Origin of the sequence: Streptomyces gelaticus (genome assembly GCF_014649535.1) — a bacterium.
GTDB lineage: Bacteria > Actinomycetota > Actinomycetes > Streptomycetales > Streptomycetaceae > Streptomyces > Streptomyces gelaticus.
The window spans coordinates 81,581-124,031 of sequence record NZ_BMTF01000023.1 but is presented as its reverse complement, the minus strand read 5'-3'; the positions used below and the strand labels follow the sequence as shown (position 1 = coordinate 124,031).

At 71.2% G+C, this 42,451-nt stretch carries 35 protein-coding genes and 1 riboswitch (1 of these 36 only partly in view); of the genes, 25 read left to right on the top strand and 10 right to left on the bottom strand.

The window, feature by feature from the left end; all coding sequences use genetic code 11:
• The 3 genes from IE107_RS27385 to IE107_RS27375 form a co-directional block, all read left to right on the top strand.
• Positions 1-1,167 (top strand): SUKH-4 family immunity protein (locus IE107_RS27385; RefSeq protein ID WP_229867274.1); only part of this gene is annotated, 1,167 nt, incomplete at its 5' end.
• A gap of 196 nt (positions 1,168-1,363) precedes the next feature.
• A complete protein-coding gene (locus tag IE107_RS27380) occupies positions 1,364-2,257 on the top strand; it encodes a coiled-coil domain-containing protein (protein ID WP_189547014.1) in 894 nt (297 codons plus the stop codon).
• Positions 2,258-2,337: 80 nt separating this feature from the next.
• Entirely contained in the window at positions 2,338-4,302 is a 1,965-nt protein-coding gene (locus IE107_RS27375) for a protein kinase domain-containing protein (RefSeq protein ID WP_189547013.1), read from the top strand.
• A gap of 62 nt (positions 4,303-4,364) precedes the next feature.
• Here IE107_RS27375 and IE107_RS27370 read toward each other — a convergent pair whose 3' ends face one another.
• Entirely contained in the window at positions 4,365-4,523 is a 159-nt protein-coding gene (locus IE107_RS27370; RefSeq protein WP_189547012.1) for a hypothetical protein, read from the bottom strand.
• Between the two features lie 356 nt (positions 4,524-4,879).
• Here IE107_RS27370 and IE107_RS27365 point away from each other — a divergent pair, with 356 nt between their 5' ends.
• Positions 4,880-5,824 (top strand): MarR family transcriptional regulator, encoded by a 945-nt coding sequence (locus tag IE107_RS27365; protein ID WP_189547011.1) that lies wholly within the window; start codon positions 4,880-4,882, stop codon positions 5,822-5,824.
• Between the two features lie 182 nt (positions 5,825-6,006).
• Here the strand turns inward: IE107_RS27365 and IE107_RS27360 are convergent, their stop codons facing one another.
• A complete protein-coding gene (locus IE107_RS27360; RefSeq protein WP_373302510.1) occupies positions 6,007-6,201 on the bottom strand; it encodes a hypothetical protein in 195 nt (64 codons plus the stop codon).
• A gap of 172 nt (positions 6,202-6,373) precedes the next feature.
• Between IE107_RS27360 and IE107_RS27355 the strand changes: the two genes are divergently transcribed.
• Together IE107_RS27355 and IE107_RS27350 are read left to right on the top strand one after the other, a co-directional pair.
• Positions 6,374-7,210 carry a helix-turn-helix domain-containing protein gene (locus IE107_RS27355; protein WP_229867272.1) on the top strand — a complete coding sequence of 279 codons (837 nt, stop codon included), beginning with the start codon at positions 6,374-6,376 and terminating at the stop codon, positions 7,208-7,210.
• Entirely contained in the window at positions 7,207-7,416 is a 210-nt protein-coding gene (locus tag IE107_RS27350; protein ID WP_189547008.1) for a DUF397 domain-containing protein, read from the top strand. The genes IE107_RS27355 and IE107_RS27350 overlap by 4 nt, the downstream gene beginning before the upstream one ends.
• Positions 7,417-7,546: 130 nt before the next feature.
• Here the strand turns inward: IE107_RS27350 and IE107_RS27345 are convergent, their stop codons facing one another.
• Positions 7,547-9,163 (bottom strand): sodium/solute symporter, encoded by a 1,617-nt coding sequence (locus IE107_RS27345; protein WP_373302509.1) that lies wholly within the window; start codon positions 9,161-9,163, stop codon positions 7,547-7,549.
• Positions 9,160-9,564 (bottom strand): DUF485 domain-containing protein, encoded by a 405-nt coding sequence (locus IE107_RS27340; protein WP_189547007.1) that lies wholly within the window; start codon positions 9,562-9,564, stop codon positions 9,160-9,162. The genes IE107_RS27345 and IE107_RS27340 overlap by 4 nt, the downstream gene beginning before the upstream one ends.
• A gap of 534 nt (positions 9,565-10,098) precedes the next feature.
• Here IE107_RS27340 and IE107_RS27335 point away from each other — a divergent pair.
• Together IE107_RS27335 and IE107_RS27330 are read left to right on the top strand one after the other, a co-directional pair.
• Positions 10,099-10,887 (top strand): ABC transporter ATP-binding protein, encoded by a 789-nt coding sequence (locus IE107_RS27335; RefSeq protein ID WP_189547006.1) that lies wholly within the window; start codon positions 10,099-10,101, stop codon positions 10,885-10,887.
• Entirely contained in the window at positions 10,884-13,469 is a 2,586-nt protein-coding gene (locus IE107_RS27330) for an ABC transporter permease (RefSeq protein ID WP_189547005.1), read from the top strand. The genes IE107_RS27335 and IE107_RS27330 overlap by 4 nt, the downstream gene beginning before the upstream one ends.
• A 339-nt stretch (positions 13,470-13,808) precedes the next feature.
• On the opposite strand, the gene IE107_RS27325 is transcribed toward IE107_RS27330, so the two are convergent.
• From IE107_RS27325 to IE107_RS35315, 3 genes are read right to left on the bottom strand one after another with little or no spacing between them, the layout of a single operon-like run.
• Positions 13,809-13,985, bottom strand: a complete 177-nt coding sequence (locus IE107_RS27325) for a hypothetical protein (protein ID WP_189547004.1) — start codon at positions 13,983-13,985, stop codon at positions 13,809-13,811.
• A complete protein-coding gene (locus tag IE107_RS27320) occupies positions 13,982-14,503 on the bottom strand; it encodes a hypothetical protein (protein ID WP_229867271.1) in 522 nt (173 codons plus the stop codon). The genes IE107_RS27325 and IE107_RS27320 overlap by 4 nt, the downstream gene beginning before the upstream one ends.
• Before the next feature lie 45 nt (positions 14,504-14,548).
• Positions 14,549-16,213 (bottom strand): AbeC-like domain-containing protein, encoded by a 1,665-nt coding sequence (locus IE107_RS35315; RefSeq protein WP_229867270.1) that lies wholly within the window; start codon positions 16,211-16,213, stop codon positions 14,549-14,551.
• 527 nt (positions 16,214-16,740) lie between these two features.
• Between IE107_RS35315 and mfd the strand changes: the two genes are divergently transcribed.
• Together mfd and IE107_RS27300 are read left to right on the top strand one after the other, a co-directional pair.
• Positions 16,741-20,274, top strand: a complete 3,534-nt coding sequence (gene mfd, locus IE107_RS27310) for a transcription-repair coupling factor (RefSeq protein ID WP_189547003.1) — start codon at positions 16,741-16,743, stop codon at positions 20,272-20,274.
• A 431-nt stretch (positions 20,275-20,705) separates the two neighbouring features.
• Entirely contained in the window at positions 20,706-21,461 is a 756-nt protein-coding gene (locus IE107_RS27300) for an HNH endonuclease family protein (protein WP_189547002.1), read from the top strand.
• Positions 21,462-21,615: 154 nt separating this feature from the next.
• Here the strand turns inward: IE107_RS27300 and IE107_RS27295 are convergent, their stop codons facing one another.
• Together IE107_RS27295 and IE107_RS27290 are read right to left on the bottom strand one after the other, a co-directional pair.
• Positions 21,616-22,335 (bottom strand): LolA-like protein, encoded by a 720-nt coding sequence (locus IE107_RS27295; protein WP_189547001.1) that lies wholly within the window; start codon positions 22,333-22,335, stop codon positions 21,616-21,618.
• Positions 22,336-22,388: 53 nt separating this feature from the next.
• A complete protein-coding gene (locus IE107_RS27290) occupies positions 22,389-23,243 on the bottom strand; it encodes a DUF4190 domain-containing protein (protein WP_189547000.1) in 855 nt (284 codons plus the stop codon).
• Positions 23,244-23,462: 219 nt separating this feature from the next.
• Here IE107_RS27290 and IE107_RS27285 point away from each other — a divergent pair, with 219 nt between their 5' ends.
• The 3 genes from IE107_RS27285 to IE107_RS27275 all read left to right on the top strand — a co-directional run bounded on the left by IE107_RS27285 (position 23,463) and on the right by IE107_RS27275 (position 27,892).
• Entirely contained in the window at positions 23,463-25,550 is a 2,088-nt protein-coding gene (locus IE107_RS27285; protein WP_189546999.1) for an N-6 DNA methylase, read from the top strand.
• Positions 25,551-25,670: 120 nt separating this feature from the next.
• Positions 25,671-26,357 (top strand): hypothetical protein, encoded by a 687-nt coding sequence (locus tag IE107_RS27280; protein WP_189546998.1) that lies wholly within the window; start codon positions 25,671-25,673, stop codon positions 26,355-26,357.
• On the top strand, positions 26,354-27,892 hold the full coding sequence (locus IE107_RS27275; RefSeq protein WP_189546997.1) for a serine/threonine-protein kinase: 1,539 nt from the start codon (positions 26,354-26,356) through the stop codon (positions 27,890-27,892). Before IE107_RS27280 ends, IE107_RS27275 begins: the two co-directional genes overlap by 4 nt.
• A gap of 34 nt (positions 27,893-27,926) precedes the next feature.
• Here the strand turns inward: IE107_RS27275 and IE107_RS27270 are convergent, their stop codons facing one another.
• Positions 27,927-30,467, bottom strand: a complete 2,541-nt coding sequence (locus IE107_RS27270; protein ID WP_189546996.1) for a YfhO family protein — start codon at positions 30,465-30,467, stop codon at positions 27,927-27,929.
• Positions 30,468-30,590: 123 nt separating this feature from the next.
• Here IE107_RS27270 and IE107_RS27265 point away from each other — a divergent pair, with 123 nt between their 5' ends.
• The 12 genes from IE107_RS27265 to IE107_RS27210 all read left to right on the top strand — a co-directional run.
• On the top strand, positions 30,591-31,553 hold the full coding sequence (locus tag IE107_RS27265; RefSeq protein ID WP_189546995.1) for a glycosyltransferase family 2 protein: 963 nt from the start codon (positions 30,591-30,593) through the stop codon (positions 31,551-31,553).
• Positions 31,550-31,951: a GtrA family protein gene (locus IE107_RS27260; protein WP_189546994.1), complete on the top strand. Its 402-nt coding sequence runs from the start codon at positions 31,550-31,552 to the stop codon at positions 31,949-31,951. Before IE107_RS27265 ends, IE107_RS27260 begins: the two co-directional genes overlap by 4 nt.
• A 138-nt stretch (positions 31,952-32,089) precedes the next feature.
• Positions 32,090-32,746, top strand: coding sequence for a SurA N-terminal domain-containing protein (locus IE107_RS27255; RefSeq protein ID WP_189546993.1), 657 nt, complete (start codon positions 32,090-32,092; stop codon positions 32,744-32,746).
• A gap of 46 nt (positions 32,747-32,792) precedes the next feature.
• Entirely contained in the window at positions 32,793-33,755 is a 963-nt protein-coding gene (locus IE107_RS27250; RefSeq protein WP_189546992.1) for a nucleoside triphosphate pyrophosphohydrolase, read from the top strand.
• A 68-nt stretch (positions 33,756-33,823) separates the two neighbouring features.
• A complete protein-coding gene (locus IE107_RS27245) occupies positions 33,824-35,137 on the top strand; it encodes a cytochrome P450 family protein (protein ID WP_189546991.1) in 1,314 nt (437 codons plus the stop codon).
• A gap of 105 nt (positions 35,138-35,242) precedes the next feature.
• A complete protein-coding gene (locus tag IE107_RS27240; protein WP_189546990.1) occupies positions 35,243-36,226 on the top strand; it encodes a LysM peptidoglycan-binding domain-containing protein in 984 nt (327 codons plus the stop codon).
• A 300-nt stretch (positions 36,227-36,526) separates the two neighbouring features.
• Positions 36,527-36,698: riboswitch (cyclic di-AMP (ydaO/yuaA leader) on the top strand.
• 3 nt (positions 36,699-36,701) lie between these two features.
• A complete protein-coding gene (locus tag IE107_RS27235; RefSeq protein ID WP_189546989.1) occupies positions 36,702-37,451 on the top strand; it encodes a LysM peptidoglycan-binding domain-containing protein in 750 nt (249 codons plus the stop codon).
• 285 nt (positions 37,452-37,736) lie between these two features.
• The gene (gene eno, locus IE107_RS27230) at positions 37,737-39,023 is read left to right on the top strand and encodes a phosphopyruvate hydratase (protein WP_189546988.1); all 1,287 of its coding nucleotides are present in this window, start codon (positions 37,737-37,739) and stop codon (positions 39,021-39,023) included.
• A 198-nt stretch (positions 39,024-39,221) separates the two neighbouring features.
• A complete protein-coding gene (locus IE107_RS27225; RefSeq protein ID WP_189546987.1) occupies positions 39,222-39,692 on the top strand; it encodes an FtsB family cell division protein in 471 nt (156 codons plus the stop codon).
• 59 nt (positions 39,693-39,751) lie between these two features.
• Positions 39,752-40,285 (top strand): DUF501 domain-containing protein, encoded by a 534-nt coding sequence (locus IE107_RS27220; RefSeq protein ID WP_189546986.1) that lies wholly within the window; start codon positions 39,752-39,754, stop codon positions 40,283-40,285.
• Between the two features lie 134 nt (positions 40,286-40,419).
• Positions 40,420-41,361, top strand: coding sequence for a Ppx/GppA phosphatase family protein (locus tag IE107_RS27215; protein WP_189546985.1), 942 nt, complete (start codon positions 40,420-40,422; stop codon positions 41,359-41,361).
• Between the two features lie 414 nt (positions 41,362-41,775).
• Positions 41,776-42,451 carry the beginning of an NAD(P)/FAD-dependent oxidoreductase gene (locus IE107_RS27210; protein WP_189546984.1) on the top strand. Its footprint extends 704 nt past the window's final position, so the window shows 676 of its 1,380 coding nt (coding positions 1-676); the start codon lies at positions 41,776-41,778; the stop codon falls past the right edge of the window.

Below are 42,451 nucleotides of genomic sequence, written 5' to 3'. Positions count from 1 at the left end.
CCGCCTGGTGGTGGGGTGCATCACGCCGCGACGATGCTGGCCGACCCGGGCATGGGTGGCCCCGGTGTGCCGCAGCCTCCCGGCCCGCCCGGCCCTCCCGGAATGCCGCAGGGCGGCGCCCCCGGCCCCGTACCGCCGAACCCGCACGCCCCACCGCCCCCGGCGTACGGCTATCCGCAGGCACCGGCCGGTCAGCCGACCGTCGGACCCGGCTACCAGGCCGTACTGCGCTACCGCGCGCCCGACGGCAGCGAGCAGCAGCTGATCCGGCGCTCGGCGCCCGGCACCCCGCACCCCGAGTGGCAGATGCTGCATGAGCTGCGGGCGATGAACGTACCGCCGCAGCAGGTCATCGAGCTGCACACCGAGCTGGAGTCCTGCGAGCTGCCCGGTGGTTACTGCGCGCGGATGATCCGGGAGACCTGGCCGCAGGTCCGGATCACCAGCGTCGCCCCGTACGGCACCGACCACGCCAGCCGTCAGCAGGGCATGCAGCATCTGCTCACCCACCAGGGCGAGCTGCACCAGGTGGCGGACGGCCCGGCCCGTCCGGCGCCGGTGCGCGCCCCCCTGCCGCAGATGCCGCCCGCGCCGCAGGCGCCGCCGGAGGCCATCGCGGACGAACTGCTGCACACCTTCGGCCCGCAGGGCATCTGCCGCTTCGATCAGCGTGCCGTCTCCCGCCAGGGCGTGCCCGAGACCGTGGCGCGCACGCTGGTGTGGGCGGGGCTGCCCGCCGACTTCGGGCCGTTCTTCTGGGCGCAGCCCGGTCAGCCGGTGGTGCCGACGCTGGCCGAGCTCGCCGCGCAGCGCCAGGTGCAGGCCGCCCCCGACGCGGGGTCGTACCTCGTCATGGGGTCCGACTTCGGACGGGCGATCTGTGTCCAGTACGGGACCGCGCACATCGTGGCCGTGCCGGTCGAGGCGGGGCCGGGCGGTCAGTCGGTGACGCCGCAGTTCGTGAACACCGGGCTGCCGGAGTTCCAGCGTTCGATGGCGCTGCTCGGCCGGATGTGGCGGCTGCGCTTCGGGCTCAACCCGGAGCAGGCGGGCCGCTGGACGGTCGACTTCCAGGCCCAGCTGGTGACGCTGGACGCGGCGGCCCTGGCGTCGCCGGAGAGCTGGTGGTCCGTACTGCTCGAACAGATGTGGGACGGGTTGATCTGACCCGGCGGCTGCCGCGAACGGCGCCCGGCTCCCTGGAGGGGACCGGGCGCCGTTCTGTGTGCCATGTGTCGTCTGAGATGTCTGTGATGCCTGTCGCTTCCGTCCGGAAAGCAGCTGATCGATTCCGACTTCTGTGTCAATTGCCGCATCCTTGACCTGTTGCTGATGGTCGGAGAGTCGGAAAGAGGCTTCAAGGATGAGTTCTGCACCGGTGTCCGCACATGGCTTCGGCGGCGTACGAGGACGTGGTTACCGCCCGGAGCAGGTGGACCGCGCGGTGGCCGGCCTCTCGGCGGAGCGGGACGCGGCGCTGGACGAGGTGTCCCGGCTGACCGCGCTGGTGGAGGAACTGTCGGCGGAGTCGGTCCGGCTGAGCGAGGTCGTCGCCACGCTCGCCCCGCAGAACTACGAGTCCCTGGGTGAGCGTGCCCAGCAGATCCTGGCGCTCGCCGAGAGCGAGGCGGAGACCGTGCGGGGCGCCGCCCAGGAGGAGGCGCAGGAGCTGCGGGACGCGGCGGACGAGGCGGGTCGCGGCATCCGGGCTTCGGCGCGGGCGGACTCCGAGGCCATGCGGGCGGAGGCCGTGAGCCGCGCCGACGAGACGCTCTTTGCGGCCAGGGGCACCGCCGACGCGGCCGTCGCCGAGGCCCGCGAGGAGGCCGCGGAGGTACGGGAGCGGGCGGAGTCCATGATGGTGGAGACGACCCGCCGCACCGAGAGCGTCCTCACCCACCAGGAGCAGGAACACGCCGAGCGGTGGCAGACGGCCGAGCGCGAACTGGCCGATGCCGAGGCCGCGCAGTCGGCGCACCACGACGAGCTGACCGAGCAGGCCGAGGCCCGCCTGGCCGAGGCGCGGCGGGCGCTGGCGGAGATCGAGGAGGCCGCACGGCACGGCCAGGAGGACGCCGAGGCGCGGGCCGCGGAGCTGATCGCGGAGGCCAGGGTCCGTGAGGAGCGGGTGGTCCGGGAGACGGAGCGGACCGTGCGGGAGCACGAGGAGGTCCGCGAGGAGATGCAGGCGCACATGGCGCACGTACGGAATTCGCTCGCGGCGCTCACCGGGCGGGTGACCCCGGCGGAGGACTGATCCGGCCGTCTCCCGTCCCGGCCGCGTACATGGCCGACGAACTGTCGTGCGCCCGTTCGGCCCTGGGCTAACCTGACGCCATGCGCGGGGGAGCTGAAGAAGAGTCACCTTTACTGGGCAGTGGGGCCAGGCCGACGGAGCCGGACGACCCCCGGCGGATCGGCGCCTTCAGACTGCTCGGCATTCTCGGCACCGGCGGGATGGGGCGGGTCTATCTCGGCGCAGCGGCGGGGCGGTACGCGGCGGTCAAGCAGGTGCTGCCGGTGCTGGCCGCGGACAAGGACTTCCTGTCCCACTTCGGGCACGAGCTCGACAACCTCGCCAAGCTGCCGGCCGGGGTCAGCGCCCGGCTGCTGGCCAGTGACCGTACGGCGCAGCCGCCGTGGTTCGCCACGGAGTACATCCCCGGCATCACCCTGAGCGACGCGCTGCGGCTGAACGAGGGTCCGCTGCCCGTGGACAGTCTGTGGCGGCTGCTGCGCGACGGGGCGAGCGGTCTGCGTGCGGTGCACGCGGCCGGGATGGTGCACCGGGACCTGAAGCCCTCCAACGTCATGCTGACGCTCGACGGTGTGACCCTGATCGACTTCGGGGTGGCCCGTGCGGCCGACCAGAGCCGGGTGACCCGGACCGGGATGGTCATCGGGACACCTGCCTACATGGCCCCCGAGCAGGCCATGGCCGAGCGCGATCTGACCGGTGCGGCGGATGTGTTCGCGCTGGCCGGTCTGCTGCTGTTCGCGGCGAACTGCCGTCCGCCTTTCGGTGACGGGTCGGGGCCGGGCCTGTTCTACCGCATCGTGCACACCGAACCCGACCTCGGCCGGCTGCCGGACCTCGATCCGGCGCTGGCCGCGGTGGTCGAGTCCTGTCTCGCCAAGGACGCCGCGGACCGCCCGACGGCCGCCGAGCTCTTCGAGATCGCCGACGAACGGGTGCCGGCCGCGGTCTCCGCGCCGTGGCCGCCGGTCGTCACGGACCGGATCACCGAGCGGGCGGCGTTCGCGGCGAACCCGCCGCCTCCCGAGGAGCCCGAACCGGAGCAGGAGCCCGTCCCCGCCGTGGTGCCCGCCCTGCCGGACGTCGTGACGACCGGCGCCGCCCCCGAGAAGCCGCGCAGGCTCCGTCCTCGGGTGCTGTTCATCGCGATTCCCGTCGTGGTGGCTGTGGGTACGACGCTGACCCTGGCGCTCGGGCCGTTCCAGATCGGCCGGTCCGGTGCGGACTCCGATGCCGCGGCGCCCTCGTTCACGGTCGGGCCGTCCGGATCGGCGGCGGGCGGTGGTTCCTCGGATCCCGCGAAGTCGCCTTCCCACTCGCCGAGTTCCAAGCCCGGATCGGGCTCCGCCTCGCCGGACAAGTCCAAGGGTGGGAAGGACGGGAAGGGCGGGTCCGATGGGGGCGGGGGTTCCGGTTCCGGCGGTTCGGATGATGCTGGTGGCGGGGGTGGTGCCGGGGGTGACGGTGGGTCCGGCCCCTCGAGCGGCGGCTCCGGTTCCGGCTCCGGTTCCGGCTCCGGTTCCGGCTCTGGCTCTGGCTCCGGCTCCGGCTCCGGCTCAGGTTCCGGTTCCGGCGGTTCCCAGTCCTCGGGCGGTTCCGGTTCGAGCTCGGGCTCGGGCGGAGGGCAGGTCCCGGCGCCCTCGGGGCAGTACTACCTCAAGAACGCGTCCAACAAGCGGTGCCTGGGCGAGTCCGCCTCCACGTACGGCGGCTCCATGATCATGAACTCGGTGTGCGGCGAGCCGGCGCACAACGGGGCCACGCTCTACTACAAGTGGACGTACAAACCCACCTCCGGCGGCAGGTTCAAGCTCGTCGGCCAGGGCACCGGCAACTGCCTCAGGTTGAACGGTCCCGCAGGGCTGTCGGCCGAGACCTGCAACTCCTCCGAGTCCCAGGTCTGGCGGATCGGGACCAAGACGTCGAGCGGTCACACCCTGGTGAACGTCGCCGAGGGCGTCTGTCTCCAGATGTTCAGCAGCATCGGCTTCCAGGCGGTGGCGTGCAACCCCTCGGAGCCGGCCCAGCTGTGGCGCAACTCCTGACCGGCGCACAGGGGTTGGGCCCCTGCGCGCCCCGGTGACCGCGCCGAACCGATCCGATCCGGCTACGCGGGCTTCTCCGCAGCCGCACGGAACCGCCCGAGGAGCTCCTGGGCGGGCGCGCTGTCCACGTCGAAACTGTGGAGCCCCTGCTGCCCGTCCGGGACCTCGGGTCCCCAGACGACCTCGATGACCGCGTTCGCGTGCGCCAGGGACGTGCACATCTCGCATCGAGATCCGAGATCCGAGATCCGGGTTCTGAGCTTCGGATGGGGCTTGTGCACTCTTTCGGGTTACGGAGCGGTGGGCCGGGGCCGGGTCTTGAGCTTCGGGCTTCGGGGGCCGGGATCCGGACGTCGGGATTCGAACGATGTCTTACAACCGGTAGGAAAAAAAAGGGGGTTGGGAAAACCTCCCCACCCTCCCGGACCCGTCACGGCCAGCAAGTATGACTAGTCGTGACCGACTTGCGGCGCGTAGTCGCGGCTGCTTACGGTGCCAAATGAAACGACCCCGGCACAGTGTTAGGCGCACTGACCGGGGTCTGGCCCCAAGATCGAAGATCCCGAAAGGCGATCCCGTGGTTGTTTCAGACCTTAGCCCTGCCCCGTGCGCGTCCGCATCCTCGCGCGCCCACCCGAAGGCCAGGCCCGGCTACGGAAAGCGTTCCGTCCCGGTTCAACGTCCGCCCCACGAGGGAGATTTCGCGCTGCTGCCCGAGCGCGAGCGGCATATCGCCGGTTACGTCGACGCGCTGCCCGACGGCGCGGCGATGGACATCAAGTCGCTGGCCCGGAGCCAGCCGCTGTACGGGCAGATGGCCGTCGGCAGCGCCTTACGGGCCCTGGGTGTGGCCGGTCATCTGCGGCATGTCCGGTGCCTGAGCGGCGAGAGCGGCGACCAGGTCCGCTGGGTCACCCGCACCTTCTGGTCCCGTGTAGCCCGCGACAACGAGTGGTGGAACGCCTTCCTGGCCGCCGAGGAGCGCCGCCCCGCACCGCAGGAGGCCGCAGAAGCCGCAGCGACCACCGCGCACGAAGCACCCGTATCCCTGCCCGTACCGGCGCAGCCGCTCGTAACGACAGTGCCGCAGCAACGCACCGCAGAGCCGGTGCCGGTGCCGGATCCGGTGTCGGTGTCGCAGGCGACTGCGGGCCGTCCCTCCCCCGCCTTCCTGGCCCTGGCCCATCTCGGCCGCGCCGATTCCCGCCTGGCCCTCTCGGCGGCGGACTGCGCGGCACTGGAACAGATGGCCGCCGAGTGGTTCGCGCGCGGCGTGGACGCCGACTACCTGACGCGCGCCCTCACCGCCGGGCTCCCCGCGTCCGTCGACTTGCCCTTCGGCTTCGTCCGCCGTCGTCTCCGCGACAAGCTCCCGCCCCGCCTGCCCGCCGCAGCCCCGGCCGCGCCGGGAACTCCCGTACGCCGTCTGATGGTCGAGTGCACCGAATGCGGCGCCCCGGGCAGGCCCGAAGCGTTCCGCGACGGCCTCTGCCGCCCCTGCCGCGACCCCGACCCGGCCTGACCCGCTGCGGCGGCGGCACCCCCTGCCGAGCGGCAGAACGCGTCGAACACCCACCAAAGTGCCACGTTCGCAACGAGGGCGGAGGTGCCCGGCGAGCGCACCGCCGAGGTGGGTGCATTCGTCCGGACATCACCCGCGCGCACGTCGACCATGAACCGTGCCCGACAGGTTGGGCGCCGCGTTCACAGCCCGCCCCGACTGCTCCTGAGGTTCCGCAACGCGTTCTCGACGCTCAGCCGCTCGGCGGGCGTGAGCGCGCGAACCCACTCCGGCTCGGCCTCCCACTCGACACCGCCGCCGACCGGCCGCAACGCCCCGTGCGGGCCGACGACCCCTCGGAACTCCCCGACCCGGTTGCTGTGACCGGAGTCCCTCATGAGTGTTCCGGGGGGCGGGACTTGAGAGGGCTCATGGCGATTCACGGCAACGTTCTCTTCGGACACGTCAACTCCGCTCCGTAGCGATCCCACTACCATGGGGATTCAGGGTGACCTGGAGTCGGAACCCGATCAACGTGGCGGACCTGAACGAAAGGTTGGTGACAACCCTTTGAACCGCAAGGAGTTGAACCCGGACAGTTCCCCAGAAGCGGCCTTCGGTGCACGCCTCCGCGGCTGGCGCGAGGAACGCGGCTGGAAGCAGGAGGACCTGTCCGATCGCATGGGGTACTCCAGCACCCATATCTCGGCGGTCGAAACCGGCCGGAAAGTTCCAACCTTGCGTTTCTCGCGCAGTGCGGACCGCGCTTTCGGCACTGGAGATACGGCCGACACGTTCGAGCGCCAATGGCGCGAGATCCGGCACGGCTCGCTGCTGGAGGGCTTCCCGGAGTACGTCGGGCAGGAGAGCCGCGCCGCGGAGATCCGGCTGTACGAAGTGGGTGTCATGCCCGGCCTGCTCCAGACACCCGAGTACGCGACCGTGCTCGCGGAGAGCGCCGTCCGGCGCGGGGCGATCACCAACGACCAGGCGAAGGAGCGGATCTCGCTCGTCGCAGAGCGGCAGGCCGCACTCGCCCGCACGCATCCGCCGTTGTTCCTGGTCGTGCTGGACGAAAGCTGCCTCCGCCGACCCGTGGGCGGACCCGCCGTCATGGACGCGCAGCTGGCGCGGCTGATCGAGTTCGCCGAGTTGCCGAACACCGTGCTCCAGATCGCTCCGTTCGACATGGCGGAGCTCCGTCCTTTCGACCTGCCGCTGTACATACTGACGCTGCCGGACCGCCAGCTCATGTCCTATGCCGAGTCCTCCCACCTGGGTACTCTCAACCGGGAAAGTGCTTCGGTTGTCCCCCTGTTGACGGCCTACCATCAGCTGCAGGCCGGGGCTCTGTCCCAAGCGGCCTCTGTGGCCATGATCAGCCAGTTACGAAAGGGTTCCCCGTGACGACCGAATCCCCCCGCTGGTTCAAGTCCTCCTACAGCAACAACGGCGGCGCGTGCGTAGAGGTCGCCGCCAACCTCGTCGGCTCGCTCGGCGTCGTCCCCGTCCGTGACTCGAAGAGCCCGAGCGGCCCTGTGCTGAACACCTCCCCCACCGCATTCGCCGCGTTCGTGGCAGGCGTCAAGGACGGAGAGTTCGGCGCGGCTTGACCGCACCCCGCTGCGGCGACGACAGCCCCGCACAACGACGACAGCCCCGCGCACCCTCGATCCGGAGTGTGCGGGGGCTGTCGTCGTGCTGCCTGCCGACAGGGTGCCGTGGAGCGCGCGAGGGCCGGGCTCAGCGGTGTGCCGGTGGGGCGCCCGCCAGGATCCGGGGCTCCTCGCTCTGGTAGAGCCTTCGCGCCGCGGGGGCGGTGTGGCGGGGGAGCACCGTTCCCAGCCAGCCCGCCAGGAATCCGGCTGGGATGGAGACGAGCCCGGTGGTGGTGTAGGGGAACCAGTTGAAGTCGTGGTCGGGGAAGACCGATGCGGGTGAGCCGGAGACCAGGTTGGTGCCGGTGATCAGCACCAGTGTGGTGAGGGTGCCGACGATGAGGGTGCAGAGCAGTCCGGTGCGGGTGAAGCGCCGCCAGAACATGCTGTAGACCAGTGCCGGGGCGATCGCGGACGCGCCGACGCAGAACGAGAGCGTCGCCAGCGCCTGTACGTTCCAGTGCCTGGCCACGACGGCGAGCACGGTGGCGAGCAGTCCGACGACGATCGCCGAGATCTGTGCCGTACGCATCTCGGACAGGCCCGGCAGCGGCTTGCGGTCCGGGTCGCGCACCCCGTGCAGACCGTGTGCGAAGAGGTCGTGGGCGAGGGAGTTGGCGCAGGACAGGATCATTCCGGCGACCGAGGCGAGCAGGGTGAGGAAGATCGCCGTCGTCATCGTCGTGATGATCAGGGCCCCCATCCGCGTACCGTTCGCGACCTCTCCGCTGATCTGGAGGATCGCGCTGTTCCCGGACGCCCCGGCGGCGGTGATGACGTCATGGCCGACGAGGGCCCCGGCGCCGAAGCCGATCACGACGAGCAGCAGGCAGACCGCGGCGACCACGCCGATCGCCCAGGACATCGAGCGGCGGACGGCCTGTGTGGAGCGAGCACCCGACATCCGCATCGCGACATGCGGCAGGCAGGCGGCGCCGAGCACCACGGTCAGTTCGGAGCTGACCATGTCCAGCCCGCTGCCGTCGAACTGGAGCCCCGAGCGCAGATAGGCGGCCCCCGCGCCGCTGCTCTGCCGGGCGGCCGAGAGCAGGGAGTCGGTGTTCCAGCCGAACCGGTTCATGATCAGTACGGCGATGGTGAAGGCGGCCACGAAGAGGACCACGGTCTTCACGATCTGGATCAGCGAGGTGCCCTTCATCCCGCCGATGGCCGCATAGCCGATCATCAGGGTGCCGAGCCCGATGATGGCGCCGGTACGGAACCCCGAGGTGTCGAACCCGAGGATGAAGGCGAGCAGATCGCCGCTGCTGGCGAGCTGGACGACCATCATCGGAATGAGCGCGGCGAGGGTGGCCGCGCAGGCGGTGATGCGGACCGCGCGGCCGGGGGCCCGGCGCACGAGCACGTCGCCCATGGTGAACCCGCCCGCGTTGCGCAGCGGTTCGGCCAGCAGGAACATCAGCAGGACGAGCGAGAGCGTGATGCTCAGCGCCAGGATCATCCCGTCGTAGCCGGTGAGCGCGATGATGCCGGTGGTACCGAGCACCGTGGCCGCGGAGAGGTAGTCGCCCGCGAGCGCGAGGCCGTTCTGCATCGGCGAGAGCGAACGGGACCCGGTGTAGAACTCGTCGAGATCGTCGCGGTCCGGACCGGTCATCACACAGAGCAGCAGCGCCACCGTGCCCACGGCGAGAAACGCCACCAGCGACATCGACTGGGCGGAGTTGTCGAACCCGTTCACCGCGCCGCTCCCGCTCTTCGGATCCGGGCGGCGAGCGGGTCGACCGTGCGCCGCGCGGTCCGCTCGTACACGACGAGGGCGAGCACGGTCACGGGGAGCTGGCAGAGCCCCAGCACCAGGCCGATGTTGAGACCGCCGAACAGGGGGGTGTCCAGCAGTTCCTTGGCGAATCCGGAGAGCAGCAGGAAGACCACGAAGTAGCCGAGCGCGGTCAGGGCCGCGATGCGCCGCAGCAGCCGGTACGCGGTGCGCAGCCGGCGCAGATCGCCGTGGCGGCCGGGCGCGGGTTCGGGCGGGGCGGCCGGGCTCGGCGGCCGGTCGGGCGGTGTCCGTTCCGAGCTCTGCCAGGGGAGCAGATAGTCGGGGTGTTGGGGGGACGGGGGCGGGTTTCCGTGCGACATCGGGGTGCTGCTCCTTGCGTGGCTCGGGTCCTGGTCTGGACGGCAAGGCAGGAGTGCGGGGCGGTCGGAAGCGCGAACATTACTCGTGGGTACGGGAGTTGGGGAGGGGGTGGCCTGAATTGCCGGCGGTAATGGCTCAGTCGCGTGCGGTCCCGTGAAGGGGACCCGGCGGCCGGGCGTGAAGCGGGCTCCGGGACATGTCCGTGAAGCAACGGCCGCTGCACCCTTGGGTCCAGCCCCTGATACGGACCTCCGCCCAGGGGCCGAGCCCCTTAGGGGGAGCTCCTTATTTCTGGCCAGGGGTGGTTCCTCCCGGCGGAGGACGTGGCCGCGGGGGCCCGTTCCTTAGCGTGTTCCTACACCGCGAAAAGCGGCTGAATCCCACCGCGGACGCGGCGGGGCGCAGGAGCGGGGGTGGGGGAAACCCCACCTGAGAACTGCGCCGGGCACCAGTGCGCAGGATCCGCTCCCGACACCAGACTTCTGTCCGTGCTCCGGCACATTCCAAATGCTGACCGACATAGGAGAAAAACCGTGACAACGGCTGTGACCATTCCCAGGCACGGGGGTACTGGAGGGCGTACGGCCGTGGCTGCGCGAGCGCGGCAGGTCGTCAAGGCGTACGGAGCCGGTGAGACCCGGGTCGTCGCGCTCGACCATGTCGACGTGGACATCGCCCGCGGGCAGTTCACGGCGATCATGGGCCCGTCCGGCTCCGGCAAGTCGACCCTGATGCACTGCCTGGCCGGCCTGGACACCGTCAGCTCGGGGCAGATCTTCCTCGACGAGACCGAGATCACCGGCCTCAAGGACAAGAAGCTCACCCAGCTGCGCCGGGACCGGATCGGCTTCATCTTCCAGGCGTTCAACCTGCTCCCCACGCTCAACGCGCTGGAGAACATCACGCTGCCGATGGACATCGCGGGCCGCAGACCCGACGCCGCCTGGCTGAGACAGGTCGTGGAGACCGTCGGTCTCGCCGAGCGGCTGAAGCACCGGCCCACCGAGCTCTCCGGCGGCCAGCAGCAGCGTGTCGCGGTGGCGCGTGCGCTCGCCGCCCGGCCGGAGATCATCTTCGGTGACGAGCCCACCGGGAACCTGGACTCGCGGGCCGGCGCCGAGGTGCTGAGCTTCCTGCGCAGGTCGGTCGACGAGCTGGGCCAGACCATCGTCATGGTCACCCACGACCCGGTGGCCGCCTCCTATGCGGACCGGGTGCTGTACCTCGCCGACGGACGCATCGTCGACGAGATGCTGAGCCCGACGGCCGACCAGGTCCTCGACCGGATGAAGGACTTCGACTCGCGCGGGCGGACGTCATGACCGTCTGGAAGACATCGAGGCGGAATTTCTTCGCCCACAAGGGACGCATGGCGCTCTCCGCCGTCGCGGTCCTGCTGTCGGTGGCGTTCGTGTGCGGCACGCTCGTCTTCACCGACACCATGAACACCACGTTCGACAAGCTCTTCGCCGCGACAGCGGCCGATGTCACCGTCGTCCCGAAGGCGCCCGAGAAGGACAACCGGCTCCCGGGCAACGGCAAGCCCGAAACGGTCCCCGCGTCCGCCGTCGAGCAGGCCGCGAAGGCCACCGGCGTGAAGACGGCCGAGGGCGTCGTCTCCAGCACATCCGTCACCGTCGTCGACCGCCACGACAAGAACATGGGCTCGACCTCGGGCGGCCCGACGATCGCGGGCAACTGGACCGGGAACGCGCTGCGTTCGATGGAGATCACCTCCGGTCACGCACCGCGCGGCCCGACCGAGGTGATGGTCGACGCCGACACCGCCGAGAAGCACCACCTGAAGCTCGGCGACGAACTGCGCACCATCACCGCCAACGGCGACATCGAGGCGCGGATCAGTGGCATCGCCACCTTCAAGGTCACCAACCCCGGTGCCGCCGTCATCTACTTCGATGTCGCCACGGCACAGACCAAGCTGCTCGGCAGGCCCGATGTCTTCAGCGCGATTTCCGTCACCGCCGAAGCGGGCGTGGCCGACGAACAGGTGAAGAAGAACGTCGCCACGGCCCTGGGCGACACCTCCGCGTACGAGCTCCGGACGCAGAAGGAGTCGACGGAGAACAGCAAGGACTCGATGGGCTCCTTCCTCGACGTCATGAAGTACGCGATGCTCGGCTTCGCCGGGATCGCCCTCCTCGTCGGCATCTTCCTGATCGTCAACACCTTCTCGATGCTGGTCGCCCAGCGCACCCGCGAGATCGGCCTGATGCGGGCCATCGGTTCCAGCCGCAAGCAGGTCAACCGGTCCGTGCTGATCGAGGCGCTGTTCCTCGGTGTCGTCGGCTCGCTCCTCGGCGTGGGCGCGGGCGTCGGCCTCGCCGTCGGCCTGATGAAGCTCATGGGCGCCATGGGCATGGAGCTCTCCACCGAGGACCTCACCGTCGCCTGGACGACCCCCGTGATCGGCCTCGTGCTCGGCATCGTCGTCACCGTCGTCGCCGCGTACTTCCCGGCCCGCCGGGCCGGAAAGGTCTCCCCGATGGCCGCCCTGCGCGACGCCGGAACCCCGGCGGACGGCCGCGCGGGCCGGGTCCGGGCCGCGATCGGCCTGGTCCTCACGCTCGCCGGCGGCGCCGCGCTCCTCGCCGCGACCAGGGCCGACAAGTCGAGCGAGGGCGCGCCCCTCCTCGGTGCGGGCGTGCTCCTCACCCTCATCGGCTTCATCGTGATCGGCCCGCTGCTGGCCGGCTTCGTGGTCCGGGTGCTGAGCACGGTCATGCTGCGGATGTTCGGCCCCGTGGGACGGCTCGCCGAACGCAACGCGCTGCGCAACCCGCGCCGCACCGGAGCGACCGGCGCCGCCCTGATGGTCGGCCTCGCCCTGGTCGCCTGCCTCTCGGTCGTCGGCTCCTCCATGGTCGCCTCGGCCACCGAGGAGCTCGACAAGTCCGTCGGCGCGGACTTCATCGTCCAGCCGGCCGGCGGTGGCGGAGGGCTCATCGTCGACCAGGCGGCCAAGGCCCTGAAGACCGTGCCGGACATCGAGCACTTCACCGAGTACAAGGTCGTGGGCGCCCGCGTGACCGCCCCCGACGGCAGCACCGGGAGCGAGGGCCTGGTCGCCGCCAACCCCTCGTACAAGGACGACGTCCGCCGCGAGACGGTCTCCGGCGAACTGGCCGCCGCGTACGGCAAGGACGCCATGTCGGTCGGCGAGACGTACGCCACCAAGCACCGCGTCAAGGTCGGTGACCGGATCACCGTCGCCTTCAAGGGCGGCGAGACCGCGAAGCTGAAGGTCGCCGCGATCACCTCGGACGACGTGAACATCGACAAGGGTGCGATGTACGTCAACCTCACGACCGCCGCGCAGTACGTCCCGGCCGACGCCCTGCCGCAGAACATGATCATGTTCGCGAAGGCCGCGGACGGCAAGGAGAAGGAGGCGTACGCCGCCCTCAAGAGCGCCCTGGCCAAGTACCCGCAGTACGAGGTGAAGAACCAGGCCGACTTCAAGGAGCAGCTCCAGGACCAGATCGGCCAGCTCCTGAACATCGTCTACGGCCTGCTGGCGCTCGCGATCATCGTCGCCGTGCTCGGCGTGGTGAACACCCTCGCCCTGTCGGTGGTCGAGCGGACCCGGGAGATCGGTCTGATGCGCGCCATCGGCCTCTCCCGCCGCCAGCTGCGCCGGATGATCCGCCTGGAGTCGGTGGTCATCGCGGTCTTCGGCGCCCTGCTCGGCCTCGGCCTGGGCATGGGCTGGGGCACCGCGGCCCAGAAGCTGCTGGCCCTGGAGGGCCTCGGCGTCCTGGAGATCCCGTGGCCGACGATCCTCACGGTCTTCGTCGCCTCGGCCTTCGTGGGCCTGTTCGCCGCACTGGTCCCGGCTTTCCGGGCGGGCAGGATGAACGTCCTGAACGCGATCGCCACCGATTAGCGCGGGCGACGGCCGACGTAGGATGACCCGAACCGGCCCCGGGGTGTTCCTCCAAACACCCCGGGGCCGTTGTCGTGAGCGTGCCCCGCCCGCACCGGACGTCCCCTGTATGCCCGCTCCCGCGCCGCACCGGACATCCTCCTGGCACGGCCGCCCGGTTGCACGAAGCTGCCGCGGCCCGTGCAGCAAACTGACACGACCGCCCCTGCTGCCGCGCCCTGCTCGCCGGCATCGTCGTCCTGCCGGGACGCCTCCGGCAGGACGCCACCGTCGAAGGGGACAAGGTGTTCAGTTCTTCGCTTCCGCGTCGGCAGGCCGCCGTGACCCGTACCGCCGCCGTCATCCGTGCTGGGCCGCCAGCAGCGCGCCCCCGGCGGCCACCGCCCCGAGAACGGTCATCGCCAGCACGACGGCCGCAGTACGCAACCTCCGCTCAAGGACACCGGCACGGGCAAGGCGGAGCTGCCGGGCAGGCGCGGGGTCCCACTGCTGACGCTCCGCGTCCCACCTGATCACGTCAGCATTCCGGTGATCGTTTCGGCGGCCACCGCGGCCGCCGTCTGCCCGCCCACGGACCCGGCGGCCCGGCCCGCGAGTGCGGCGAGTCTCCGCAACAGCCCCTGCTCCACCCCGCCGTTGGCCCGGATCTCCCGTTCGGCCAGGGCGGCCTCCGCGCGCAGCTCACCCGTTTCGTCGCGCAACAGCGCCAGTGCCTCGATCAGTTGAGGTGTCGCCTCGATGAACTGCTCCGAATGGCTGGTGGCCTGCGCGCCAGGACCCGAAGCCGCCGCGCCACCGGTCATCCGGCCGATGGCGATGCCGCCGGGAAGCGGCGCCACCACCGGGGGCGGGAAGGCGTCGGCGCCGCGTGCGCCGAGCGTTCTGCTGGAATCCTCGGCCGTCGCCCGCTCCCCTGCGGCGACGGCGCCTCCCGCGAACTCACCGATGACGATGCCGCCCGGCGGCTCCGCGGGCGCCCGGGCCTCGTCGGCGTCAGGACCCCTGTCTTCGTCTTCACCCGTCCCGATACTCATCCTGGTCTCCCGTCTGTCGTTCCGCTTGTGGAAGGCGCGGGAATGTCACCGGCCCCGCTGCTGGGCCGTCGGCATCCGTCGCTGCGCACGGGGCGGGCGGCGGGCGCCCCCCGCGATGGCGCCCTGCCCGCTCGCCACCGCACCCCCGTGCATGGACGTGATGTGGATCCCGCCGCGGTTCACTTGGATCACCTGCTGTTTCAGCTCCTTCGTGTCGTATCCCTTCTCGTCCAGCACCTGGAGCACCCCCGTGCCGATACGCTCCTGAAGCGTCCTGAGATAGCGGCTGGCGTCCATCCCCTGGAACACCGACTGCCCCTGCTGCGCGGCCATCTCGCGTACCGATTCCCTGGCTCCCTCGGACGGGACCTCTCCCCGCGCGTTCCGGCGCTCGAATTGCCGCTTCGCCCCGGCGGCCGAGCCGTACGCCGAACCCACGACGGAGAGGACCGCGGTCGCTCCGGCCGCCGGAGCGGTCAGCAGGGTCTGTGCAGCCGCGGACAGCGGGAACGCCCGGCCCCGTTCGGCAATGCCGTCAAGAAGGCCGAACTCCGGTCTCAGCGGGTTCAGCACATGGGGGACGATCTCCAGTGCCAGCAGCTCGCCCTGCGTATGCACGCGGACCAGGACGGAGACCACCATCTGGGAATCCCACGCGCTGACCTGGACCCGCAGGAAATGCCGCCTTGCCTCGCCCCCCTCTCCGCGCGACGTGCTCAGATGCGCGGCTGTCGCGGCCTCCCCGTGATCGACTTCGTGCCTCGGCGGCCCCGCCGGCAGATAGACCACCTCATCGATCTCCACGTTCCTGAGGCGGTCCCGGCTCACCATCTCACCCGGGACCCGGGTGAGGCCGGTCAGCTTCTCCCTCACGCTGTCCAGCACCTCGGCGGCGGTGACGGGTGCGAGGCCGACGCCCGGCTTGCGTTCCAGGTCCATCACGACCGACCACGGGTCCACGGGCTGCCCCAGGCCGGCGAACGGCAGGTCCGGGTCGTACAGGACGATCCTCGAACGCTGCTCCCGGTCGATGACCCGGCCGATCCTCCGCAGCCACGCGGGCCCGGTCACCTCCTCCCGGGGCTGCCGCTCGATGGCATGGTCGCTGAGCCGGTCGCACATCACCTTTTCGACGGCGCGGCGATGGACCCACACGGGGACGGACAGCAGCAGCGGGAAGACCACCGCCACCCAGTTCGCGGAGTTGTTCCACACGGCGGCGAGCGCCGTCGCCCAGTACACGGCCAGCAGGATCCCGGGCGTGAGAAGTCCCCGCGCGAGCGCACCCCGCTTCCCGGGCGCCGGGCCGCCCACGGAGTACACACCGGCAGCATGGCCGGAAAGACCCCGTACCAGCCACAGCAGCGCACTCACGACGGCGTAGTTCAACACCCAGGTGCCGGAGCCGGGCCCGGGCTTGCCGAAGGGCAGAGCCGTGATGCCCAGAAGGCCCATCACCGTCCCCGGAAGGTGAAGGCTCTCGCGCGTGAGGCGCAGACCGTAGGCCTCGGACAGGCTCCATTCGGTCATCCAGCCGAAACCGTTACCCGTCCCGTCCACCGCCCAGAAGAGCACCCACAGGAACACGATCCAGCAGCCGGCCAGGTTTTCGAGCCTGCCGGCGCGTAACGCGTGGGCCAGCACCGTCACCACATCGACACCGGCCGACGGCGCCACCGCCCGCTCGTCGCGCCCGACCAGCTCCTTCACGACGCGGCGCCGGAAACGCGACCGAACATAGACGCCCGCGCAGAGCAGCCGGGTGACGTCGGAACAGGAGCGCGCGCTGTGGGGCGACGGCGGTGGCACTCCGGGAGGAACCGGCTGGGCGGGAACCGTCAACGTGTCTCAGTCCCTTTCTGGTGCCGCGAGCCGCGCTCCCGGCACCGCAGGCTGCGCGAAACGGGATGGTGGGAGCACAGACTGTAAAAGGCTTCGGTCACACTGTGCTCCGTCTTCGCGGCAGATCGTGCTCGGCGGTGGGGATTCCGGCCACTTGCCGAGCCGCGCGCCGGTTCCCGACGCACCGGCGTCCCGCACCGCTGCCCGATGCGCCCGCGCCGGTCCCCGACCCGCCCGCGTTCCCGCCCCGGGAAGATCACGGGCGCGGCTGTCGTACCGGCGTCGTACGCTGGATAAACCCCGGCCCGTGATACGTGTCGGGCCCTTCGCGTTGCCCGCCCCTGGCAGCAGCCGGCTGTCGGGACCTGCCCTTCGTTACCGGACGGAAGCCCTTCATGAGCCTGCACGGTCTGCTGGATGTCGTCGTACGTGACCCGGCACTCTCCGAAGCGGTGAAGGCCGCCGGCGACGGCCACCGGATGCATGTCGACCTCGTCGGCCCGCCCGCCGCCCGCCCCTTCGCCGTCGCCGCGCTGGCCCGCGAGACCGGGCGTACCGTGCTCGCCGTCACCGCGACCGGCCGGGAGGCCGAGGACCTGGCGGCCGCGCTGCGCACCCTGCTGCCACCGGACACGATCGCCGAGTTCCCGTCCTGGGAGACCCTGCCGCACGAGCGGCTCTCGCCCCGCTCGGACACCGTGGGCCGCCGCCTCGCCGTGCTGCGGCGCCTGGCGCACCCGAGGGCGGACGACCCGGAGACCGGGCCGGTCTCGGTCATCGTCGCGCCGATCCGCTCCGTGCTCCAGCCGCAGGTCAAGGGGCTCGGCGACCTGGAACCCGTGGCGCTGCGCATCGGGCAGAGCGCCGATCTCGGCAAGACCGTCGACGCACTCGCGGCGGCCGCGTACGCCCGGGTCGAACTGGTCGAGAAGCGAGGCGAGTTCGCCGTGCGCGGCGGCATCCTGGACGTCTTCCCGCCGACCGAGGAGCACCCCCTTCGGGTGGAATTCTGGGGCGACGACGTCGAGGAGATCCGCTACTTCAAGATCGCCGACCAGCGGTCGCTGGAGATCGCCGAGCACGGGCTGTGGGCGCCGCCCTGCCGCGAGCTGCTGCTCACCGACGAGGTGCGGGAGCGGGCCGCCGCGCTCGCCGAACAGCACCCGGAGCTGGGCGAGCTGCTCGGCAAGATCGCCGAGGGGATCGCGGTGGAGGGCATGGAGTCCCTCGCACCGGCCCTCGTCGACGACATGGAGCTGCTGCTCGACGTGCTGCCGAAGGGCTCGATGGCGCTGGTCTGCGACCCGGAGCGGGTCCGCACCAGGGCCGCCGACCTGGTCGCCACCAGCCAGGAGTTCCTCCAGGCGTCCTGGGCGGCCACCGCGGGCGGCGGCCAGGCCCCGATCGACGTCGGCGCGGCCTCGCTGTGGGGCATCGCGGACGTCCGGGACCGGGCCCGCGAGCTGGAGATGATGTGGTGGTCGGTCTCCCCGTTCGCCGCGGACGACGCCGAGCAGGACGACGACACGCTCAAGCTCGGCATGCACGCCCCGGAGGCGTACCGCGGCGACACCGCCCGCGCCTTCGCCGACACCAAGGGCCGGCTCGCCGACGGCTGGCGCACGGTGTACGTCACCGAGGGCCAGGGCCTGGCCTCCCGCACCGTCGAGGTGCTGAGCGGCGAGGGCATCGCCGCCCGTCTCGACCCGGACCTGGCGGAGATTTCCCCGTCCGTCGTCCATGTCTCCTGCGGAGCGATCGACCACGGCTTCGTCGACCCGGCGCTGAAGCTCGCCGTCCTCACCGAGACCGACCTCACCGGCCAGCGCACCGCCACCAAGGACCTGGGCCGGATGCCGGCCCGCCGCCGCAAGACGATCGACCCCCTGACGCTGGAGACCGGCGACTACATCGTCCACGAACAGCACGGCGTGGGCCGCTACATCGAGATGGTGCAGCGCACCGTGCAGGGCGCCACCCGCGAGTACCTCCTCGTCGAGTACGCCCCCGCCAAGCGCGGCCAGCCCGGCGACCGCCTGTACATCCCGACCGACCAGCTGGAGCAGGTCACCAAGTACGTCGGCGGCGAGGCGCCCACCCTGCACCGGCTCGGCGGCGCCGACTGGACGAAGACCAAGGCGCGCGCCAAGAAGGCCGTCAAGGAGATCGCCGCCGACCTGATCAAGCTCTACTCGGCCCGGATGGCGGCCCCCGGCCACACCTTCGGCCCCGACACCCCCTGGCAGCGCGAATTGGAGGACGCCTTCCCGTACGCCGAGACGCCCGACCAGCTCTCCACCATCGCCGAGGTCAAGGAGGACATGGAGAAGTCCGTCCCGATGGACCGGCTGATCTGCGGCGACGTCGGCTACGGCAAGACGGAGATCGCGGTGCGGGCGGCGTTCAAGGCGGTCCAGGACGGCAAGCAGGTCGCCGTCCTCGTACCCACCACCCTGCTGGTCCAGCAGCACCACGGCACGTTCACCGAGCGCTACTCCCAGTTCCCGGTCAACGTACGGGCACTCAGCCGCTTCCAGTCCGAGGCCGAGTCCAAATCAACGCTCGAAGGACTCCGCGAGGGCTCCGTCGACCTGGTCATCGGCACCCACCGCCTCTTCTCCTCCGAGACGAAGTTCAAGGACCTGGGCCTGGTCATCGTCGACGAGGAGCAGCGCTTCGGCGTCGAACACAAGGAGCAGCTGAAGAAGCTCCGCGCCAACGTGGACGTCCTCACCATGTCCGCGACGCCGATCCCCCGTACGCTCGAAATGGCCGTGACCGGCATCCGCGAGATGTCGACGATCACCACGCCCCCCGAGGAGCGCCACCCGGTCCTCACCTTCGTCGGCCCGTACGAGGAGAAGCAGATCGGCGCGGCCATCCGCCGCGAACTGCTCCGCGAGGGCCAGGCGTTCTACATCCACAACCGCGTCGAGTCGATCGACCGCGCCGCCGCCCGGCTGCGCGAGATCGTCCCCGAGGCGAGGATCGCCACCGCCCACGGCCAGATGTCCGAACAGGCCCTGGAACAGGTGGTGGTGGACTTCTGGGAGAAGAAGTTCGACGTCCTGGTCTCGACGACGATCGTCGAGTCCGGCATCGACATCTCCAACGCCAACACCCTGATCGTGGAGCGCGGTGACAACTTCGGCCTCTCCCAGCTCCACCAGCTGCGCGGCCGCGTCGGCCGGGGCCGCGAGCGCGGCTACGCCTACTTCCTCTACCCCCCGGAGAAGCCGCTCACCGAGACCGCCCACGAGCGCCTGGCCACGATCGCCCAGCACACCGAGATGGGCGCGGGCATGTACGTGGCGATGAAGGACCTGGAGATCCGCGGCGCCGGAAACCTCCTGGGCGGCGAGCAGTCCGGCCACATCGCGGGCGTCGGCTTCGACCTCTACGTACGCATGGTGGGCGAGGCGGTCGCCGACTACCGGGCCTCCCTGGAAGGCGGCGTGGAGGAGGAGCCGCCGCTGGAGGTCAAGATCGAGCTCCCGGTCGACGCCCACGTCCCGCACGACTACGCCCCCGGCGAGCGGCTGCGCCTCCAGGCGTACCGCGCCATCGCCTCCGCCAGTACGGAGGACGACGTCAGGGCCGTCCGCGAGGAACTCACCGACCGCTACGGCAAGCTTCCCGAGCCGGTCGAGAACCTCCTCCTGGTCGCCGGCCTGCGCATGCTGGCCCGCGCCTGCGGCGTCGGCGAGATCGTCCTCCAGGGCCCGAACATCCGGTTCGCCCCGGTGGAGCTGCGCGAATCGCAGGAGCTCCGCCTCAAGCGCCTCTACCCGAAGACGGTCATCAAGCCGGCCGTCCACCAGATCCTGGTCCCCCGCCCCACCACCGCCAGGGTCGGCGGCAAGCCGGTCGTGGGGCGTGAACTGCTGGCTTGGACGGGGGAGTTCCTGACGACGATCCTGGGGTCGTAGCTCCCGGAATGCTTCCTGTCCCGGCCCCGTCGCGAGTGCGGCGGGGCCGGGTATTTTTCACGGCGTGAGGTGGGCGGCGGGCATCTTGAACGTGAGCCACACGGTCTTGCCGACGACGTGGTCATCGACGCCGAAGCCGTCGGCGAGCTCGTTCACGAGGCTTGACGTGCTCCCTGGACTTCAGGCCAGGGAGCACGTCAAGGGACAACCCTCTCCACCTTCGATGGCGCGAACCGCGCAGTCGTCAAACTTCAGTGGCAATCGGTCAAGGTTGGCTGTCACAGGACATCGGCCGGTGTGATTCACGCCGCAATCGCCCGGCACGTCGGCATGTGCATGCCTGCGAGGAGAAGGCGTCCGTAGGATTCCCGGGTTCGGCTTTCTCCCCGTCAGGACGGTTTCGAGTGATATCTCCCCGCGCTTACCGAACGATGCTGCCCGCCCTCAGCGTGGCGGCCGTGCTGGCCCTGGCCGGCTGTGACCCCGAGAGCGCCTCCTCCGGGGCCGGGAGGCAGGGGGGAGGGTCGGACGGTGGCGGGCAGGCCGTCACCGGATTCGGGGCCAGTCCGCTCGACAACGCCGACGGTACGAAACCGGGGCTCGCGCCGCTCACGTCCGAGGCGGACCGGGCGGCGGGGCGGAAGGTCATCGAGAAGGTGGCGACGAAGGGACGGGGGCCGAAGACGGGTTACGCGCGGGACAAGTTCGGCTACGCGTGGAAGGACTCGGTCGACGGGATTCCGCTCGCGAGGAACGGCTGCGACACCCGTAACGACCTCCTCGCCAGGGACGGCAAGGACGTGAAGTTCCGGTCCGGTTCGGACTGCGTGGTCGTCTCGATGACCCTCAAGGACCCGTACACCGGGTCGACCATCGACTGGCGCAAGCAGCAGGCCACCAAGGTCCAGATCGACCACGTCATGCCGCTGTCGTACGACTGGCAGATGGGCGCCTCGCGCTGGAACGAGGCCGAGCGGCAGCAGATCGCCAACGACCCGCTCAACCTCATCCCGGTGGACGGGCCGGCCAACAACGCCAAGCGCGACTCGGGGCCGGCCTCCTGGCTGCCGCCGTACAAGCCGGTCCGCTGCTCGTACGCGGTGCGGTTCGCGCAGGTGTCCCTGAAGTACGAACTGCCGGTCACCGCCGCCGACAAGCAGGCGATGCTGGAGCAGTGCGGCGGGTGAGTGGGTGAGGGCCGGGAGCGTGGCTACGGGGCGACCTCGGTCGGTGAGCTGACCGGGGCGATGGGCGTCAGGCCGGGAAGCCGGGCCCGCCTCGCACGGACGGAACCCGCCCCGGGGTGGGGGCGGGTTCCGGCGATGCGGCGGTGCGGGTGTTTCAGGTTTTCGGTTTCTTCGCCGTGAACGGCTTGTCGAACCCGGAGAACTCGACCGTCACGGGGGCGGCGTGGCCGGTGCCGTGTCCCGCGCCGCCGGGCGGGAGGTGCAGCTTCAGCAGGAAGGGTCTGCCGTCGATGGCGATGTCGGCCGTCCACTTCCCGTTGTCCGTCTCGCCGCTGACGGTCAGGGCGGGGGTGCCGGAGCCGGGTACGGTCGCCCATCTTTTGCGGGCCGTTCCGCTGTTCGCTGCGAGGGGGCCGAGGAAGGTCTCCCGGTCGCAGTAGCGTTCGGCCGGCTTCGCGTGCCGGTCGTCGGTGGCCGGCTTCACCCAGCGGCCCGTGAGCCGCTCGACGTCGGCGGCGGAGGCGGATCGCAGCATCGCGGCGTCCGACCGGGCGTAGACCGTGCCGCCCGTCCGTACCAGCTCCATGGTGCCCGCCGCGCCCATGGAGAGCGTGACCGTGCACTCGCCCCTGATGTCCGTGGCCACGTACGCCTCGACCGGGCCCTCCGGGGAGGTCGTCTCCACCGTCATGCGTACCGACTTGGCTGCGCGGGTCGCCGCGAGGGCCTTGTTGACGACCTCGGGGGCGGTCAGCCCGGCGTAGGGCTCGGTGGCGTCGGGCGCGTCGTCCGGGAGCATGCTGCAGGCCGTCGCGAGGACGAGGGCGGTCGCGGCATTCAGGGCGGCTGCCGAGGCGCGGGCGGGAAGATGCATGGTGGTCGGCTCCGCTCTGTCCGGTTCGTTCTGTCCGGTCCCGGAGGGGACGGTCAGAGCTTCAGGTCCCACTGCGAGGCGTCGTACGTAAAGCCGGGGTTGACCTCGACGGTGAGGTTCTTGGCATCAGCCGGAGCGTCGAAGGCGAACTGGACCGTGACCTTCTTGCCCGGCAGGACCGTGCCGCTGAAGCCCGCGCCGACCTTGTTGTCGAAGATCTGCTCGGCGTCCACGCCGTCCTGGCCGGCCCGCGCCGAGACGCTGACGAGCGCGGAGTCGAACTTCTCCTTGCCGGCGTTCTCGATGACGACGGCGACCCGGTAGGCCTTCTTGCCCTTGGTGTGTCCGGCGGCGTAGGCGTCCGGGGTGTACGAGGTGGCGTCGCCGACCGTGACCGTCAGATCGTCGTCGTACACGGCCGAGTCGCCGGCCCCAAGAGCCTTGCCGGTGTCCTTCTTGTCCGCGCCGCCCTTGTCCGTGCCCCCGCCCTTGGCGGAGTCGCCGCCGGGCTTCGGCTCGGCGGAGGCGGTGGTGTCCGAGACCGCCTTGTTGAGGTCGTTCACGGCGTCGTCCACGGCCTTGAACGTGATCACCGCGCCCACCACCGCGAGGATCAGTGAGATCAGGCCGAGCACGGCGCCGAAGGTGGTCACCCCCTTGTTGGTGGCCTCGCCGCGCTTCGCGCGGCCCCGGCCGGCCAGACCCAGGACCAGGGCGATGAGGCCGAGGACGCCCGCCATCCAGAACAGGAACGGGATCAGACCGGACACGGCGCCGATGACACCGAGGACGAGGGCGGCGATGCCCAGTCCGTTGCGGGCCGGGCGCACGCCCGGCATCTGGGCGGGCGCGTACGGCTGCTGGGGCTGCGGCTGCGGGGACTGCGGCGGCTGCGTGAACTGGGACATGGCTGTGCCCTCCGGCAAAAGCAGAGATGGGTGGTGAGCGGATCCGTGCATCGCTGTCTTGTAGCGACGAGTCAATAAGAGCAGAGCTTGTGAACCGAGTCAACGCGATTCATGATGAATAGGTTGGTGCACGCTGTGAATCGATGTCGTGTGAACCGGGTCGGTATGCTCGCCGACAAGCCAGTACCGGGACGAGCGCCAGGACCAGGGAGACAGTCAGTGCCGGAGAACTCGACAGAGGTGACCGCGGCCGGGATCGCACGGCTGGCGGGGGTGGGGCGTGCCGCGGTCAGCAACTGGCGCCGCCGACACGCCGACTTCCCCAAGCCCGTCGGCGGCACCGAGACGAGCCCTTCCTTCGCCCTGTCCGAGGTCGAGCAATGGCTCCGCGACCAGGGGAAACTCGCCGAGGTCCCGCTGCGCGAACGGGTCTGGCAGCAGCTCGCCGGGCACCCGGCAGGCGCGGTCCCCGCCATGGTCCACACGGGCTGCGCCCTGCTGCTCCTGCGGACCGCCCCCAACACCTGGCCGGAGATCACCGCCGTCTCGGACGAAGGCATGGCCGGCGTGCTCTCCCTCGCCGTCGACAAGGTGCTCACCGCCCGCTTCGGACCGGCGGCGGAGGCCGGGCGGGCCGTTCACGCCCCGAGCCCCGCCGAACTGCTCCCGTCCGTCCCGCTGCTCCGCGCCGCCGCCGAACTCGCCGCCGGAACCGGGGCCCGGGAGACCTTCGAGTTCCTGCTCGGCCGTCAGCTGGACGCCAACCCGCGCCAGTACACACTCACCCCGCCCGGACTCGCCGGACTGATGGCCGCCCTGGTGGAGGCGGGCGAGCGGCCCGCCCGCACGGTCCTCGACCCGGCCGCAGGCACCGGCGCCCTGCTCCGCGCCGTCGGCAGCCCGGCCGCCCTGTATGCCCAGGAGAACGACCCCGACCTCGCCGCGCTCACCGCGCTGCGACTCGCCCTGCACACCGACACGGGCTGCGCCCTGGCGGCACGGACCGCCGACACCCTGCGCGCCGACGCCTTTCCGCAGCTCGCCGCCGACGCCGTGCTCTGCCACCCGCCGTTCAACGAACGCAATTGGGGCCACGACGAGCTCGCCTACGACCCGCGCTGGGAGTACGGCTTCCCGGCCCGCACCGAGTCCGAACTCGCCTGGGTCCAGCACGCCCTGGCCCATCTGCGCGAGGGCGGCACCGCCGTGCTGCTGATGCCCCCGGCCGCCGCCTCGCGCCGCTCCGGCCGCCGGATCCGCGCCGATCTGCTGCGCCGCGGCGCCCTGCGCGCCGTCATCGCGCTCCCGGCCGGCGCGGCACCCCCGTACGGCATCCCGCTCCACCTCTGGGTGCTCCGCAAGCCCGGCAGCGGCCTGCATCCCTCGCCCGAACTTCTGCTCGTCGACACCGCCGAACCGGCCGAACCGTCTTCGGCGGGCCCGGCTCCCGCGGCCGGTGGGCGCGACCGGCTCGACTGGCAGGCGGTGCACAGCACCGTGCTCGACGCCTGGCAGTCCTTCGAGGGCGCCGGCCACCCGGCCGCGGCCCGCCCCGGCGCCGGCCGCGCCGTACCCGTCATCGAACTCCTCGACGACGACGTGGACCTGGCCCCCGCCCGCCATCTGCCGCCGCCCACCGCCGCGGACGGACCCGCCGAGCTGATCCGCGTACGGGAACGGCTCACCGAGACGCTCGGCATCACCGGCACCCTCACCCCCCCGGCCGTGACCCCCTGCGAACCGGCCCACTGGCCACTCACCACCGTCGGCGAACTCGCCCGCGCCGGCGCACTCCAGCTCCGCACCGGCGGCTCCGGCACCGGCCCGGGGCCCGTCCTCACCGAGCACGACGTCCTCGGCTCCACCGCCCCTTCGGGAAGCCTGCCCGCCGACGGTCCCACCGAGGAGCCGGTCCTCGTCGAACCGGGCGACGTCGTCGTGCCCGTGCTCGGCGGCGGCTCCGTCGCCCGCGTCGTCGACGACGCCACCGCGGGCGCCGCGCTGGGCCGCAACCTCCAGCTGCTGCGCCCCGATCCGGCCGCGCTCGACCCCTGGTTCCTGGCCGGTTTCCTGCGCGGCACCGCCAACAACCGCCAGGCCAGCAGCTACGCCTCCACCGCCACCCGGCTGGACGCCCGCCGCCTCCAACTGCCGCGGCTGCCGCTCACGGAGCAGCAGCGTTACGGGCAACGGTTCCGTGCCCTGGCCGAGTTCGAGGACGCCCTGAGGCTGGCCGGCCGGCTCGGCGGACAGCTCGTCCAGGGGATGTACGACGGGCTGACGGACGGCACGGTCGCGCCGGGGTGAGCTGAACCACAGCAGATCCGTACAACCCGGGGCCGGTTGTCGTTGTCGCCCTTTAAGCTCGGATCTGCGTGCACGGAGCGTGTGCGCGGATGTTCAACGCCCAGGTCTCCAGGAGCAGCCATGTACGCCCCGGGTCATCCGCCGACGCCGCCGCGCCGGGTTCCCGGCCGGGCCTGGATCGTCTCGATGCGCGTGCTCTTCGTCGTGCTCGCGCTGGGCTCGCTCGGGATGCTGCTGTGGAGTCCGCTGCTCCGGCTCGCGATCGTGCGCCGCCGGGCGTCCGACTGGTGGCTGACCGGGGCCGGGTTCGTCTTCGTCTGCGTGCTCCTGCCGATCCTCGGCCGGGACGGCAGCGACGAGCCGACCGGCATCGACAACGTCCTCATCCCGCTGCTGCTGGTGGTGATGTGCGGCTCGATCGCTTACTACCTGGTGGGGGACGTCCGCCACTACGAACGGCTCGCGAAGCAGCACCGGACGGGCGGCTACGGGGCCCCGGTGCCGGGGTACGGCCAGGGATACGGCTATGGGTACGGGTACGCGCCCACGGTGCCGGTGTGGACGCCCGCCCCCACGCCCACGCCCACGCCGACTCCCATGCCCGCTCCCGCGCCCGCGCCGCCGATACAAGCAGCACAGCAGCCCCAGCCTTCCCCCGCGACGCAGCCGCAGCATTCACCCGCGCCCCAGCCGCACCCCCAGCCTCAGCCGAACCCCCAACCCCGCCCCCAGCCCCACCGCATCGACCAGGTCCGCGCCGAGCTGGACGAGTTGAGCGACTACCTCCGCAAGGAGGAGGGCCGGTGAGCGGACGACTCATCGGCGGGCGGTACCAACTGGCGACCATCCTCGGCCAGGGTGGCATGGGCCAGGTCTGGACGGCCTACGACCAGCGCCTGGACCGCCGCGTCGCGGTGAAGCTGCTCCGCCCCGACCGGGTCACCGGCCCCATCGGCAGCGAGGCGGCGGAGGAGCTGCGCCGCCGCTTCGTCCGCGAGTGCCGGGTCACCGCCCAGGTCGACCACCCGGGCCTGGTCACCGTCCACGACGCGGGCAGCGACGGCGACGACCTGTTCCTCGTCATGCAGTACGTCGAGGGCGCCGACCTCGCCGACCATCTCGCCGAGCACGACCCGTACCCCTGGCAGTGGTCCGTCGCGGTCGCCGCCCAGCTCTGCGCCGTCCTGTGCGCCGTGCACGCGGTGCCGATCGTCCACCGCGACCTCAAGCCCCGCAATGTGATGGTGCGCCCGGACGGCACCGTCACCGTCCTCGACCTGGGCGTCGCCTCCGTCCTGGACACCGACACCACCCGGCTCACCCACACCGGTTCACCGATCGGCTCCCCGGCCTACATGGCCCCCGAGCAGGCGATGGGCGGCGCCGTCGGCCCATACACCGATCTGTACGCCCTCGGCGTGCTCCTGCACGAACTGCTCAGCGGTGACGTGCCGTTCGCCGGGTCCACCGCGCTCGGAGTGCTGCACCGCCACCTCTACGAGCCCCCGGTCCCGGTCCGCCGGATCAGGCCCGACATCCCCGAGCCCCTCGAAGCGCTGGTGCTGCGGCTGCTGGCCAAGGACCCGCAGCACCGCCCGTCCGGCGCCCAGGAGGTGTACGAGCACCTCGCCCCGCTGCTCCCCTCGCCGGGCACCGGGCTCTGTGCCGGACCGCTCGACCCGACCCGCCCGTTCCTGCGCCCGCACGCCCCGTGGCCCGACCGGGCCGCCACCCCGCCCCCGCCGCCGGCGCCGCCCGCCCCCGCGGCGGCCCGGCCCGATGTGGCCGCCGCCGTCGACGACGTCAAGAAGCTGCTCGGCGAGGGCCGGATCACCCAGGCCGTGGACATCCTCGGCTCGATCCTCCCGGCCGCCGCCGAACAGCACGGCGAGGACTCCGCCGTGGTCCGCATCCTGCGCAAGCAGTACGCGGCGACGCTGATGGACGACGGCCAGTACCGCCGCGCCCTGCCGGAGCTCCGCCGCCTCGCCGACGACCGCGCGGCGGAGGCCGGCCCGGCCGACGCGCAGACGCTCCAGTTCCGCTACGACGCGGCCCAGTGCCTGGAGCAGCTCGGCGAACCGGCCGCCGCGCTCGCGGAGTACCGCGCGGTCCTCCCGTACTACGAGAACCACCGCGGCACGGGCGGCGACCCCGCCCGCTCCTTCGAGATCCGAAACCGCATCGCGCACCTGCTGCTCGCCCTCGGAGACCATGTCACGGCGCGGGTACAGCTCCAGGCGCTGTTGTACGACGCCGAGCGGGCCTACGGACCCCACCACCCGCTGCCGGTGGAGCTGCGCCGTCGGCTCGACCGCCAGGTGGAGGTACGGGGCGGCTGACGACCGGCCCGGTCCCGGTCGGACCTCCACGGGTTCAGACCTCCACGGGCTCCGGAGCCCCGGCGCGCTGTCGCGGCCGGTCGGTCCCGGGCCGCCCGGCCTCCGACCGCCGCCGCCGGCATGCGAGGACCAGCCCGCCGATCACGAGGACGGCCAGCGCACCCGCCCCGGCCGACGCGCCCGCCCGCAGGCCCGGGGGCCGGAACGTGCAGTCGACGGCCCCGCCCCCGGCCGGTGCCGGGGTGGCGACCAGGCCCAGATAGCTGTCCGCGGGGCGGCCCTGGCAGCTCCAGCCCGCGATCCGGGGCGCGGCGATCACGACCGTTCCGGTGGTGCCGCGCGGCAGTTCGGCCCGGACACCGTGGTCGGTGACATGGACGGCGGTCGCACCGGTGCGCTTCAGCCCGGCGACCGACGAGGCCAGCCGGGCCCGGTCCAGGCAGCCGATCGCCCGATGCGGCACGGTCCCGGCGCGCACCGGGGCCAGCGTGACCCGCACGCTCCCGCCCCCGCCGACCGTGCCCAGGTGCTGCATCGCGGCACGCCTGGCCGGCAGCTGCCCCTTGAACTCGACCTCCGGGCCGTCGCCGAGCCGTGCCCGGCCGAACATGTCGGGCGCCCACAGATACGCTTCGGTGCCCGCCGGGCAGCTCGCGGTCAGGGTGTACGTGCCGCGACCCACCCGGTAGTCGTACGTCCCCTTGTCGGTCACCGCGCCGCCGCCCGCCGTCCGCAGCGTCGTCGCCGGGACCGTGTAGACCCGCGAGCCGAGCAGCTGCTCCTGGTTCCGGAACGGCGAACGGCCGTACGCCACCGGCCCGCCCGCCCGCCGCACCGTCACCAGTGGCGGCGCCTCGGCCCGGCTCACCGTCACCGGCCGGCCGTCCGGGGCGTTCGCGCCCTGGTGCGGATCGCGCGGCCCGCGCACCCGCGCGCCGACCGAGAAGACCGCGTCGGTGACCGGGTTGTCGAGGCTCTGCACGGCCCGGCCGTTCGACGTCCACCCGCCGCCCAGCGCACGCATCGTGCGGGTCAGCACGGCGGGGGTGTGGCTGCTGTAGTACGCGCCGCCCTGGCCGCCCACCAGCAGCGGATCGTTCGCGGTGGTCTGCTCCCGGCCGGGGTCCGTGCGATAGCGCGGCCAGGCGTCGGCGCCCGCGACCGCGGCCGCCCAGGTCCGCTGCCGTTCGCCCCAGGGCGCGTAGTCGTCGAGCCGGTTCAGCCGCTGCCGGTCGAAGTACGCGGTGCTCGCGGCGGCCTGCCCGGCCTGTGCGCCGATCAGCAGCACGGCGGCCAGCGCCACGAGCCTCCGGCCCCGCCCGACCAGCACCAGAGCGCAGGACGCGGCCACCAGGCCCACCACGAACAGCGGATACGTCCACCCGGTGACCAGGTCGCTGAAGCCGGCCCCGGCCGCGAGCAGTACCAGGACCGCGGCCCCGCCGAGCAGCGCCCGCCGCTCCGGCGGGCCGTACGAGACCGAGACCCAGGCGGCGATCACCACCAGCCCGGCGAGTACGAAGGTCTGCCGGTACGGGCTGCCGTTGGGCGTGGCGAAGGCGTGCCAGAGCAGATGCGTGGGCCCCCACTGCATCGACAGCGCGACCCCCGCCACCAGCCCCGCCCACGCCCACCGCTCGCGCCCCGGCACGGACCGCTGGAAGGCCAGCGCACCGGCCAGCAGCAGGGTGCCGGTACCGAGGAAGAGGGCCGGGGTGAAGAAACTGTACGTGGCGGGCAGCAGCCGGGCGAGCACATCGGTCCAGGCGGCCGGCGCGAACGTGCGGTCCCAGCCCGGATAGGCGTGCTTGGTGCCCAGGTAGACGGGGAGCAGGACGGGCGCCGAGAGCCCGATGCCCACCCCGACCGTGCAGACGGCCCGCACCAGCCCCCGCACCACCGCGCGCCGCTCGTCCCGCTCGGTGAAGAGCCGGACGGCCAGCACCAGGGCGGCACCGAGCGTCGCCATGTACGCCGTGTAGAAGTTGGCCGCCCACACCACCGCGACGAGCAGCGGCCCGGCGATCCGGTGCCGTCCCGTACGGGCCCACTCGGCGACCAGACAGAGCAGCGGCAGGGCGACCAGCCCGTCCAGCCACATCGGGTTGTACGAGGCCTCGGCGACCGACCAGCCGCACAGTGCGTACGAGGCGCCGAGCGTCCCGGCCACCCACCACCGCCCGCCGCGCAGCGTCAGCAGGAACAGGGTCATCAGCGCCGCCGCCGACGCCATTTTCAGGACCGTCACCACATAGACCGCGAGATCGATCCGGTCACGCGGGAAGACCCCCACGAGCAGGGCGAACGGACTGGTCAGATAGGTGCCGAGATCCGGCAGGAAGCTCGTCCCGTACCCGGAGGACCAGTTGAGCAGCAGCCCGCCGTCGGCGTTCCCGTGCAGCAGGTCCCACAGCCGGGCGTGGAACGGCACGAACTGATTGCCCAGGTCGTTGACGCTGCGCGTGCGCGGCCCGAACGGGAAGACGCCCGCCAGGGCGTCACCCGCGCAGACCGCGGCGACGGTGAGCAGCGCGGCGAGCGAGCCCGCGCACAGGCGGGGGCAGGAAGTCGGCATACGCAGGAATATGCCAGCTTCGAACGCTCAAACCCCTGTGGAATTGGGGCAGTTCACGTGATGGACGCCCATCGGTCACGTGCTGCATCGGATTCCGACATCTGGCCGCGCTGATGTACATCCGTGCTGATCTCTCTGGTGGTGCCTTGTTTCAACGAGGAAGAGATCCTCGAACGCTTCCATGAACGCGTCACGGAAGAATTGACCGGGCTCGGTCATGAATTCCAGCTGGTGTTCGTCGACGACGGCAGCGCGGACCGGACCCTGGTGATCCTCCAGGAGCTGGCCGCGGCCGACCCGCGGGTCCGCTATGTCTCCTTCAGCCGCAACTTCGGCAAGGAGGCCGCCATGCTGGCCGGTCTCCGGCACGCCGAGGGCGACGCCGTGGTCATCATGGACGCCGATCTCCAGCACCCGCCCGAGCTCGTGGGCCGGATGCTCCAGGAGCACGCACAGGGTTACGACCAGGTGATCGCCCGCCGCACCCGCAAGGGCGACCGGGTCACCCGCACCCTCAGCGCCCGTGCCTACTACTGGCTGATCAACCGGCTGGTGGACGTGGAACTGGTCGACGGCGTCGGGGACTTCCGGCTGCTGTCCCGCCGCACCGTCGACGCCGTACTGGAACTCACCGAATACAACCGGTTCTCCAAGGGCCTTTTCGCCTGGGTGGGATTCCGTACGACGACCTTCAGCTACGAGAATGCCGTCCGCGAGCAGGGCAGTTCCGCCTGGACCTTCGGGAAGCTGCTCAATTACGGTCTCGACGGGCTGCTGTCCTTCAACAACAAACCGCTGCGCGCCGCGCTCTACCTGGGCATGCTGCTGCTCTCCGTGGCCTGCGCCTATGCGGCGTGGATCGTGGGCGTCGCCCTGGTGCAGGGTGTGGAAACCCCCGGTTACGTCACTCTCATCGTCGTGGTCACCGCGCTCGCCGGGGTCCAGATGGTGATGGTCGGGGTGGTCGGCGAGTACGTCGGCCGTATCTACTACGAGGTGAAGAGGCGCCCGCACTTCCTGGTGAAGGCCACGAACACCGAGGCGCCGCAGCGGATACGGGAGCCCCAGGAGTTCGTACGCCGATGACGGTCACGGCACAGATGGCCCGGTTCGCCCTCGTGGGAGTGGTGAACACCGGCACGTACTACGGCTGCTACCTCGTCCTGCTGGCATGGCTGCCCTACATCGCCGCCCATGTGATCGCCTTTGCGCTGAGCATGACCGGATCCTTCTTCCTGAACTGCTGGTTCACCTACCGGACCCGTCCCACCTGGCGGAAGTTCCTGCTCTTCCCCCTCACCAACGCCGCCAACTTCGTCATCACGACCGGCGGTGTCTACCTGCTGGTCGACCTCGCCGGGTTCAGCAGCCGGTACGCGCCGCTGGCCGCGGCCGCCGCGGCCATCCCGATCACCTTCGTCGTCTCCCGCACGATCATGCTGCGGCCGGACACCCCGGCCCCGGCGCCCGAACGCGTGCCCTGAGCGGCCCGGACCGGGCCCACATCCCCAACTCCTCCCGAATCGTTGGTCGAATCGGTGGCCCCGGCCACGTCCACTGCCTAACATCGATCACCGCAAGGTCTTGTGCACTGATGCACAAAGTCTCCCCGGGAGGTTCCTTTGCACCGCCGCCGTCGCACCGCGCTCACCGTCTCCGCCGCCCTGCTCGTCGGCGCCCCACTCCTGACCGCCTGCGGCAGCGAGGCCCACCCGGGCGCCGCGGCCGTCGTCGGCGGGGACCGGATCGAGGTCTCCGCGCTGCAGAGCCAGGTGGCGGCCGTCCGCGCGGCCCAGCGCGATTCGAAGGACGCCCCCCAGCTCATCGACAAGTCCGGGCAGCTCGGCCGGGCCAAGCTGCACGGCATGATCTTCGACCGGGTCCTGGACCGGGCGGCACAGGACGCGGGCGTGAGAGTCAGCCGCAACGAGATCCAGCAGATGCGCAAGGCCGCCGCGATGCAGTCCGGCGGTGAGGCGGGGCTGCGGGCGGCGATGCTCCAGCAGAGCTGGGTCGCCCCCGACCAGATCGACGCCGTCCTGCGCGAGCAGGTCCAGCTGACGAAGCTGGCCCAGGCGCTCGGCGCCGACCTGCAGCAGCCCGCCGGCCAGCAGGCCGTCGGCGAGGCGCTCAGCAAGGCGTCGAAGGCACTGCGCGTCGACGTCAATCCGCGCTACGGCGCCTGGGACGACAAGCAGACCCAGCTCGCCGACTACAAGGCTCCCTGGATCAACCGGGTCACCGAGCCCGCCGGCGCGAACACCGAGGCCGGGGCCTGACCGGCCGCGGCACGGGCGGCGGGGGCGGCCGGGGTAGATTCGAACGGTGAACGCTGAAGACCCCGGCCGTATCGTTCTGCTCACCGCCAGCCACCGCGTCGCGCCCGGACTCCTGTCCTGGCCCGCCTGGCAGGCGCTGCACGCCGCCGACCGGGTGCTCTGCGCCGGGCAGGACCACCCTCAGCTGCCGTATCTGCGTGAGGCGGGCGTCGCCGTCGAGGAAGCCGCGCCCACCGCGCAGGAGCTCGTCGATGCCTGTGCGGGCGGCCGGTCCGTCGTCGTCCTCGCGGGCGGTGAGGGCGATCAGCCGCTGACCGACGGTCTGGCCCGGCTCGCCGGTTCGGGCCGGGTGCGGATGCCGGACCTGGAGCTGCTGCCCGGTTCGTACGACCTGCCGGGCGCCCGGCTCCTGGATCTGGTCCAGGTCATGGACCGGATCAGGATCGAATGCCCGTGGACCTCGCAGAAGACCCACAAGGGCCTCGCCAAGTACGCCATCGAGGAGGCGTACGAGCTCGTCGAGGCGATCGAGGACGGCGACCGCGAAGAACTGCGCGAGGAGCTCGGCGACGTACTCCTCCAGGTCGTCTTCCACGCCAGGATCGCCGAGGAGGACGAGCAGGAGCCGTTCTCCGTCGACGACGTGGCCGCGACCCTCGTCGAGAAGCTGATCCACCGCCACCCGCACGTCTTCGGCGACGAGAGCGCCGAGACCCCGGAGGACGTCCACGAGCACTGGCTGCGCACCAAGGCCGTCGAGAAGCAGCGCGACTCGGTCACCGACGGAGTCCCGCTCGGCCAGCCCGGCCTGGCGCTGGCGGCGAAGCTGGCCGGCCGGGTCCGTACCGCGGGGCTCGACGTGCCGCTCCCCACCGGCGACGGCATCGGCTACGAGCTCCTCGCCCTTGCCGTACGGGCCGAGCAGGACGGCATCGACCCCGAGGCCGCACTGCGGGCCGCGGGCCGCGCCTACCGGGACGCCATCAGGGCGGCGGAGGGCAACGCCTGAGAGGTCTGTCCGGCGGGCAGGGGCGAGGGCGCCGGATGGCGTCCGGGGGCAGCGGATAACGTCGGGGGGTGAACCACAGCCCCGCCGACCGCCCCGCCGATCAGCCCGCCGCCTGCCCCGTCGGCGCCCCCGAACTCTTCACCTGGGAGTTCGCCACCGATCCGTACCCGGCGTACGCCTGGCTGCGCGAGCACAGCCCCGTGCACCGGACCGCACTGCCGAGCGGCGTCGAGGCCTGGCTGGTGACCCGGTACGCGGACGCGCGGCAGGCGCTCGCCGACTCCCGGCTCTCCAAGAACCCCGCGCACCACGCCGAGCCCGCGCACGCCAAGGGGAAGACGGGCATCCCGGGGGAGCGCAAGGCGGAGCTGATGACGCACCTGCTGAACATCGACCCCCCGGACCACACCCGGCTGCGCCGCCTCGTCTCCAAGGCGTTCACCCCGCGCCGGGTCGCCGAGTTCGCCCCGCGCGTACAGGAACTGACGGACCGGCTCATCGACGGCTTCGTCGCCGAGGGGAAGGCGGACCTCATCCATGACTTCGCCTTTCCGCTCCCCATCTACGCGATCTGCGATCTGCTCGGCGTCCCGCGCGAGGACCAGGACGACTTCCGGGACTGGGCGGGCATGATGATCCGCCACGGCGGCGGCCCGCGCGGCGGGGTGGCCCGGTCGGTGAAGAAGATGCGCGGCTATCTCGCCGAACTGATCCACCGCAAGCGGGAGAACCCCGGGGACGACCTGATCTCCGGGCTGATCCGGGCCAGCGACCACGGCGAGCACCTCACCGAGAACGAGGCCGCGGCCATGGCCTTCATCCTGCTGTTCGCCGGATTCGAGACCACCGTCAATCTCATCGGCAACGGGGTCCACGCCCTGCTGCGCACCCCCGGCCAGCGCGAACGGCTCCAGCTATCCCTCGACTCGGGGGAGAGCGGGCTGCTGGAGACCGGGATCGAGGAGCTGCTGCGGTACGACGGTCCGGTGGAGCTGGCCACCTGGCGGTTCGCCACCGAGCCGCTGACACTCGGCGGACAGGACATCGCGGCCGGGGACCCCGTGCTCGTGGTGCTCGCCGCGGCCGACCGCGACCCGCAGCGGTTCGAGGACCCCGACACGCTCGACCTCGCACGGCGTGACAATCAGCACCTCGGATACGGGCACGGCATCCACTACTGCCTGGGAGCGCCGCTCGCCCGGCTGGAGGGACAGACCGCGCTCGCCACGCTGCTGACTCGCCTTCCGGACCTGCGACTTGCGGTGGAACCTACCGATTTGCGGTGGCGTGGAGGGCTCATCATGCGTGGACTGCGCACCCTCCCCGTGGAGTTCACGCCGGGGCCCCGCCATGCAGAAAGTGACGCTCCGTCAATTCTGTGACTTTCGCGTGATCTGCGCTGCATCGACTTGTGACGCGCGTTCGAGTCCCGCTAGGTTCACCGTTCGACTCACCCGTCACACGTCAGTCACACGGAAGGCAACCCCATGGGCTCCGCGAACGGCAGACACCGTCGCCCCCGTCAGGCACCCGCCATCGTCGTCGCCGCGGGCGTGACCGGATCGGCCATCGCCATCCCGCTGCTCGGCGCGTCCGGTGCCCACGCGGCCGACGCCACGACCTGGGACCAGGTGGCCGAGTGCGAGAGCGGCGGCGCATGGAGCGCCGACTTCGGGAACGGCTACTACGGCGGCCTGCAGTTCTCGGCGGAGACCTGGAAGGCGTACGGCGGTGAGGCGTACGCGGAGCGCGCCGACCTCGCCAGCCGGTCGCAGCAGATCGCCGTGGCCCAGAAGGTTCTGGAGGACCGGGGCCCGAAGGCCTGGCCCAGCTGCGCCGTCATCTCCGGCCTCACGGTGGACGGGACGCTTCCGGGGGTCGACCCGGGCTCCGTGTCCGCCGACGACGCGACCGGGAGTGCGAAGCCGGCTGACGGATCGTCGACGGACCCGTCCGGCGACACCACGCCGTCCGGAAGCGCCTCGGACGGCTCGGACGCCGTGGACGGTGCGGACGGCTCGGACGGCTCGAAGGGGCCAGGCGAGCCGTCGCGGAAGACCTCGGAGTCCCCGAAGCCCTCGGCCCCGACCACCCCGTCGCCCGATGCGCCCTCGAATGCGCCCTCCAGCACACCCCGCGATGCGTCCGGTTCACCCGACTTGTCCCATGCCGCGGGCGGCAAGCACCGAGGCGCGCCGGCCGCCGAGGGGGACCGTGGCGCGCGCGGCGGCAACCGCGAGTCGGGCAGGCACGCCTCCCGCGGTGGCAGCGACGCGCGCGACACGGCCGAGCCGGCGGCTGACGGCACGTACACCGTCCGGTCCGGCGACAATCTCTGGTCGATTGCTGATGCACAGAAGGTTCCCGGTGGCTGGACCGCGCTCTACGAGGCCAACAAGGGTGCCGTCGGCCCCGATCCGGACCTCATCCTCCCTGGCCAGAGCCTCGATCTCGATGTGAAGGGCCAGTGAAGGCGGTCTGATAATCGACTAAAAGCGCCGCGAAAACCGGGGCAGTTCAGGGACCTATGTCCACTTATGCGTAAGTGAGACATGGGTCTCTTTGGGTCAACTGGCGTGTCGCGCCCCGGGTGCCCTTCCGCATCACCTCCCACCTGCGGAAACGACGGTTCTTCAGATGCAAGTGCGGGCTGATTGTCCGATGTGTCCATCTTTGAATGTGAGGGTTGCGTATGTTTACGGTCGGAACCGCTCGCACCGCGGGCCCCGTCGACCGTCACGCCGAATCCTGCCGTCGGTCGAAGGGAACAGACGCGTAAAGCGCCGTAGGCAGGAGCGGGGGACCCAGGTAAGCGCCGGGCCCGATCGTCGAAAGACGCATCAGGACCGGCTTGGGGTGAAGTCGCGTGCTAGGACGTGCGACCGGGCAACTCACTAGGCCCGAACCCGACAGCTCACCTCGCAGGCGTCGGTGAGGAGAAGTTCCATGCTGCTTTCCAGCAAGGGCAAGCACCGCCGCCCGTCCAAGGCCGTCCGTATCGCCACGCTCGCCGGTGTCGCCGGTGCCGCCGTCGCCGTGCCCCTGATGGGTGCGACCGGCGCCTCCGCCGCCTCCGTCGCCACCTGGGACGCCGTCGCCCAGTGCGAGTCCGGCGGCAACTGGTCCATCAACACCGGCAACGGCTACTACGGCGGTCTGCAGTTCTCGCAGTCCAGCTGGGCCGCCGCCGGCGGTACGCAGTACGCCCCCCGCGCCGACCTGGCCACCAAGGCCCAGCAGATCGCCACCGCCGAGCGGCTTCTCGACATGCAGGGCCCGGGTGCCTGGGGCTGCGCCGGCGCCGGCGGCCTGACCAACGACGGCGTCGACCCGGGTGTCGACACCGGCTCCTCCTCCAACTCCACCGCGAGCTCCGGCGCCTCCGAGCAGCAGAGCGCCCCGAAGCAGCAGGCGCAGCCGAAGCAGACGGAGCGCACCGAGGCCCCCGCCGCCTCCCGCTCCGAGCGCTCCGCCGCCCCGCAGGCCGAGTCGAAGAAGACCGTCACCACCCCGACCGGCGAGAAGGTCAAGAAGGGCGACGGCGAGTACAAGGTCGTCTCCGGTGACTCCCTGAGCAAGATCGCCGCCGACCACCAGGTCGAGGGCGGCTGGCAGCAGCTGTTCGAGCTGAACAAGGACATCGTCAAGGACGCCGACCTGATCTACCCGGGTCAGCAGCTGCACCTGACGAAGTAGTCGCGGTTCTCTCCTCCCTGAGCGCCCCGGCCCGGCGCGCATTCCCCCGTGCGCGCCGGGCCGGGGTTCCGCCGTCCGTGCTCCGGAGAGCGCAGGACCGTTCGTCTGTTGTAGTTACCGGTCAGTAAATTTCTGGCCGTTTGCCCGGCTATGTGCGCCCTCGGGTCCTTTTTCGTCCCAGGGGCCGGGCGGTCGTCGGGCTGAGCGGCCGGGCCGGTTAGGCTCTTGTCGCAAGGCCAAAGCGACCCTGCACAGCCAGCGTCATATCCCAGAAGGAGATGCCTCGTGCCGTCCATCGACGTCGTCGTAGCCCGGGAAATCCTCGACTCCCGCGGAAACCCCACGGTCGAGGTAGAGGTCGGCCTCGACGACGGCAGCACGGGCCGTGCTGCCGTGCCGTCCGGCGCCTCCACGGGTGCGTTCGAGGCCATCGAGCTTCGTGACGGCGACCCCAACCGTTACCAGGGCAAGGGCGTCGAGAAGGCCGTCCTCGCCGTGATCGAGCAGATCGGTCCGGAGCTCGTCGGCTACGACGCCACCGAACAGCGCCTGATCGACCAGGCGATGTTCGACCTGGACGCCACCGAGAACAAGGGCTCGCTCGGTGCCAACGCCATCCTCGGCGTCTCGCTGGCCGTCGCGCACGCCGCCTCCGAGGCCTCGGACCTCCCGCTGTTCCGCTACCTCGGCGGCCCGAACGCGCACCTGCTGCCCGTTCCGATGATGAACATCCTCAACGGTGGTTCGCACGCCGACTCCAACGTGGACATCCAGGAGTTCATGATCGCGCCGATCGGCGCCGAGTCCTTCTCCGAGGCGCTGCGCTGGGGTGCCGAGGTCTACCACACGCTGAAGAAGGTCCTGAAGACCAAGGGCCTGTCGACCGGTCTCGGCGACGAGGGCGGCTTCGCGCCCAACCTGGAGTCGAACCGCGCCGCCCTCGACCTCATCATCGAGGCCATCAAGGAGGCCGGCTACGCCCCGGGCAAGGACATCGCGCTCGCGCTCGACGTCGCCGCGTCCGAGTTCTACAAGGACGGCAAGTACGAGTTCGAGGGCAAGTCCCGCTCGGCCGCCGAGATGACCGAGTACTACGAGGAGCTCGTCTCCGCGTACCCGCTGGTCTCCATCGAGGACCCGCTGTACGAGGACGACTGGGCCGGCTGGAAGGTCATCACCGACAAGCTCGGCGCCAAGGTGCAGATCGTCGGCGACGACCTCTTCGTCACCAACCCGGAGCGCCTGGCGCGCGGCATCGAGGAGGGCTCCGCCAACGCCCTGCTCGTCAAGGTCAACCAGATCGGCTCGCTCACCGAGACCCTGGACGCCGTCGAGCTGGCCCAGCGCAACGGCTTCAAGTGCATGATGTCCCACCGCTCCGGCGAGACCGAGGACGTCACCATCGCCGACCTCGCGGTCGCCGTGAACTGCGGCCAGATCAAGACCGGCGCCCCCGCCCGCTCGGACCGCGTCGCCAAGTACAACCAGCTGCTGCGCATCGAGGAGATCCTCGACGACGCCGCGGTGTACGCGGGCCGCTCGGCGTTCCCGCGGTTTCGCTCCGCGAACTGATCAGCACAGCGCTCCGCGAACTGATCAGCACAGCGCATCGCGAACTGATCAGCACAGCGCATCGCGAACTGATCAGCGCAGCAAGGGCTGAGCATCCCTTCGGCCCGTCAGGGGCCGAAGGCCATGGCATCCGTCCGTCCCCGCACTCGGTCCCGTACCGTGTGCGGGGACGGACGTGCGTAGTGGGGAGGCGGAGACATGGCCGCGAAGGACCGGGACCGGTTCTCCACCGCAACCCGGCTGCGGCTGCTCGGCGAGCAGACCGCCGCCCGCGTCTACCGGTCCCAGAACCGCCGTCAGGCCCGCCGCTCACGGCTCACCGGCCGGGCGGCCTTCCTCGCGCTCATCGTCTGCTCGCTGGTGGTCGCGCTCGCGTACCCGATGCGGCAGTACGTCTCGCAGCGGGACGAGATCGCCGACCAGGAGCGCTTGGCGCAGGAGGCCAAGGCCCGTACCGAGGAGCTGCGCGACGAGAAGGCGCGCCTCCAGGACGATGCGTACATCAGGCAGCTGGCCCGCACGCACCTGCATTACCTTCTTCCCGGGGAGACCGGTTACACGGTGATCGACCCCGACGCGGTCAAGGAGCGCGAGGGCAGGACGGACGAGTCCGGCCGGCCGTGGCACTCCAACCTCTGGGACGGCGTGGACAGCGCCGACCGCAACTGACTCTCTCCATCCATCTGCAGAACCGCAGTTCGAGCAGCCCGATCAGAACCTAGGCAGGCATGGAAACCCCCCCTCCGCAGACCGAGCCCACCGCGCCCACCGAGGCGGACATCGCCGCGTTCCAGCAGCAGCTGGGCCGCCCGCCGCGCGGCCTGCGCGCGATCGCGCACCGCTGCCCGTGCGGCAACCCGGACGTGGTCGAGACGCAGCCCCGGCTGGAGGACGGTACGCCGTTCCCGACGACGTACTACCTGACGTGCCCGCGTGCCGCGTCCGCGATCGGCACGCTGGAGGCGAACGGGGTCATGAAGGAGATGACCGAGCGCCTCGGTACGGATCCCGAGCTGGCCGCCGCGTACCGGGCCGCGCACGAGGACTACATCGCCCGGCGCGACGCGATCGAGGTGCTGGAGGGCTTCCCGAGCGCGGGTGGCATGCCGGACCGGGTGAAGTGCCTGCACGTCCTGGTGGGGCACTCGCTGGCCGCGGGGCCGGGGGTGAACCCGCTGGGTGACGAGGCGATCGCGATGCTGCCGGAGTGGTGGCGCAAGGGGCCGTGCGTTTCGCCGTGCGGCGCGCCGGACGAGGACTGACCGTTCGTCCCCCGGGGGCTCCGCCCCCGGGCCCCCGCTCCTCGATCGCCGGAGGGGCATGGTTCCGGGGCCCTGCCCCGACCCGGCTCCTCGATCGCCCGAGGGGCTCGGACTGCTTGAGCTGGGAGTACTTGATGACCCGCGTGGCCGCCATCGACTGCGGTACCAACTCCATCCGCCTGCTCGTCGCCGACGCGGACCCGTCCACCGGTGAGCTCGTCGAGCTCGACCGGCGGATGGAGATCGTCCGCCTCGGGCAGGGCGTCGACCGGACCGGCCGGCTCGCCCCCGAGGCCCTGGAGCGGACGTTCGCCGCCTGCCGCCGGTACGCGGAGGTGATCAAGGAGCACGGGGCGCAGAAGCTCCGCTTCGTCGCCACCTCCGCCTCCCGCGACGCGGAGAACCGGGACGAGTTCGTCCGCGGGGTGCTGGAGATCCTGGGCGTCGAGCCCGAGGTGATCAGCGGCGACCAGGAGGCGGAGTTCTCCTTCACCGGAGCCACCAAGGAGCTCGCGGGCCGCGACCACCTCGCCAAGCCGTACCTTGTCGTGGACATCGGCGGCGGCTCCACCGAGTTCGTCGTCGGCGACGACCATGTGCGGGCCGCGCGTTCCGTGGACATCGGCTGTGTACGGATGACCGAGCGGCACCTGGTGCGCGACGGCGTCGTGACCGACCCGCCGACGCCCGACCGGATCGCCGCGATCCGCGCCGACATCGACGCCGCCCTGGACCTCGCCGAGCAGACCGTCCCGCTCGCCGGGGCCGCCACCCTCGTCGGCCTCGCCGGGACGGTCACCACGGTCGCCGCGATCGCCCTGGGGCTCGACGCGTACGACTCCGAGGCGATCCACCACTCCCGGATCTCCGTCGAGCAGGTGCGGGAGATCACCGGACGGCTCCTCGGCTCCACCCACGCCGAGCGGGCCGCGATCGGCGCGATGCACCCGGGGCGGGTCGATGTGATCACGTCCGGGGCGCTGATCCTGCTCGCCCTGATGGAGCGGACCGGGGCCCGGGAGGTCGTGGTCAGCGAGCACGACATCCTCGATGGAATCGGCTGGTCGATCGCCTAGGACGTGTCGCTCGTACGGACCTTGGCCTGCACCTTTGAGCCTCCGCGGGCCGTCCGGGGGGTGGTTCGCGGGACGTGTGGCAACGAAGTTCGTGAACTTCTTCACAAGGAATTCGGCCCCGCAGAGGGCGGTTCTGGTCCGTATGGGCGTCCGGAGCCGCTCGCGGGGCCGTCGTGTGTTCGTGCGGGAGTGTTCCGGACGTGTTGCCGGTGGGTGAACCGGAGCGGTGGTCCGCGCTGTCAGGAGGGCCAACGGCCAGCTCACAAGCGGTGAACAACGTTCGCCGTCACAGTGTGGTTCCCCTGCGCCACCATGACCTCGGTCACGTGGGCGGCGAAGTGTAGCAGAAGGTCGTTCATACCTTGTGAAGGGGCTCACGAGCATGCCCTCGGAGGGGGGTGGATACTCGATGGCATGAGCACCACGGAGCGTCCCAGGATCCTCGTAGTAGGCGGTGGGTACGTAGGCCTGTACGCAGCTCGACGCATTCTCAAGAAGATGCGCTACGGCGAAGCGACCGTCACGGTCGTCGACCCGCGCTCGTACATGACGTACCAGCCCTTCCTCCCCGAAGCTGCTGCCGGCAGCATCTCGCCTCGGCATGTCGTCGTCCCGCTGCGACGCGTACTGCCGAAGGCCGAGGTGCTCACCGGCCGTGTCACCACCATCGATCAGGACCGCAAGGTCGCCACGGTCGCGCCGCTGGTCGGCGAGGCCTACGAGCTGCCCTTCGACTACCTGGTCATCGCGATGGGCGCGGTCTCCCGCACCTTCCCGATCCCCGGCCTCGCCGAGCAGGGCATCGGCATGAAGGGGATCGAGGAGGCCATCGGCCTGCGCAACCACGTTCTCGAGCAGCTGGACAAGGCCGACTCGACGACCGACGAGGACGTCCGCCGCAAGGCGCTGACGTTCGTCTTCGTGGGCGGCGGCTTCGCCGGTGCGGAGACCATCGGCGAGGTCGAGGACATGGCCCGCGACGCGGCGAAGTACTACACGAGCGTGAAGCGCGAGGACATGCGCTTCATCCTCGTCGACGCCGCCGACAAGATCCTTCCCGAGGTCGGCCCGAAGCTGGGCACCTGGGGCC

Excerpts from the sequence above, each read along its gene's own strand:
- IE107_RS27380 (WP_189547014.1), top strand. The coding sequence starts at position 1,364 with ATGAGTTCTGCACCGGTGTCCGCACATGGCTTCGGCGGCGTACGAGGA.
- IE107_RS27375 (WP_189547013.1), top strand. The coding sequence starts at position 2,338 with ATGCGCGGGGGAGCTGAAGAAGAGTCACCTTTACTGGGCAGTGGGGCC.
- IE107_RS27370 (WP_189547012.1), bottom strand. The coding sequence starts at position 4,523 with ATGTGCACGTCCCTGGCGCACGCGAACGCGGTCATCGAGGTCGTCTGG.
- IE107_RS27360 (WP_373302510.1), bottom strand. The coding sequence starts at position 6,201 with ATGAGGGACTCCGGTCACAGCAACCGGGTCGGGGAGTTCCGAGGGGTC.
- IE107_RS27340 (WP_189547007.1), bottom strand. The coding sequence starts at position 9,564 with ATGTCGCACGGAAACCCGCCCCCGTCCCCCCAACACCCCGACTATCTG.
- IE107_RS27330 (WP_189547005.1), top strand. The coding sequence starts at position 10,884 with ATGACCGTCTGGAAGACATCGAGGCGGAATTTCTTCGCCCACAAGGGA.
- IE107_RS27320 (WP_229867271.1), bottom strand. The coding sequence starts at position 14,503 with ATGAGTATCGGGACGGGTGAAGACGAAGACAGGGGTCCTGACGCCGAC.
- mfd (WP_189547003.1), top strand. The coding sequence starts at position 16,741 with ATGAGCCTGCACGGTCTGCTGGATGTCGTCGTACGTGACCCGGCACTC.
- IE107_RS27300 (WP_189547002.1), top strand. The coding sequence starts at position 20,706 with ATGCTGCCCGCCCTCAGCGTGGCGGCCGTGCTGGCCCTGGCCGGCTGT.
- IE107_RS27295 (WP_189547001.1), bottom strand. The coding sequence starts at position 22,335 with ATGCATCTTCCCGCCCGCGCCTCGGCAGCCGCCCTGAATGCCGCGACC.
- IE107_RS27290 (WP_189547000.1), bottom strand. The coding sequence starts at position 23,243 with ATGTCCCAGTTCACGCAGCCGCCGCAGTCCCCGCAGCCGCAGCCCCAG.
- IE107_RS27280 (WP_189546998.1), top strand. The coding sequence starts at position 25,671 with ATGTACGCCCCGGGTCATCCGCCGACGCCGCCGCGCCGGGTTCCCGGC.
- IE107_RS27270 (WP_189546996.1), bottom strand. The coding sequence starts at position 30,467 with ATGCCGACTTCCTGCCCCCGCCTGTGCGCGGGCTCGCTCGCCGCGCTG.
- IE107_RS27260 (WP_189546994.1), top strand. The coding sequence starts at position 31,550 with ATGACGGTCACGGCACAGATGGCCCGGTTCGCCCTCGTGGGAGTGGTG.
- IE107_RS27240 (WP_189546990.1), top strand. The coding sequence starts at position 35,243 with ATGGGCTCCGCGAACGGCAGACACCGTCGCCCCCGTCAGGCACCCGCC.
- IE107_RS27235 (WP_189546989.1), top strand. The coding sequence starts at position 36,702 with ATGCTGCTTTCCAGCAAGGGCAAGCACCGCCGCCCGTCCAAGGCCGTC.
- IE107_RS27225 (WP_189546987.1), top strand. The coding sequence starts at position 39,222 with ATGGCCGCGAAGGACCGGGACCGGTTCTCCACCGCAACCCGGCTGCGG.
- IE107_RS27220 (WP_189546986.1), top strand. The coding sequence starts at position 39,752 with ATGGAAACCCCCCCTCCGCAGACCGAGCCCACCGCGCCCACCGAGGCG.
- IE107_RS27215 (WP_189546985.1), top strand. The coding sequence starts at position 40,420 with ATGACCCGCGTGGCCGCCATCGACTGCGGTACCAACTCCATCCGCCTG.